At 44.8% G+C, this 53,088-nt stretch carries 37 protein-coding genes and 1 riboswitch; of the genes, 35 read left to right on the forward strand and 2 right to left on the reverse strand.

Annotation, left to right across the window (positions count from 1 at the left end):
- Positions 1 to 696 precede the first annotated feature (696 nt).
- Positions 697 to 1,179, reverse strand: coding sequence for an anaerobic ribonucleoside-triphosphate reductase activating protein (gene nrdG / locus B5F71_RS03975; protein WP_022039569.1), 483 nt, complete (start codon positions 1,177 to 1,179; stop codon positions 697 to 699).
- A gap of 4 nt (positions 1,180 to 1,183) precedes the next feature.
- Positions 1,184 to 3,571 carry an anaerobic ribonucleoside triphosphate reductase gene (locus B5F71_RS03980; RefSeq protein WP_087207851.1) on the reverse strand — a complete coding sequence of 796 codons (2,388 nt, stop codon included), beginning with the start codon at positions 3,569 to 3,571 and terminating at the stop codon, positions 1,184 to 1,186.
- A 25-nt stretch (positions 3,572 to 3,596) separates the two neighbouring features.
- A riboswitch (cobalamin riboswitch) is annotated at positions 3,597 to 3,782 on the reverse strand.
- Between the two features lie 503 nt (positions 3,783 to 4,285).
- Here B5F71_RS03980 and uxuA point away from each other — a divergent pair.
- The 35 genes from uxuA (at position 4,286) to B5F71_RS04155 (ending at position 52,980) form a co-directional block, all read left to right on the forward strand.
- Positions 4,286 to 5,479 (forward strand): mannonate dehydratase, encoded by a 1,194-nt coding sequence (gene uxuA, locus B5F71_RS03985; RefSeq protein WP_191764388.1) that lies wholly within the window; start codon positions 4,286 to 4,288, stop codon positions 5,477 to 5,479.
- A gap of 95 nt (positions 5,480 to 5,574) precedes the next feature.
- Positions 5,575 to 6,054: a hypothetical protein gene (locus B5F71_RS03990; RefSeq protein ID WP_087207853.1), complete on the forward strand. Its 480-nt coding sequence runs from the start codon at positions 5,575 to 5,577 to the stop codon at positions 6,052 to 6,054.
- A 33-nt stretch (positions 6,055 to 6,087) separates the two neighbouring features.
- Positions 6,088 to 7,044: a biotin synthase BioB gene (bioB, locus tag B5F71_RS03995; protein WP_087207855.1), complete on the forward strand. Its 957-nt coding sequence runs from the start codon at positions 6,088 to 6,090 to the stop codon at positions 7,042 to 7,044.
- The gene (bioA, locus tag B5F71_RS04000; protein ID WP_087207857.1) at positions 7,034 to 8,317 is read left to right on the forward strand and encodes an adenosylmethionine--8-amino-7-oxononanoate transaminase; all 1,284 of its coding nucleotides are present in this window, start codon (positions 7,034 to 7,036) and stop codon (positions 8,315 to 8,317) included. The genes bioB and bioA overlap by 11 nt, the downstream gene beginning before the upstream one ends.
- Before the next feature lie 79 nt (positions 8,318 to 8,396).
- On the forward strand, positions 8,397 to 9,569 hold the full coding sequence (locus B5F71_RS04005) for an 8-amino-7-oxononanoate synthase (RefSeq protein WP_087207860.1): 1,173 nt from the start codon (positions 8,397 to 8,399) through the stop codon (positions 9,567 to 9,569).
- A gap of 86 nt (positions 9,570 to 9,655) precedes the next feature.
- Positions 9,656 to 10,321: a pimeloyl-ACP methyl esterase BioG family protein gene (locus tag B5F71_RS04010; RefSeq protein WP_087207863.1), complete on the forward strand. Its 666-nt coding sequence runs from the start codon at positions 9,656 to 9,658 to the stop codon at positions 10,319 to 10,321.
- On the forward strand, positions 10,306 to 11,058 hold the full coding sequence (gene bioC / locus B5F71_RS04015; RefSeq protein WP_087207865.1) for a malonyl-ACP O-methyltransferase BioC: 753 nt from the start codon (positions 10,306 to 10,308) through the stop codon (positions 11,056 to 11,058). The genes B5F71_RS04010 and bioC overlap by 16 nt, the downstream gene beginning before the upstream one ends.
- Before the next feature lie 11 nt (positions 11,059 to 11,069).
- A complete protein-coding gene (bioD, locus tag B5F71_RS04020) occupies positions 11,070 to 11,717 on the forward strand; it encodes a dethiobiotin synthase (protein ID WP_087207867.1) in 648 nt (215 codons plus the stop codon).
- A gap of 97 nt (positions 11,718 to 11,814) precedes the next feature.
- Complete coding sequence (locus B5F71_RS04025; protein ID WP_158098032.1) at positions 11,815 to 12,078, forward strand: helix-turn-helix domain-containing protein; 264 nt, start codon at positions 11,815 to 11,817, stop codon at positions 12,076 to 12,078.
- A gap of 785 nt (positions 12,079 to 12,863) precedes the next feature.
- Complete coding sequence (locus tag B5F71_RS04030) at positions 12,864 to 14,159, forward strand: hypothetical protein (protein WP_087207871.1); 1,296 nt, start codon at positions 12,864 to 12,866, stop codon at positions 14,157 to 14,159.
- A gap of 34 nt (positions 14,160 to 14,193) precedes the next feature.
- Entirely contained in the window at positions 14,194 to 14,535 is a 342-nt protein-coding gene (locus B5F71_RS04035) for a cupin domain-containing protein (protein ID WP_013617834.1), read from the forward strand.
- Positions 14,536 to 14,568: 33 nt separating this feature from the next.
- Positions 14,569 to 16,056 carry a hypothetical protein gene (locus B5F71_RS04040; RefSeq protein WP_087207874.1) on the forward strand — a complete coding sequence of 496 codons (1,488 nt, stop codon included), beginning with the start codon at positions 14,569 to 14,571 and terminating at the stop codon, positions 16,054 to 16,056.
- A gap of 15 nt (positions 16,057 to 16,071) precedes the next feature.
- Positions 16,072 to 17,385 (forward strand): hypothetical protein, encoded by a 1,314-nt coding sequence (locus B5F71_RS04045; RefSeq protein ID WP_087207876.1) that lies wholly within the window; start codon positions 16,072 to 16,074, stop codon positions 17,383 to 17,385.
- A 59-nt stretch (positions 17,386 to 17,444) separates the two neighbouring features.
- Positions 17,445 to 18,215 carry a type 1 glutamine amidotransferase domain-containing protein gene (locus B5F71_RS04050; protein WP_087207878.1) on the forward strand — a complete coding sequence of 257 codons (771 nt, stop codon included), beginning with the start codon at positions 17,445 to 17,447 and terminating at the stop codon, positions 18,213 to 18,215.
- A 72-nt stretch (positions 18,216 to 18,287) separates the two neighbouring features.
- Complete coding sequence (locus B5F71_RS04055) at positions 18,288 to 18,527, forward strand: hypothetical protein (RefSeq protein ID WP_013617830.1); 240 nt, start codon at positions 18,288 to 18,290, stop codon at positions 18,525 to 18,527.
- 28 nt (positions 18,528 to 18,555) lie between these two features.
- Entirely contained in the window at positions 18,556 to 20,214 is a 1,659-nt protein-coding gene (locus B5F71_RS04060) for a thiamine pyrophosphate-binding protein (RefSeq protein WP_087207880.1), read from the forward strand.
- 415 nt (positions 20,215 to 20,629) lie between these two features.
- Positions 20,630 to 21,823 (forward strand): MFS transporter, encoded by a 1,194-nt coding sequence (locus B5F71_RS04065; protein WP_022039554.1) that lies wholly within the window; start codon positions 20,630 to 20,632, stop codon positions 21,821 to 21,823.
- Positions 21,824 to 21,882: 59 nt separating this feature from the next.
- A complete protein-coding gene (locus B5F71_RS04070) occupies positions 21,883 to 23,049 on the forward strand; it encodes a SpoIIE family protein phosphatase (RefSeq protein WP_013617826.1) in 1,167 nt (388 codons plus the stop codon).
- A 30-nt stretch (positions 23,050 to 23,079) separates the two neighbouring features.
- On the forward strand, positions 23,080 to 24,936 hold the full coding sequence (locus B5F71_RS04075) for an AGE family epimerase/isomerase (protein WP_087207882.1): 1,857 nt from the start codon (positions 23,080 to 23,082) through the stop codon (positions 24,934 to 24,936).
- A gap of 6 nt (positions 24,937 to 24,942) precedes the next feature.
- Entirely contained in the window at positions 24,943 to 25,251 is a 309-nt protein-coding gene (locus B5F71_RS04080) for an STAS domain-containing protein (RefSeq protein WP_022039552.1), read from the forward strand.
- Positions 25,252 to 25,253: 2 nt separating this feature from the next.
- Complete coding sequence (gene glgX / locus B5F71_RS04085) at positions 25,254 to 27,371, forward strand: glycogen debranching protein GlgX (RefSeq protein ID WP_022039551.1); 2,118 nt, start codon at positions 25,254 to 25,256, stop codon at positions 27,369 to 27,371.
- Between the two features lie 43 nt (positions 27,372 to 27,414).
- Positions 27,415 to 27,726, forward strand: coding sequence for an STAS domain-containing protein (locus B5F71_RS04090; protein WP_013617822.1), 312 nt, complete (start codon positions 27,415 to 27,417; stop codon positions 27,724 to 27,726).
- A 12-nt stretch (positions 27,727 to 27,738) separates the two neighbouring features.
- A complete protein-coding gene (locus B5F71_RS04095; protein ID WP_087207884.1) occupies positions 27,739 to 28,152 on the forward strand; it encodes an ATP-binding protein in 414 nt (137 codons plus the stop codon).
- The gene (locus B5F71_RS04100) at positions 28,139 to 28,702 is read left to right on the forward strand and encodes a DJ-1/PfpI family protein (protein WP_087207886.1); all 564 of its coding nucleotides are present in this window, start codon (positions 28,139 to 28,141) and stop codon (positions 28,700 to 28,702) included. The genes B5F71_RS04095 and B5F71_RS04100 overlap by 14 nt, the downstream gene beginning before the upstream one ends.
- Positions 28,703 to 28,916: 214 nt before the next feature.
- The gene (locus tag B5F71_RS04105; protein WP_087207888.1) at positions 28,917 to 30,443 is read left to right on the forward strand and encodes a WD40 repeat domain-containing protein; all 1,527 of its coding nucleotides are present in this window, start codon (positions 28,917 to 28,919) and stop codon (positions 30,441 to 30,443) included.
- Between the two features lie 5 nt (positions 30,444 to 30,448).
- Positions 30,449 to 33,463, forward strand: a complete 3,015-nt coding sequence (locus B5F71_RS04110) for a sensor histidine kinase (RefSeq protein ID WP_087207892.1) — start codon at positions 30,449 to 30,451, stop codon at positions 33,461 to 33,463.
- A gap of 34 nt (positions 33,464 to 33,497) precedes the next feature.
- Positions 33,498 to 34,337, forward strand: a complete 840-nt coding sequence (locus B5F71_RS04115; RefSeq protein WP_013617817.1) for an ATP-binding protein — start codon at positions 33,498 to 33,500, stop codon at positions 34,335 to 34,337.
- The gene (locus B5F71_RS04120) at positions 34,334 to 36,742 is read left to right on the forward strand and encodes a TonB-dependent receptor (protein ID WP_087207894.1); all 2,409 of its coding nucleotides are present in this window, start codon (positions 34,334 to 34,336) and stop codon (positions 36,740 to 36,742) included. The genes B5F71_RS04115 and B5F71_RS04120 overlap by 4 nt, the downstream gene beginning before the upstream one ends.
- A gap of 24 nt (positions 36,743 to 36,766) precedes the next feature.
- Positions 36,767 to 43,609, forward strand: coding sequence for a non-ribosomal peptide synthetase (locus B5F71_RS04125; protein WP_087207896.1), 6,843 nt, complete (start codon positions 36,767 to 36,769; stop codon positions 43,607 to 43,609).
- Between the two features lie 13 nt (positions 43,610 to 43,622).
- Positions 43,623 to 44,168 carry a nitroreductase family protein gene (locus B5F71_RS04130; protein WP_022039544.1) on the forward strand — a complete coding sequence of 182 codons (546 nt, stop codon included), beginning with the start codon at positions 43,623 to 43,625 and terminating at the stop codon, positions 44,166 to 44,168.
- A gap of 8 nt (positions 44,169 to 44,176) precedes the next feature.
- Positions 44,177 to 44,581 (forward strand): VOC family protein, encoded by a 405-nt coding sequence (locus tag B5F71_RS04135; protein ID WP_022039543.1) that lies wholly within the window; start codon positions 44,177 to 44,179, stop codon positions 44,579 to 44,581.
- A 795-nt stretch (positions 44,582 to 45,376) separates the two neighbouring features.
- Complete coding sequence (locus B5F71_RS04140) at positions 45,377 to 48,094, forward strand: TonB-dependent receptor (protein ID WP_087207898.1); 2,718 nt, start codon at positions 45,377 to 45,379, stop codon at positions 48,092 to 48,094.
- A gap of 24 nt (positions 48,095 to 48,118) precedes the next feature.
- Complete coding sequence (locus B5F71_RS04145) at positions 48,119 to 50,557, forward strand: choice-of-anchor J domain-containing protein (protein WP_087207907.1); 2,439 nt, start codon at positions 48,119 to 48,121, stop codon at positions 50,555 to 50,557.
- Between the two features lie 122 nt (positions 50,558 to 50,679).
- Complete coding sequence (locus tag B5F71_RS04150) at positions 50,680 to 51,945, forward strand: DNA/RNA non-specific endonuclease (RefSeq protein WP_087207900.1); 1,266 nt, start codon at positions 50,680 to 50,682, stop codon at positions 51,943 to 51,945.
- Positions 51,946 to 51,960: 15 nt separating this feature from the next.
- Positions 51,961 to 52,980 carry an endonuclease/exonuclease/phosphatase family protein gene (locus B5F71_RS04155; RefSeq protein ID WP_087207902.1) on the forward strand — a complete coding sequence of 340 codons (1,020 nt, stop codon included), beginning with the start codon at positions 51,961 to 51,963 and terminating at the stop codon, positions 52,978 to 52,980.
- Positions 52,981 to 53,088: the final 108 nt, after the last annotated feature.

A 53,088-nucleotide genomic window follows, 5' to 3' on the forward strand; every position in this document is an offset into this window, starting at 1 on the left:
AAAATAGGAACCGCCGTATGCCGAACGGCACGTACGGTGGTGTGAGAGGTCGGTAAACATGAAAATAGGAGATAAACACCTATGATTAGTGTTTACCTCCTACTCGATTTGTCTGGCAGGTGTATGGCGGAAATAGACACAAAAAAACGATATTCATCTTTTTATGAATACCGCCGACTTCCGAAAGAACCCCCATAATAGGGTTCTTGTTTCATCATCATTCAGTTGTTTGTGTTTCTGTTATCCTTTCTTTCTCTTTTTACCTCAAAGCAATTCATCTAATTCCTATTGAATCTAATTCCTGAAAACTTACCTTATTACTAATACCTAAAAAACAAAAACATCTAATACCTTAAATCTAATACCTTTTTGCTTTGAATTGTTTACCTTAATCTAATACCTTTAGTTTTTGTATATGTCATCTAATACCTATTAGTTAATGCTTATTGGTTTCACAACCACGATGCAAAGGTATAGCTTTTTTGTGTTTCTGCAATAGACAGAAAGGATTTATTATAAAAAATGCAATATTTCTTGATGTAAATCATCTCGTATTTATTCTGATATGCCGTAAATAGCATATTCGTGTACGGAAACGGTAATAGTGTGCGCGATAACGATTGCTTTTTATAGCTGAAATGATAGATTTATCTTTGATGAATGAACATGATGAAAACGTAACTTCAATGTTGCTTTTTAGGGTGAAATGTTAAATTTATCTTTCAGTTTTAAGATACGTTGGTTACTGCTGCCGCGGAATTCCAGATAGGGAGAATATAATGCCTGTTCGAATTTCCCGTCTACCAATACGTCGATATAGTCGAGGATTGGTCGGCGGAGAGGGTCGGCAAGTAATGTTTCGTAGGTGTATCCGGTGTAACACCAGATATTTAGTTTGGTATATTCATGGAATTTCCGGATAACCGGCAGAAATTCTTTGGGATTGTAGAAAGGGTCTCCTCCAGAGAATGTGATGCCGTCCAGCAGCGGATTGGCGTTAATCTGGTCAATCATTGTTTTGATTGCCGTTTCTGTCAAAGGAAACCCAGCTGACGGATTCCACGATTCAGGATTGTGGCATCCTTTGCAACGGTGGCTGCATCCGGCAAGGTAGATGGAAAAGCGGATGCCTTCACCGTCGACAATGGTTTCGGGATATGTGTAGAGGTAATGGAGCACTTTTTTAATGATGTTTTACCCGGTCGCGTTCTTCGGCACGTTTGGCAGAATTCCAACTGTTTAAGTCCCCGGTCAGATAACCTGTGATGCGGCGCATGCGGAGGATGTTTTCGCTGTTGCAGATGGGGCATTTGTCGTAGATTACACCCCGGTATCCGCAGTTATGGCATGTGTCTACCGGATGGTTGATAGAACCGTAGCCGATGCCTTCATCGTGCATCACTTTGACAATCTTGGTAATGGCGCGCACATTCTTTTGCGCTTCGCCGTCCAGTTCCACATACGTGATGTGTCCACCCCGTGTTAAGGCGTGAAACGGTGCCTCGCATTTGATTTTCTCAACGATGCTGATGGGTTCTTTTACGTCTATGTGGAACGAGTTGACGTAATAATCACGGTCTGTCACACCGGGAATAATGCCGTATTTCTTGCGGTCGATACGGGTGAAACGTCCGGAAAGCCCTTCTGCAGGCGTGGCGAGTATCGAGTAGTTCAGTCCATATTTCTGTTTGAATTCGTCTGCTACCCGGTTCATTTCCTCTATTGCCTCGTATAAGGTGTTCCATGCTTTGCGGTTATGCCCGTGCCCTGTGCCGTAAAGTGCGGTCATGGCATTGTGTCCGCCGATAAAGCCGATGCCCAACGTGCCTTGTTTCAATACGTCGCCCACTTCATCGTTCGGATTCAGTTTGCCTCCTCCTTTCCATACATCGTTGCTCATCATGAACGGGAACTGGCGGGCAAGGGCGGTCCGCTGGTATTGGTAGCGGACATACAGTTGTTCTCCGATAAATTCCGACATGCGGTGCACCGATTGCAGGAACAGCTCTTTGGCGTGTTGTTCGATGGACTCCTGGCTTTGATTTCCCGATGTGCGCTCTGCTTCCCGGCGTGCTTCGATGGCAAGGCGGGGCAGGTTCATTGTGGTAAACGAAAGGTTTCCCCGTCCCAGACTGGTCTTTTCGCCGTTCAGGTTTTCGAATACACGGGTGCGGCATCCCATGGTGGCAAGCTCGTAGCGGTATCGCTTCGGGTCGTTCGGGTTCCATTTCTCGTTTTGGTTGAACGGGGTGTCTAAGAACATGAAGTTCGGGAAAAGGGCTTTCGCCGTAGTGCGGCATGCTTTCAGAAACAGGTCAAAGTTGGGTGCCTCGAAGGTCATTCCGCCGTTCAGTGCCGCTTCAAAGTCGGTCATTGCTTTCTGATAATCGGCATCCGAGTAGGATACCCCGTCTTTTATCTTGAATATCTGGATGGGGAATACCGGCACTTCGCCTTGCGTGCCCAGTCCTTCAACGGTGGCTTGGAGCAGTTCTTCGATGACCATCCGTCCTTCGGGAGAAGTGTCCGTTCCGTAATTGATGGAACTGAATACCACTTGGTTCCCGCCTCGCGAGTGCATGGTGTTCAGGTTGTGGATAAATCCTTCCATAGCCTGATGCGTGTCTTTCCGCACTTGCTTGTGGGCGGAGTGCAGGATGTGCGCCGATTCTTCTTCGGTGAGGAAGCAGCCTTCGTTTGCCAGCGCTGTAAGGAAAGCTTTTCGGGCTTTTGTGTCCGGTTCTATCGAAGTCAGGTGTTTGCGTACGTGTTCCATCAGGGCTTTTTCGTCTATCGGCGTACCTTTCATTTCCATATAGAAAGCAATGTCCGTTACAATCGCTTTCTGATAGCTTTTCAATACGCCTTTTGCCATGAAGAAGTCGAATGCCGGAATCGCTTGCCCTCCGTGCTGCTCGTTCTGGTTGGTCTGGAAGATAATGGTAGCCAGTGTGGCATAGCTTTGGATAGACTGGGGCGTGCGGATGCTTCCGTTCTTGGTATGGAATCCCCGTTCGAATAGGTCATCCAAGTCATATTGGATACACGTGGTGGTTTTGGTGGGATAATAATCTAGGTCATGAATATGAATATCCCCCATGCGGTGCGCTTCGGCATATTGCTTGGGCAGCAGGTATTTGTACGTGTAGTCTTTGGTGACTTCCGAGGCGAAGGTCATCATCTGTCCGGCAGGCGTATGGCTCGACATGTTGGCGTTGCTCAGGTTCACGTCGTTCTTGTCTATTGCCACGATGCCGTCCATGATGTGTTTCATCTGTGTTTTGCGCTCGCGTTCGGTATTGCGCCACTGGCGGTAGATGATGTATTTCTTCGCTACTTCGGGCTGTACTTTCATCAGTTCGTTTTCTACGAGGTCTTGGATTTCCTCTACATTTAATGTTGGATGTTCGAAATGTGAAATAACCCGCTGGGTGATTTCATCAATCAATGCTTCTTGGCATTCCAAGCCTGTAGCCTGGAATGCTTTCCCGATGGCATTCGAGATTTTGGATGCCGAAAAGTCTTCCCGCTTTCCGTCCCGTTTGATAATGCAAATGTCTGCAGTATTCATACGTCTTGTGTTTTTAAGTGAAACATAAATTCTGTTTTTCCATGGCAGGTCTTCTGACTGATTCCTCTCTGCAGACGCCTTCCCACCTGTTCGAGGCAGTGGCTGCATTTGCATGTCCCGAGTTTTGGAAATCACAGCAGCGGGTACTGTTGCCGATGTGCGCGGCATTCCCTATTGAAACTTTTTTGTTACCATAAGAAAAACATTTGCAAAGGTAGTGATTTGGCACATTTCTCAAAATGTACTTTTGCTGAGGTTGTCTAAATTGAATAACTTCTGAAAATAAAAATGCCGATTTAGTGGTTTGTATCGCTGTTTATTGGAAAACTTAATTTATAATGAATGTTTCTTGTTTGACATTCTGATTTTTTTTGTTAAGCCACATTCCCGGTATTGGCCTGGCTCGTCAGTGAAGGTTTTCTTTTAGCCAGTATGATTGCAGAACGAAGATAGGTTTCAATAGCAGTTCATGTATCTGCAATTGCCAATGTATATATATTCTCGCGGCACAAGGGTGGTCAAATTATATTGGTAAAGCTCATTTATCCTGTATGAAACAGACAATGCCTGTATGCATAAACAGAAGCACAGGCTGATACTTTTTAAATATTACTTCAGAAATTTGTCAATTTGGAATATTCTTGATAACTTTCGCCGTCTTTTTTCAAAGAACTGATAAAACTTACGAACTTAAAAACTCAAGAACTCGTATATATGATGGAAAAAACTTGGAGATGGTTTGGGAAGAAAGATAAGATTACACTTCCCATGTTGCGCCAAATCGGCGTAGAAGGTATTGTGACCGCACTTCATGAAGTGCCCAATGGTGATATATGGACCGAGGAGGCTATTAATGACTTGAAGTCATACATCGAATCGTACGGGTTGAGATGGTCGGTAGTGGAAAGCTTGCCGGTGTGCGAGGCTATCAAATATGCCGGTTCGGAACGCGACCAGCTGATTGAGAACTATAAGGTGAGCCTTGCCAATTTGGGCAAATGCGGCGTGAAGACGGTATGTTATAATTTTATGCCGGTCATCGACTGGGTGCGTACCGACTTGCAGCATCCGTGGGCAGACGGTTCCAGTTCGTTGTATTTCGACCGCGTACGTTTCGCTTATTTCGATACGATGATTCTGAAACGTAAAGGTGCCGAGGCGGACTATACGGAAGAAGAACTGCGCAAGGTGGCTGAACTGGATAAAGTGATTACCGAAGCCGAGAAAGACGAACTGATTGATTCGATTATCGTGAAGACACAGGGATTCGTAAACGGAAATATCAAGGAAGGTGACAAGAATCCGGTGGCTATTTTCCGCAACCTGTTGGCATTGTATGACGGAATCGACCGTGCTGCGTTGCGTGAGAACATGCGTTATTTCCTGGCTGCCATTATGCCGGTATGCGAAGAATACGGCGTGAATATGTGTGTGCATCCCGATGACCCTCCTTTCCAGATTCTGGGCTTGCCGCGTATCGTGACCAATGAAGAGGATATCGCTTGGTTCTTGAATGCTGTAGACAATCCGCACAATGGCTTGACATTCTGTGCCGGTTCGCTTAGCGCAGGCGAGCATAACGATACGCGTGAATTGGCGAAGAAGTTTGCTTCGCGTACGCATTTTGTACATCTGCGCAGTACGGCGGCTATGCCGGGCGGCAATTTTATCGAAAGTTCGCACTTGGAAGGTCGTGGTCATGTAATCGACTTGATTCGTATTTTCGAACAAATAAAGCCGGGGCTTCCGATGCGTGTAGATCATGGGCGCACGATGTTGGGCGATGAAGACAAAGGCTACAATGCTGGCTATTCGTTCCACGGCCGTATGTTGGCTTTGGCACAGGTAGAAGGCATGATGGCTGTAGTGGAAGACGAGATGAAACGGAATATTAAAGTGGAATATTGATATTTGTTTTTCACCACAGATTACACAGATTAATTAGATGAAATTTAAGAATAATAATTTAATTAATCTGTGTAATCTGTGGTGAACGTAAAAACATGAAGAAGGTTTGTTCACATAAGGCAGGCAGTATCCGGTTCCGTCGGTGGAGCCGGAAAGGGTATGCCGTGTTCGTGAGTCTGCGCATTGTTGTGACAATCGGGCATGTATGCCGGAGCATTGCCGATGCGGCATTGAGCAAGAACAAATCTTTTTCTGAGAACCGGGAACAGAGAACGTCCGTTGACGAGAGAATGGCGGAAGATGCTGTAGATGACGGGGGCGGAGGAATCTTAGTGTCCGCATCTCAGGTAGTGAATGCCGTATTGCTTCTGTTCTTGATGCTGAGAGTGGTATCGGTTTCGGGTAAATCTGTTGTTTGTCCGGAGCGTTATATACCTTTATATAATATAGGAAGCGGAATGGGAAAGGCTCGCAAGCGGGTTTCTCTCATTCCGCTTTTAATGTTTTTTGAAACGCAGATTAGCGCAGATTTTCGCAGATATAATTATTTTTTTATTTGCGAAAATCTGCGCTAATCTGCGTTTCAACCTAAAGACTTATAAGCTCAAATGATAGAAAGAGTAGAGAAAGCTGTTTACGAAGGGAAGCTGCTTCAGCCCGATGAGGTGCTGAGGGTTGCCGAAGAAACCCCGTTGGACGTGTTGTGTGAGGCGGCACATCGGATTACGGTGAGGTGTGCTTCACGGAAGTTTGATATGTGTTCCATTATCAATGCGAAATCGGGACGGTGTCCGGAGAATTGCAAATGGTGTGCCCAGTCTGCGTATTATGATACGGGCGTGCAGGTATATGGTCTGGTGTCGGAAGAAGAATGCCTTCGTCATGCTCGGTTGAATGAAGCGCAAGGCGTGAACCGTTTCTCGCTGGTGACCAGCGGCAAGCGTCCTTCGGATAAGGAGATAAAGGTTTTGTGCGAGCGTTTCGCTTATTTGCGTATGCATAGTGGGATACATCTATGCACTTCGTTGGGGCTTGCCGATGAGGCTCAGTTACGTGCCTTACATGAGGCGGGCGTTACCCGCTATCATTGCAACCTGGAGACGGCACCTTCTTATTTCGGGAATCTCTGCACCACCCATACGCAGGCAGAGAAAATAGAAACCATCCGGGCGGCGCGCCGCATAGGGATGGAAGTGTGCAGCGGAGGCATCATCGGGATGGGCGAGACGATGCGTCATCGGGTGGAATTAGCTTTTACGTTGCACGGATTGGATATACAGTCTATTCCACTTAACCTGTTGCAGCCGATAAAAGGGACGCCGTTGGAAAAAGTCGCTCCTTTATCGGAAGAAGAGGTATTGCGCACGGTGGCAATGTTCCGGCTGGTAAATCCCGAAGCTTATCTGCGCTTTGCCGGAGGGCGTTCAAGGTTAAGCGAGGCATGCGTGAGCCGTGCGTTGTATGCCGGAATCAATTCGGCGATTGTGGGCGATTTGCTTACCACGTTGGGTTCGAAGGTACAAGAAGATGTAGAACGGATAAAAAATGCTGGTTATGAATGTTGATAAACTTGTTGATAAGTTCGACCGCGACCATTTGTGGCATCCTTACACATCGGCGGTCGACCCGTTGCCTACGTACAAGGTAAAACGGGCGGAAGGATGCGTGATAACATTGGCGGACGGTACCCGGCTGATAGACGGCATGTCTTCGTGGTGGTGCGCCGTGCACGGATACAACCGCCCCGAACTGAATGAAGCTGTCGAAAGGCAATTGAAAGATATGGCACACGTGATGTTCGGCGGACTGACTCATGAGCCAGCCATTGCCTTAGGCAAGAAGCTGTTGCAGATAGTCCCGCCCTCGATGCGGCACATCTTTTATGCCGACAGCGGTTCGGTGGCTGTAGAGGTTGCGCTGAAAATGGCGGTGCAATACCAATATGCGATGGGACATTCCGGAAAGAGTAATTTTGTGACCATCCGTTCGGGATATCATGGAGATACGTGGAACGCCATGTCGGTGTGCGACCCGGTGACGGGAATGCACAGCCTGTTTGGTCCGGCATTGCCGGTACGCTGGTTCGCGCCGGCTCCCGAAAGCCGTTTCGGAGGCGAGTGGGACGAAAGCGATATCCTTCCGTTGCGGGAGATTATGGAAAAGTATCACGAAGAACTGGCAGGACTGATACTGGAACCCATCGTACAGGGTGCGGGTGGCATGCGTTTCTATCATCCGCAATACCTGCGCGAGGCGGCGGAGCTGTGCCGTGAATACGGTGTCCTGTTGCTTTTCGACGAGATAGCCACCGGTTTCGGGCGTACCGGAAAACTGTTCGCCTGGGAACATGCCGGCGTAGAGCCGGACATTATGTGCATCGGCAAGGCGCTGACCGGAGGATATATGACGTTTTCGGCGGTGCTTGCCAATGCAAGAGTGGCGGAAGGCATTTCATCGTGCGAGCCTCGTGTGTTTATGCACGGTCCTACGTTTATGGGCAATCCGTTGGCTTGCTCGGTGGCGTGCGCTTCGATTGACCTGTTGTTGTCGTATGGCTGGCAGGAGAAAGTGGAGCGCATCGAGGCGCAACTGCGCAGGGAGTTGGAGCCTGCCCGTATGCTTCCGCAAGTGGCGGATGTGCGGGTCTTGGGAGCCATCGGAGTGATTGAAACGAAGCGGGAGGTGGACATGGCATGGATGCAACGACGCTTTGTGGAGGAAGGCATCTGGGTTCGTCCTTTCGGTAAATTGGTTTATATAATGCCGCCGTTTGTCATCCGTCCCGATGAACTGACGAAGCTCACTTCGGGGCTGGTGAAGATAGTGGGCGAGATATAATTCACCACAGATTACACAGATTAATAAAAATTTTTTATTTAATTAATCTGTGTAATCTGTGGTGAAAAAACAAAGCAATATGAAAGAAGAACAGACTTTACACGCATTGGCGCGGGAAGGCAACCTGCGCACCTTGCCCGAAGCGGAACACGACGGGGTATGGATTGGGCAAGACGGACGGCGGATGCTGAACGTTGCGTCGAACGATTATTTGGGGCTGGCTTCCGACAGAGGCTTGCAAGAGGAGTTTCTCCGCAGTGTGCCGGAGGGAGACCGCCTGCTTTCGGCTTCCTCTTCCCGTCTGCTGACGGGCAATTTTGCGGTGCACCGCGAATTGGAAGTGTTGCTTGCCGGACGGTTCGGGCGTGAAAGTGCCTTGACGTTCAGCAGCGGTTATCACCTGAACACGGGCATCCTGCCCGCTGTGGCGGATGGCCATACGCTGATACTTGCCGACAAGCTGGTGCACGCCAGCCTGATAGACGGCATCCGCTTGTCGGCGGCGCGGTGCATCCGCTACCGCCATCAGGATTACAGGCAGTTGCAGAGCCTGGTGGAGAAACATCATGCCGCTTTCGATAGGCTTATCATCGTGACCGAAAGCGTGTTCAGCATGGATGGCGATGTGGCTCCGCTTGCCGCACTGGCGGAGCTGAAGAAGGCTTATCCGAATGTGATGCTTTATGTCGATGAGGCACATGCCGTCGGCGTGCGGGGAAAACGGGGGCTGGGCATAGCCGAAGAGCAGGGCTGTCTGGCGGACATTGATTTCTTGTGCGGCACGTTCGGCAAGGCGCTGGCTTCGGTTGGGGCATACGTAGTGTGCAGCCGTTTGATGCACGATTATTTGGTCAACCGGATGCGGACGCTTATCTTTACCACGGCGCTTCCGCCGCTCAACGTGGCGTGGACCAAATTCGTTTTTTCGCGGCTGGACGGGTGGGAAGACCGCCGCATCCGGCTGGCTTCGATGGCGGAGAAGGTGCGCGGAGCAGTCCGCCGGGCGGGTTATCCTTGTCTTTCGGAGAGCCACATTGTTCCGTTGGTGGTGGGTGAGAGCGAAAAGACTGTCCTCAAGGCGGCGGAGATGCAGCAGAACGGGTTTTATGTCCTCCCCGTCCGTCCGCCCACGGTTCCCGAAGGCACCTCACGCCTGCGCCTGTCGCTCACGGCGGCATTGCCCGAAGCAGAGATGGAACGGTTGGTAGAAGCCATTGAAGCCCCCTCAATTCCCTCCGAAGGGGGGACTTAAATATATATGTCACGCCGGAAAGCTTGCTGCACAATGCAGGACGGATTCCCATTAGAATGTAACAAAATGGTTTGTGAAAAAACAATATGGAACAACGATTTATAAAGAAAGAAAACAATCCCCGGCTGCTGCTTTTCTTTGCAGGGTGGGGAAGTGACGAACACCTGTTCAGCCGTCCGGTGGAAGACGGGTACGATTACCTGTTGTGTTTCGATTACCGCACGTTGGATTTCGACTATTCGCTGCTGGACGGTTATCGCGAAATCCGCCTGCTGGCTTGGTCGATGGGCGTGTGGGTTGCCGGACAAGTCTTGACAGGCAAGGATTATCCGTGGCAGATGAGGCTTGCCATAGGCGGTACGCCCTTCCCGATAGATGACCGGAAGGGAATCCCCGAAGCTATCTTCCGCGCTACGCTGGAGAATTTTTCGGATGCGGCGTTGGTACGTTTCCGCCGGCGCATTTGCGGGACGGCGGAGCAGGTGAAAGAATTTCTGTCGCACGCGCCTTACCGTCCGGTACCGGAACTGCACGAAGAGCTGCAGGCGTTAGAGCAGTACGTGCGCCGTCCGTCCGCTCCTTTCGTATGGGACAAGGCAATCGTCGGGACGGGCGATAAAATCTTTCCTCCTGCCAACCAGCGTGAGGCGTGGAGGGGGACTGCGGTCATTGAAAAAGACGTGGCGCATTACGGCGGCGCATTGTTCGACCGCCTGCTTTCGGGAGAGGAGGCTGTATGGACAAGGCACTGATCCGTCATCGTTTTGCCAAGGCTTCGGGCAGTTATCCGCGTCAGGCATTTGTGCAACGCGACATTGCCTTGCGTATGGCAGACCTGATAGGGCGGTATGTGTCGCCGGACTCGCATCACCGGGTGCTCGAAATCGGATGCGGAACCGGATTGTTCACCCGTGCCTATTTGCACCGTTGGTGTCCGGAGCGGCTGGTGCTGAACGACCTTTGTCCGGAAGTGGAACCTTATTTCGCCGACTTGCTGGGCGGGCAGGTAAGTTTTGTGGCAAAGGATGCCGAGGCGCTTGATTTCCCTTCCGGCCAGGATTTGATTATGTCGTGCTCGGCGTTGCAGTGGTTCGATGCGCCCGAACGTTTCTTGTTGGGATGCCGCAAGCTGTTGTCCGGCCGTGGTTATCTTGCCTTCAGCACCTTCGGTCCCCGCAATGCCGAAGAAATCCGTGCGCTGACGGATGCCGGGCTTCCTTACCGTCCGCTGGACGAACTGAAGGTGGCACTATCCGAGGCATATCACATCGTCCATGCATCAGAAGCGTGTGTGCAGCTTTCTTTCCCGACTCCGCTGGACGTGCTGAGGCATCTGAAAGATACGGGTGTGACAGGCATCCGCCCCTGCCATTGGACACGGGAGAAGCTGGCAGACTTCAGTATGCGTTATGCCGGACGTTATGCCGCTCCCGACGGGACGGTTCCGCTGACGTATCATCCTATTTATATAGTATGTAAAATGAACTAAAAGAACGAAAGATGAAAGACAATGTGTATTTTGTAAGTGGTATTGATACCAATATCGGCAAGAGTTATGCCACGGGTTATCTGGCGCGGAAGTGGAACGAAGCAGGCATCCGCACCATTACGCAAAAGCTTGTACAGACGGGTAATGAAGACGTATCGGAAGACATCGCGCTGCACCGCCGGCTGATGGGCACGGGCTGGCTCCGCGAAGACGACGAGCGGCTGACGATGCCCGAGATATTCAGTTATCCCTGTTCGCCGCACTTGGCGGCGGAGATAGACCGCCGCCCGATTGATTTCGATAAGATAGAGCGGGCTACGCAAACGCTGAGCGGACGCTATGACGCCGTGTTGCTGGAGGGAGCGGGAGGGCTGATGGTGCCCTTGACCCGCGATTTGCTGACCATTGATTACATTGCCCGGCATCATTATCCGTTGGTGTTTGTTACCTCGGGCAGGCTGGGGAGCATCAACCATTTGTTGCTGAGCCTGGAGGCGGCAGACCGGCGGGGTATCCGTCTGCATACGCTGGTTTATAACCTTTTCCCCGAAGAAGATGATGCACTGATTCGCCAAGACACGGAGGAGTATATCCGGCATTTGCTGAAGGAGAAATATCCGGAGGCACGTCTGGAAGTGGTGCCGTATATTCCGGAGTGAGTAAAGGGAAAGAGATCGTGCATTATACGATCGTGTGAGTTATGAAATCATGAGCCGCCGGCTGTATCTGTGTCCGGGATTTAACAAGAAGGAATTGTTGAAAGAGATTCATGTCCCAGCCAATAAGTTTGCGGTTTTGTTTAAGGTGTTTGCCGGTTGCAGCTTTTCCCAGTACATACAAAATTGCCGCCTTGATTATGCTGTCCGCTTAATGCGTGAGCAACCACAGTGGACGTTGGATGCAATCGCCAAAGAAGCTCAAATGTCTAAAGGGGCTTTTAATATCCAGTTCCATAAGCGGTATGGCATGAAGCCTTCTGAATTTAGAAGCAGAGAACTTTCGTTGGACGAGGAAAAATAAGTTCCTATGTTTGTTTGGCAGATACAAATCAATGTATGATTGAAAGGTTCAGTATCTGTTTCAAACTGTCTTCTTTTTACGTTCTCCATATGGAAACCGTACGGTTTTCATATCGAGAACGTACGGTTTTCAATTGGAGAACGTACGGTTTTGAGATGGAAACTATAAAAAGATACCGTTTGGATTGATAATATGACCCAATCAGCAACTTTAACTGTTTTGATTCTTTGATTAATTCAAAACAGTTTCTGAAAGGAGAGATCTTTTGATAATCAGTTTATTGCTTTCCTGATGTGATTTTCGTGAGACATAGTGGTGATTTTCATGAAACTTTTCTAGCCTGCTTTGTAGGGCATGTTAACTTGTACTGACTAACTTTGTTCTTAATATGATGAATATACATTAAAAAGATTGCATTTTGATAAAATAATAAGTATATTTACGCCCATAAGATACATTTTATTTCTTATTTAATGGGTGAATTTTGTGTTCAGACAAAATAGGTTTAAAATGTAATCTGAAAAAGTGATGCATTATATATTGCATGTTGCCGGCTGTTGTAAATCACTGGCAAGTAGTGATAAATAGACTTTTTGATATTCATTTAGGATATTTTGATACTGTGCTAATAGGCTTTTGATACATCTTTCCGGACTTTTTGATATAAGATATAGAAGTCGGAGATTGGTTAAGTTTTTGATTTGTGCTAGTTTTGAAATGCATTTGAGTAATGTGGGCTTATTGCTAAAAATAATTTTATGAATTGAATAAAACAGGAATCGGATATGAAACAAAATATCGTATCACCTCAAGCGATGATAGTTGGAGAAGGAGCTTATGCTGTCAATGAACTTCATTTAAGCATAGAAGATGCCTCGGAACAGAATCTGTTTATTTACCGTTATGCCGCCGGAGCACAATTCAATGTCAGCCGGAAGCTGCAGAATAATGTGATTTGTGGATTGGTGGCATTGACGGAAGATCCTTCTTCGCTAGGAGATATGATGTTGGCTCCGAATGCTACCCTTATAAATAAAGGTGTCATTGACATTCATTTCAAAGAATTGTATGCTGCTCATATTCGGAATGCACAGCGGTGTGGGGATGCTTATCAGGTAGATGCCTTGCGTGGGTATGCAATGGCTGCAGGTGCAAATTCGGTATTGATAAACGAAGGTGTCATTAATGTCTATATGGATCATGACGCCGATGCCGAGACTACGATGTATTGTTGTGCCATGTGGGCGGAAGCTGATTCGATGTTGGTTAATAAAGGCGAAATTCATTTCTATGGCAATGGTTCCTGGCAAGCATTGGTGCGTGGCGTAGGAGGTGTAGCCGACCATTTGCATGTGGTGAATGAAGGACTGATTACGGTAGATGTGGAACGTGCTTTCCAAACCCGTGTGTTACATACAGCCGGTATGTATGGTTCGCTTTGGAATAAAGGGCGTATTGAAGTGCGTGTGGCCGGACGTGTGATGACGATGGGAAGCGTGACAGGTACACAAATGCTTAATGACGGTGAAATTTATGTTACTTCATTGGCCACTTTGATTGAAGGGAAGATTCCTTATTTATTTAATTTCCCGCCAATGGCCACGGGTATGTATGAGCATTTCCGTCCGGGTGCTTTATTGCCGAGTCCGATAGTCAATAGGGGAGTGATTAAGGTGCATTTGATAGGTAGCAAAGCTTCTGGTCCTGATGCGATTGCTTTCGGATTTTATTATCAGATGGAAAATAAAGATAATGGGGAAACTCCGGTTCGTTTCGTTTCCAATGAAGGGACAGTGGAAGTAACTCAAGAAGGGCCTGTGAATTATGTAACGGGAGAATTGGGCGTGAACATGCAGTTGAAAGAAGACAATCCGGTGAAGTTGAAAATCGGTACATGGAAAACGCACAGCCGTGACTTCTCGCAGACACACGACTTGTTCGTGTGCCAAAGTGCGTGTTTTGACTTGTCGGAGCTAAACTTAATATTGGAGGATGGAGGTGTACTGCCTGATGTATCTGAATTGGTTTATCAGCTTCCTGTTGCTTTGCATCGGGGTGACACATGTATAATCAGTAAGTAAGAATTTATGTTATACAATTAAAATGCAGAAAATTATGGACAACAAGATGGTGATTAATCACAAAGAAGTAGAAAAAGTAGATATGGGTAAAGGTGTAATCCGTCAAGATTTCGCCATGGGCAAGAATCTGAATGTATTGCACTGGAATATGTCTGACCAAAGTGTGGTAGGTATGCATACGCATCCGCAGGAACAATTCGGATATGTCATCAAGGGTGGTTTCCGCCTTACGATTGGCGATAAGGAATACGAACTGAAAGAAGGTGATGCTTATTTGGTTCCCGCAGATGTGCCTCATGGTTTTGTAGCTATCGGTGAGACAGAAGCCATTGATGTGTTCGCTCCAGTCAAGACGGTTTTTCCGTGGGATAAATAAGCATGAGTATCGGACCAAAACAGTTGATTCTCGATGAAAAAATTTATTGGATTATGGTTTTGGGGCATATTGCTGTTTGCCATATCGTCTTGCTCGGAGGATGAAGAGCCTGCATTCGTTCCGGAAGAAGAGGAAGAAATATTGATAACGGGCGAGTCGGGTGCTACGGTGGTCAATACGAAAGATATTGTCTTGGGGGTGAGCGAGGACGATGTGGTATTCGAAATGACTTCCACTATTCTGACGACAAGTGGCCGTGTGACGGAGACAACGCTTAATTGTTGCGCTATGGCTGGCATTAACTTTACGGATAATGGCGGGATGCTTGCAATGGATACGTTGAATACGGTAGAGGATGTAGTGCTTATCAACCGGGGAACCATTACCATTCATACCAAAGACTTAGTGGAACGGTATAAGGACCAGATTCAGACTCCGGATGACCCGGAACGTCCTTATACTTATCTTCGTTTGATCGCCATGTTTGTCGGAACGAATAGTACGATTATTAATGAAGGGGTCATCAATGTGTATTTTGACCATGATCCGTCTGTGACTTCTACGATTTATGTCATAGGAATGAACGGAGGCGGAAACTCATCGATGATTAATAACGGCGAAATTCATTTTTATGGAAACGGCTCTGTTGCTACCCGTTTGCGTGGTATGGCAACATTCGGCAATAGCATTTCCGCATTCAATAACGGTGTCATGACCGCAGAATTGGATATATGCGAAGACGCGCGTATGATTACTACGGGCGGTACTAAATCGAATGTGATAAACGATGGTACGATGCAGATGCGGTTGCCTGGTTATATACTTTGCATGACCCGTTACGAGGATTCTAATTTGATAAACAATGGTGTGGTTGACTTGACCATGGTTGACCTTCCTGAAGGATATACCGCTGTGGGCAACGCTGAGAATCCTGTTGTTTGTGCGATGTACGACCCATTGTCGGGCGGACGTACGCAGATGCCTTCTTTGGTGAACCGAGGCCGTATCAGCATTGCCATTGAAGGAAGTGAACGCTCTAATTCGGTAAGTCAAGGTTATGGCATGTATTGTGACTTGATGGGTGCCGGAGGGGAAGATTTGCAGGTGAATGTCATCAATGATGGAAGCATCGAAGTGTCGCAAAGCGGTCCGGTAGATTTCAGAATGGCAGAGGCTGGATTCATTACTCGTCCTGCGGTAAGAGAAGCAGCTTGCTGCATTAAGCTGGGACGTTGGAATACGACGTTACGCGATTTTTCCCAAACTCGGGATTTGTTTTACGGTCAAGGTGTCAATATGGATTTTGGCGGAGGAGAATTGCTGCTGAAGAAAGGAGAAGATTATGTGGACGGAACTTCTTACAGTGTAGCTCCGGAAGCATTGCTTTATAATGGAGGAAAAACGATGTTCCGTTATGAATATTCCGGATATGAAAACTTTGACATAAAAGCAGCTGATGAAAGTAATGTTAATCTGACATGGGATAAAGAAAATAATCAAGTGTCTTTGTCTGACAAATAAAACAGAAAATAGAATATGGAAAATATAGTAGAAAAAAGTGTTCGTGTAGGGAGCGCAGGGTATTATGTCAACCGTGAACATCTGGTTATCACTAAGCCAGAGGCAGGTAATGTAGCGGATATTACTGAGCAGGCGATTGCCGCCGGTAAAGTGCTTAAGGGGCGTAATATTGTTCTGTATGCTTTGGCGGCATTGATGGATGATGAAGAAAATCCGGGACAGCAGCGTTTGGCTCCGAATGCGACTTTGATAAATGAAGGCGTCATCGAGATACATATGCATGACATTGTTGACGCTTATAAGGCGCAAGTAAAAGCTACGCCTGATGACCCGAACGGAACATATCGTTTCGTGAAATGTTTTGCCATGGCTGCCGGTAAGGATTCGACCATTATCAACGAGGGAATTATCCGGATTTATTTCGATCAGGAGAAGGATTTGGAAACGGCTGTATATGGAGAAACGTTGTTGGCGGGTGAGAATTCGACGGTTATCAATAATGGGACTATCGAATTGTTGGGTAACGGTTCATTCGATACACAGACTCGTGTCATCGCTCTTCCGGTCAATAATGTGACCATCATCAATAACGGGAAAATCAATGTGGATGTCGAGAAGGCTTCTACCGTCCGTGTGTTGGCTACAACAGGTATTGGCGGAACGATTGCCAATTATGGTTCTATCCGAATCAATTCGACAGGAAGAATCATGACGATAGCCCGTTTTGCCAATACGCATTTGATTAATGCCGGAGATATTGATATTGTTTCGCGTGCGCATTTCATTGTTAATAAGGTGTCGTTCTTGTACCAATCTTATCCTTTGGCATGTGCTTTTTATGAACATTCATTGCCGAATACCCAGCTTGTTCCTCCTTTGGTCAATAAGGGTACGGTGAAGATTCATTTGGAAGGAAGCGAGGCTTCTACTCCGAAGGCGGTTGCGTTCGGTATCTATAGCGAGATGGTAGGCAAGGAAGAACATATTCATCGCATGGAAAATACCGGCTCGATTACGGTGTCAAAGTCGGGTCCCTATGATTTTCTGGTAGCGGAAGTGGGCGTAAACGCTCAGTCGGCTAAAGATTTTCCGTATCATGTAGAGATAGGCGAATGGCATACGGAAGCCCGGAACTTTACAGAAACGAAAGATTTGTTTGTCTGCAATAGCGGAATCTTTGATTTCGCGCATACTCGTTTGACACTGACGGGAGATAATGCCGTGTCGGATGTAAAAGCTGAAGGCTTGGTTTATCAGCGTGACGAGGCGATGCAACGTGGCGATACCTTCCAAGTTCTGAATGCGGATAAATTGGTTATTACAAAATAAGAGTGTTAAAAAAGCAGGTTTTTCCCCTGTATGTTTAATTTTAAATACCTATTGAGATTATGGCAAAGAAAGTTTTAATTATTGCAACGAATTATGGTTCATGGGGTGAGGAATTGCAGGCTCCGTGGGATGCATGTAAGAAAGCTGGTTTTGAAGTGACTTTGGCTACTCCGCAAGGAAAGAAACCGCTTCCTTTCCAAATCAGTGTAGACCCTGATTTTGTAGACGGTGTACAGAATATCAAGACTAATCCGAAAGAAGTTTGCGACCGCTGCAAGGAATTGGTAGATGGTGAAGAATGGGCACATCCGTTGAAATTCTCAGAAGTAAACATGGCTGATTATGATGCGATTGCTTTGACTGGCGGTCCGGGTGCTATGTTGGATATGTGTAATTGCTGGGAATTGCATAAGCTGATTATGGATGCTTATAAGAGCGGTAAGATTGTGGCAGCATTGTGCTATGCCGTTTCTACATTGGTATTCCTCCGCGACCCGGAAAATGATTATAAGTCGATTGTGTATGGCAAGAAGATTTGTGCTCATCCACGTGCATGGGATTTCTATGGTCCGGGTATGGCTATGTCATACGAATTGTATGGTGCAACTCCTGATAACTGCGGTACGAATGTGATTACTCCGGGATTCTTGTGGCCTATTGAAGATTTGGTTCGTGACGCAGTAGGTCCTAACGGCGCTTGTATAGCACGTATCAATGCAAGTCGTGAAGACCCGCAAGTTTATTATGATCATCCGTTTATTACCGGTACTTCGGTAGAATCATCTATCGCATACGGTGACATGATTGTGAAAGTCTTGAACTCTCTTTAATAACCATAAAAGGAGGGTCATGTGTGGGATTAATCCTACACATGGCTTATCCTTTTTAAACTCAAGAAGAATATGCCGGCAATAATAATTCATAGCATTGAGATGACCGACGAGCAAAAGAAGATTGTAGCCGATAAGTTCATCTCTACCTTTTCCGAAGTAAGCGGAGTGCCCAAAGACCGTATTTATCTTTTTTTTAACGGATACGGTTTGAACGAGGCAGCTACAGGCGGAAAATTATTTTCTGAAAATCCTCCTAAAAGCGCGAAAGCAAAGTTTAACGAGGATGAGTGGGCTGATAAACAGAAGTAAAACTAACATATAATAAAAAGGATTTATTATGGATGTAAACCAAACCATCGTAAAAGCACTGGAAGATATCGGCGTGAGCTATGTATTTGGAGGGAGCGGACAGGTAAACGCCTCTATGTTGTTGGCTCTGCGCGATTCGAAAAAAATAAAGACCGTTATTATCCGCAATGAGCAGGCGGCGTCGTTCATGGCATGTGGCTACACTATGTTTAACCCGAATAATTTGGGTGTGTGCTTTGCGACGGGAGGTCCGGGTGCGTTTAATTTGTTCTCAGGCATGGCGGTAGCATTATCCGATTCGTTGCCCATATTGGCTATAACAGGATATACTTCAATGGGACAACGGGGAAAAGGTGCGTTGAACGAATCTACAGGATTGAGCCGTACGCCTGATTCGCAGGTGATGTTTTCGGCTACGACCAAAAAATCGTATGTATTGGAGCGGGCAGAAGATACGTGTGATATTTTGGAAGACGCTATAAATACAGCATTCGACGGGCGTCCGGGACCGGTGCATATCCATATACCGAAAGATGTGACTACGGCAGAAGTAACCAATTTCCGCCCGATTAACATCCGTGTAAAAGCGGTTAAGGCAACGGAAGAAGCTCTGCAAAAAGCGGCGGATGCATTGGCTGATGCAATCAGTAAGAATAAGAAAGTGCTGGCGATGATTGGTTATGGTTGCGTGCGTAGTGAGGCATCCGGCGAATTGCTCCAATTAATAGAAAGGTATCAAATACCGTTTGTCCAGACAATGGATGCCAAAGGATTATTGCCGGAGAATCATCCATTGTGTTTAGGCATGTATGGAACATCGGGTGACAAGGCGGCTAATACGTATTTTCAGGAGGCGGAAGTCGTGCTCGCGATGGGAAATTCGTTCGCTCAAAATGCTACATTCTCATTCCAACCGGATTTATATGCGAATAAACAGTTGATTCATGTGAATATTGATCCGGCTGAAATCAATAAAGTGTATAAAGCTGATGTAGCGGTGGTAAGCGATATCAAACTGGCACTTCAGGAGTTATTGCCTTTGTTGGAGAAACGTGATTTGCCCTCTTTGCAAATCGGTACATTGCCCAACGGACATTATTATGAGGAACCGGTGCATACAGATGCCCAACGGATTTTTCCGGGAGATATCGTCCGTGTCTTGTCTCAGAATCTGCCAGACAATGCCATTGTAATGGGTGATGCCGGTTCGCACATGTTGTGGTTGAGCTGTTATTTGCAGTTGAATAAGAATCAGCGCTATCAGAATCCGGGAAGTTTCGGACCGATGGCAAGCCATACGAACGGCTGTTTGGGAGTGAAATGCGCTAATCCGGATAAAGTGGTGATTGCAGGCGTGGGTGATGGATGCTATCAGATGGCAGGATTCGAATTGATGACTGCAGTGCAATATAACATTCCTGTTATTTGGATTATATTCAATAACAGTGAATTTAATATCATCAAGAAGTTCTTGCTGAATATGTATAATGACGAGGCATATATGCAGTTTGAGAATCCGGATTTTGTGAAGTATGCCGAAGCATGTGGAGCGAAAGGATATAGGGTAGAAAAATTGGAAGAATTCTTGCCGGCGTTGCAGGATGCCATCGCGTTGAACAAGCCTTGCATTATTGATGTGTTGGTAGATAGTGAAGTGTATCCGCCTTTCAGTTTGGGAAGGGTATAAATAAAAAATGCATGTCCGTAATGAACCGGAGCAATGATGTGCAAAATGAATATATACTGACTTTGCCAAGTCAGTTATTTTCGTGGGCTGTAGCAGTTAACTGGAATTGCTTATGAAGTATATATTCATTTTGCACATCATTGCTCAGGTTGAATACGGACATGCATGGTACGGAAAATTCTTTTGCCGGATCGGACAAATATTTATTCTACCATATCTTTCCTGAATGATAATGCCGGTTCATCATCGGCACATGTGTTTGGCAGAAAGTTGTTTATCAATGATGCTTTGTCGTTACAATGCGGATAAGCCTTCGTATATAGGAGGCGTGGTGAATTATCTGCGCTTGAGTGTGACTGTAGGCAAGCCTGTCCGCATGTTCTTATAAAAAATGGGAGGATAATTGAATATAAAAATGGAAGAGACAAAGAAATATTCGAAAATGTTGATACCGTCTATTTTATCGGTATCTGTGCTTACTATTATGGCACCTACGGCGGTATCTCCTGCCTTGGCTGCTATACGGGATGCATTCCCGCATATTTCGGAAACACAAGCCAAGTTGGTTTTAACCTTGCCTACGTTGATAATGATGCCGATAGGATTGTTTTCCGCGCGTCTTACCGCTAAGATAGACAAGAAAAAGCTTTTGCTTACCGGGATGATACTTTTTCTTGTATTTGGTGTGGCTGGAGGTTTTGTGAACGATTTCCGGCTTTTGTTGTTAATGCGTTTGTTTTTCGGAATAGGTCTAGGCATTATGACTCCTTTATCCACTTCACTGATATTTGATTTTGCTCCGGATACCAATAAACGTAGCAAGCTTTTGGGCTTACAAGGCTCTTTTAACCAGTTGGGCGGTTTGCTTTTTATGAGTTTGTCGGGTGTGTTGGCAAGTATTTCGTGGCGTTATTCGTTCTTGTGTTACGCCTTTGTGGTTATATCAATCGTATTGACCACTTTGTTTATGCCTTCTATTCCACCGTTGGCTTCCCCAAAAAATGCAGCAGGTGGTGCAGGCAAGAAAACGGGAATGAATAAGAAGATATTTGTTTTAGCGTTTTTTGCCATGATGATATTTGCTTGTTACTTTGTGATAAATACCGACTTGGCGTTGTTTATGGACGTGGAGGGTATCGGCAATGCGAAAGAGTGTGGCTATGCGCTTTCTCTGATGCGTATCCCGGCGATTATTGCCGGTGTGTTGTTGGCTTGGATTATGCGGAATCTGAAGGACTGGACCATGCCTTTTGCCACGGTGATAATGGCGGCAGGATATGTCATTATCGCTTGCTCTCATTCGTATGGCGTCTTGATGGCAGGATGTTTGGTCGTGGGGCTTGGCGGCGGCTTCGCTTTGCCTCCCATTTCTCTTTTCTTGCCGCGCATTGTCACTCCGCGCCAGCGGACTTTAGGAGTAGCTATTATCATGTCGGTGGCTCAAGTGGGACAATTTGTGTCTCCGCTTTATACGGACTTGTTTGTAGATAATTCGATGGATGGTTCTGGTAGAATGCGTTTTATTGTGTGTGCCGTTACTTCTGTGATAATCGGTTTTTTGGTGGTGGCATTTGCTCATACTTTGCCGAAAAAACCACTAGAAAATTGAATATTTACGAAGTGAGGTAGAAAGAATTTAAAGGTATAAATTATTAGAATGAATAAGATATGGCAATTAAAATTTTAAGCGTAGACGATGAACAGGACTTGGAAATACTGTTGACCCAGTATTTTCGTCGGAAAATCCGCAAGGGTGAATACGAGTTCACCTTTGCGCATAATGGTTTGGAAGCCTTGCAATTGGTGTTGGAAAAGAAAGACTTTGATATTATTTTGAGTGATATCAATATGCCCGAAATGGATGGGCTTACTTTGTTGACCCGCATCAACGAGATGAGGAATCCGGCATTGAAATGCATTATGGTGTCGGCATACGGCGATATGGACAACATCCGTTCGGCGATGAACAACGGTGCATTTGATTTCGCTACTAAACCGATTGATTTGGATGATTTGTCACGCACGATAGAAAAGGCGATTGAGCAAATAAATTTTGTCAGAGAATCGCAGAATGAACATGATCAGTTGGAGTCTATTAAAAATGATTTAGCGGTGGCTGGTGAGATTCAGCAGGCTATATTGCCTCGTAAATTTCCGCCATTCCCTAAGTTGGCTGATGTTGTTGACATTTATGCCTCAATGACTCCGGCGAAAGATGTGGGTGGAGATTTCTACGACTTTTTCCAGATAGACGAAGAACGAATCGGCTTTGTAATAGCCGATGTATCGGGGAAAGGTGTCCCGGCATCCTTGTTTATGGCAGTAAGCCGGACGTTGATTCGTGCTACAGGCATCAGGGGAGTCCCTTCTCATGAATGCATCAATTATGCTAATAAATTGTTGTGTAACGAAAGTCTTGACTCGATGTTTGTAACGGTCTTTTATGGTATTTACAATATCAAGACCGGCGAGGTGGACTATACGAATGCAGGGCACAATCCTCCGTATTTATTGCGTAAGAATAATACCGTAGAACCATTACCGCTTTCCAAGAATTTCATCGTAGGCGTATTTGATGATTTTGTCTATACAAATTCGAGCTTGACTTTGGAGCCGGGAGACACATTGATTCTCTACACCGATGGCGTGACAGAAGCCTTTAATGAAAACCGGGAAATGTTTTCGGAAAGCGGATTAGAGAAAACCTTGAAGAGTGTACCGGGTGCAGGGAGCGAAGAAATAGCGGAAGCTATTTTGGAAGACTTGAAGGATTTTGTCGGGAACGAACCTCAAAGCGATGACATTACGATGTTGATATTGAAACGATTGAAATAACACATGTAGTACAATAAAAGACCTTTTTTTATGAAAGACAATTTTAAAGTATTCAAACCTGCCGATAAGATGCAGTTTGAATTTACAGATCTGATTGCCGGATATGTAAGCGATTTTAATGAAAGTGAGAAATGTTTTACGTTGACAACAACAGATAAACGTTCTTTCCCTGTATTGTTAACAGATACTACATTTGCGCGTTTGATGCGTAATTTGGACGAACCTTACCAGGATGCTACTGGTAATCTTTATCAGCTTTTGTCTCAAAATGGCCGTATGGCTTTTGTCTTTGGTATTTTCTATCCCCAACATGACGGGCAGTATACATTTGAAGCAAAACAGATAGATTTCCCGGAAAGAGAATTAGGTAAATTCCGTTTTGAGGAATCTAACTGGTGGGCTAATCAAGCTAAGAGTATTTGTAATTTCTTTGTTCGTGCCCAATTTGGTGATGGTGATATTGATTATGAAAAATACCGTACGGCGGTCAGCTTGGGAGGTAAGCGTGAAGTGAATTCGTTCCGTCAGGAAACGGATACCATTTCGCGTATGATTTATGGTATGGCTTCTGCTTTTATGTTGACCGGAGAAGATATTTTCTTGGAAACCGCTGAAAAAGGGGTGGAATATTTGAAAAAGCACATGCGTTTCTACGATGTAGATGAAAATGTGGTTTATTGGTATCATGGCATTGATATTGATGGAGATAAAGAAAAGAAAATCTTTACTTCGGAGTTCGGTGATGATTACGATGCCATCCCGATGTATGAGCAGATTTATGCATTGGCTGGTCCGATTCAGACTTATCGTGTGAACGGTGACCCTTCTATTTTGCGCGATGCTGAATTGACTATCGACCTTTTCGAACGTTTCTTCAAGGATAAGAAAGGGGAAGGATATTATTCGCATATAGACCCGGTATTGTTGAGTCCGGACAGTTCAAGCCTTGGCCCGAACCGGATGCGTAAGAACTGGAACTCTGTAGGTGACCATGCGCCTGCTTATTTGATTAACTTGTATCTGGCTACTGAGGAAAAGAAATACAAGGATTTCTTGGAATATACAGCCGATACTATCACTACACATTTCCCGGATTATGAGAATAGCCCGTTTGTAAATGAGCGCTTTATGGACGATTGGAGTCATGACCTGACATGGGGATGGCAACAAGACCGTGCGGTAGTGGGGCATAATCTGAAGATTGCATGGAACTTGATGCGTATCAATAGCATCTGCCCGAAGAAATCGTATGAAGAATTTGCCCAGCATATTGCAGAGGTCATGCCTCAAGTAGGTTTGGACGTACAGCGTGGCGGTTGGTATGATGTGATGGAACGCCGTTTGCATGGCAATCAAGAATATTATCGTTTCGCATGGCACGACCGTAAGGCATGGTGGCAACAGGAGCAGGCGATTTTGGCATACGAGATTCTGTATGGTATCTATGGCAAAGAGGAATATTTGAAATATGCACGTGAATCAGCTGCCTTCTATAATACTTATTTCCTTGACCATGAAGACGGAGCCGTTTATTTCAATGTATTGGCTAATGGCTTGCCTTACCTGCTGGGTACGGAACGTAAGAAGGGAAGCCACTCGATGAGTGCTTACCATTCAGTAGAATTAGCTTATCTGGCAGCTACTTATACCAATTTGCTGAATACCAAGAAACCGTTGACCTTATATTTCAAACCTATGGTAAATGGTTTCAAGGATAATGTATTGCGTGTACAACCCGATATCTTACCTGTAGGAAGCGTGAAATTGCAGGAAGTATGGATTGACGGACGGGAATGGAAGAATTTCGATGCAGATAAGTTGACCATACAGCTGCCTGCCGTAGAATATCGTCCGAAAGTCAAAGTCGTTATTGTTCCTAAAGATTGAAAAAAGATGAGTGCGGAAGTTCATAAAGTAGGTTCTGTGTTGGACGCTTCATCCAGCAAAGAAGAACAGCAAGTCATATTGTCTATTTTGGATGAAAACAAAAGTGTGATTTTGGACTTGTCTGAATGTAAGTATGTATCGAGTGCCGGATTGCGTGTCATGCTTTATGCTTATAAAGTAGCTGCATCCAATGGCTTGAATGTGTACTTGGTAGGTGTATCTAAAGAGGTGAGGGAAGTAATGGCTATTACAGGCTTCGAACATTTCTTTAAATACTTCGATACAGTAGAAGAGTGTCAAACTCAAATAGGGTAAGTATGCAGCGAGTAGATTTATTTCCGACGCATGAATATAAAGGATTGAAATTGCGTACAGGGCGTCCTTATCCTTTTGGAGCTACGGTAATGGGAAATGCCGTCAATTTTTCGGTCTATTCCCGTTACGCTACGGCTTGTACGTTGGTTCTTTTCCATAATCATGAACCGGAACCGTTTGTCGAAATACCTTTCCTGAAGGAATTCAAGATGGGAAATGTATTCTCGATGATGGTTTTTGATTTGGATTTCGAGAACATTGAATACGGCTATCGGATGGATGGTCCATGGAATCCGGAAGAAGGGCATCGTTTTGATAAGACGAAAATCTTGATGGACCCGTATGCCAAGCTGATTGCAGGACGTGACGTATGGGGTGCCCAGCCCGATTGGGACAATGTATATCAATACCGTGCCCGTGTGGTTTGTGATGACTTTGATTGGGAAGACGACCTTCCCTTGGAAACGCCGGTAAATGAACTGGTCATCTATGAAATGCACGTCCGTAATTTTACATGCGGTGCGGATGCGAATGTAAAGCATCCCGGAACCTTTGCCGGCATAGCCGAAAAGATTCCTTATTTGAAGGAGTTAGGCGTGAATTGCGTGGAATTGATGCCGATTCATGAGTTTGACGAATTTGAGAACAGCAAGCCTTCTCCGGTTGACGGGCATATGCTTTACAACGTATGGGGATATAGCAATGTAGGCTTCTTTGCCCCTAAAGCCGCATACGCATCTACCGGGCGTTTCGGTATGCAGGTGGATGAATTGAAAAATCTTATCAAGCAACTTCATGCGAATGGCATTGAAGTTATCCTGGATGTGGTTTTCAACCATACGGCAGAAGGGAATGAGAATGGTCCTTATATCTCGTATCGGGGTATTGATAATAAGACTTATTATATGCTGACACCGGATGGATATTATTTCAATTTCAGTGGTTGCGGAAATACGTTGAATTGCAATAACCCCAATGTGCGGGATATGATTGTAGAAAGCTTGCGTTATTGGGTAACCGATTATCACGTGGATGGATTCCGTTTCGATTTGGCGGCTATTTTGGGACGTGACCAGAATGGATGTCCGATGCCTAATCCGCCTTTGCTGGAGTCATTGGCTCATGACCCTATTTTGGGTAAAACCAAATTGATAGCTGAGGCATGGGATGCCGGAGGCTTGTACCAGGTAGGTGCATTTCCTTCATGGGGGCGCTGGGCGGAATGGAACGGGAAATACCGGGATAGCATCCGCAGGTTCCTGAAAGGTGACGAACATGTATTGGGCGATGTGAAAGAACGTATCGCAGGTTCAGCCGACTTGTATGCCTCTCAAAACCGGGGCATTAAGGCAAGTGTGAACTTTATTACAGCACATGACGGATTTACATTGATGGACCTTGTATCGTATAATGGCAAGCACAATGAAGCGAATGGCGAGGACAACCGGGATGGAGAAGACAATAACAATAGCTGGAATTGTGGCTGGGAAGGCGAATGTGAAGATGCGGGAATCAATTACCTGCGTCATAAACAGATAAAGAATGCAATATCCTTGTTGATGGTAAGCCAGGGTATTCCGATGATATTATCGGGTGACGAAATGGGGAATACCCAATATGGAAATAACAATGCTTATTGTCAGGATAATGAAATCGGATGGATCGACTGGACGAATCTGCAGAAGAATGAGGACATTTATAATTACTTCCGTAAGATTATCCGCTTCCGTCAGGCTCATAAAGCATTGCGTTTCGAATATCATTTCGGGCATTGTGATTACCGTAATCTGGGATATCCCGATTTCTCATGGCACGGTGTAAAAGCATGGCGTCCTGATACCGGATATAACAATCTGACCGCAGCCTTTATGCTGAACGGGCGGTATGCGGAGACAGACGGGGTGCCTGATGATTTTATTTATGTAGCCATGAATATGCATTGGGACATGCATGGGTTCGAACTCCCGCAATTGCCCGAAGGCATGGCATGGCATGTATTTGCCAATACGGAAATGGCTGCTCCGGACGATATTTGCGAACCGGGAGAAGAGTGTATGATTGAAAACCAGCAGGAAATTCTGGTAGGGCCGCGTTCTATCATGATTTTGGTTGGGAAATAGAAAACTGTAAATAGTAAATTGTAAAATTATAAATTAAAAAGATATGGATAATCAATTTGTAATCAATCAGGAAGGTAATACCTTGACTATCGTTTTAGGTGACCAGCTTACTACAGGCAATGCTCCTGCCCTTATGGAAGAATTGAACGGATACAAAGGCAAGGGCATAGAAAAAGTTGTCTTTGATGCCACCAAGCTGGCTTATATTGCCAGTAGCGGTATACGTACCATTATTTTTGCCAAGCAGAAATTGGGCGGAAACCCTGTAATTGAGTTTGTGAATTGCGCTGCTGATATCCGTAGCGTGTTTGAAATGACAGGTCTGCAGAACTACATTTCTTTCGTAAGCAAGTAAGCAGGTAATGCTATGAAAGAATTGGTTTTCAAGCCTATTGCAGGCAGAACGGAAGAAATCATTGATGCCATCCTCCAGACCGGGGAGGTGGCATCATGCACCAAGGAATTGTATGCCATTCATCTGGTTTGCGAGGAACTGGTGGTCAATGTGGTAAGTTATGCTTACCCTGAAGGCGTGGAAGGTTATCTGAAGATTCAGATAGAGAAGGCCGACGGATGCATCACGCTGAAGTTTATTGATGGAGGTGTGCCGTTCAATCCGTTGGAAAGGGATATGCCGGATGTTTCTCTTCCGCTGGAAGAACGCCAGATAGGGGGACTTGGAATCTTCCTTACGGTTCAGATGATGGATAAAGTGTCGTATGAACATGTAGGTAATGAAAATATATTGACTATCAAGAAAAAGATTGATGATGAAAAATAAGATAGGAATACTTATAGAAAGCGATTTCTATGAAAATGAAATCTTCTATTATCAGTTCCGTTTCAAGGAAGCCGGGTATGAGGTTCATTTTCTGTCCCGTCTTTGGGGCAACGAGGGCATTACGTTTAGCGGGCATGAATTCAGGGCACCGTTTTATTGTAATGAGAGCTTTGAGGCGCTTGATGATGAGGCTCTTAATGATTATGCAGCTATTATCGTGCCTGCAGGTATGGTGTCAGACCGTCTTCGGTATACCGAAGATGTGACGAAGCTTCCTCCTGCATGTGTGTTCTTGAAAAAAGTATTTGCGCGCAAGGACATCGTTAAGGGAGTGATTTGCCACGGCTTGTGGTTGTTCTCTCCTGTAGCCGAACTGGTGAAAGGAAGAAAGATGACCGTGCATAATAATCTGTTGGGCGATGCCAAGAACTATGGTGTAGAGTATGTTGATGCAGATGTTGTGGTCGACGGAGACTTGGTTTCGGCGCGCACCGGAGGGCATTGTTATTTGCTGGCTTCCGAGATATTGAAAACGTTGGCAAGCAAATAAAACCTATTAAAAGGGGACGTTTCTTTTGTCCGCAAGTGTGGGTATGTTGTAAGGCCGGCTTGTTGCTGGTAAAAACGCATATACTTGCATGGGCGGACGGAGATAGTTCCATCGGACGGCGGAACTGGCTTCATAAGCCATCGGAGCCAGTTTCGTTTTCTTTGTTAAATGATATATACTGAAATTCGAAGTGAAAAAGCATGGTTGGCATATCTTGAGTGTTTTTCTTCTCGTTGTGGTGGTGATATTGGGATATTTCAATATCGGCTTATCCCGGCGGGTGGATGCTTTGCGGGCTCAGCTGGATGAGTATAAGGAAAAAGAAGGTAAGTCGTATGTGGTGGAACGTATCAGCAAACAGATGGAAGACATAGCTTATCAGCAAAAAGATATTTCCGAGAAGCAACGCGAAGAAGCGGTATTCCAGATGGGAGTGGCTGAGCAGATGCGCATACGTGCCGAAGAAGAGCAGAAAAAGGCGGAAGCTTTTTCTCGCAATGCGGTTGAAGCCAGAAATATGGCGGAGAACCAGCGTGAGCTTGCCGTACAACAACAACTTCGTGCCGAATATGCAAGGAATGTGGCTGATACGTTGAGCAATGTGGCATTGGGACGTGCTTTGGCTTTGCTTTCCAATGTGCAATACAGGGCTGGCAATAAAGATGTGGCGGCTTTGCTTGCGTATGCTTCGTGGAAATATACATCCGAGTATAAAGGAAATGTGTATCAGCCTGTTATTTTTAATGCCTTGGGACAGACCAGTGAAAGTTTTGTGTCCAGGAATCTCCATAAGGGAGGTGTCACGAAGATAGTTCAGTCTTCGGACGGTAAAAACAGTTATGTCTCGGTGAGCAACTATGGAGAAGTGAACCGATGGCGTTATGATGAGGGATTTGCTGGGAATGAAGTGTTGTTCAGCAATCCGGAGTATAGTTTCAGAGATGTTTATTGGGATGAAAATAATGTGGTGTATGCCTTGTCATACGATGGGAGGATGCTTGTCATAAACGGGAAATCGGCAGAGACCTTTCTCTTGCCGGAAGATAACGGGTGGATGAGGATTGTTCCTTTCGGCAACGGACAGCTGCTTTTGGCTTCGGCTATGCACCTTTATATATATGATAAGAAGGAGGACCGGATAAAGAAAACCATTTCTCTATCAGAACCTCTTGCCGCTTTGGGATGTAAAGAAAACCAATGGTTGGCATTCGGTAAGGAAAACGGCTTATGGAGGATAGGGCGTGAAGGGGAACTGGTTCCTCAGGAACATTTTATTAAAGAGCAAGTTACGGCTTTTTCCTGGTCGTCTGACTTGAAAATGGGAGCGGTCGGAGTAGAGAATGGAAATATTTATCTGATAGATGAGACGGGGAATGTGGTAAAATCGCTTGTGGGGCATCGTTCCCGTATAACTCAACTTGAATTTAAAGGGCAATACTTGTTCTCTTCCAGTTATGATTGCACCGTAAGCTTGTGGGACATCAGTGCCAGCAAGCAGGAGGCGGTATCGTTGAAGATTTTATCCGGATGGGTGCATTGCATTTGCATGGCGGAAGATAATACGATATGGACAGGAGATGAGAGTGGAGCAGTGTCGCGTATCATGATTTCTCCCGACGAGATGGCTGCTCTTATCCAAAGCAAACTGAAGCGGGATTTTACCGATGATGAATGGTCGTATTATGTAGGGCGTAATGTTCCCCGCATACGGCTTAAATTAGTAAATAAAATTAAAGATTGAAGACGATGAAACGATATCTTCTGTGTCTGGTGTTTTTGCTGCTTGCCGGTATAGGGCAAATAGAGGCAAAGGACGGGATTCCTTTCTTTGTCAATTATTCTCCTGCGGTTTATCATGCGCACAACCGTAATTTTGATATTGTGAGTGATGATAGCGGCCGGGTGTATGTTGCCAATTTCGAAGGGGTATTGTATTACGACCAGACGGAGTGGCATACGATTCATGCTCCGGGGGTATTCCGGATTACGAAATTATTTAAGGACAACCGGGGACGAATCTGGGTAGGCGGATACAATCTGTTCGGATATCTGACCTCAGGCGGGAATGGAGAACTGGAATTGCAGATGGTATTCTCTAAAAACAATAAAGGTTTTTTGGGCGAAGTGACGGATATCGGGGAGAAGGATGGGAAGATTTATGTTACGACTTCGCTGGGTGATGCGGATATTCAGGATGATTCCATGGACGGTTTTATTGTTAATCAGGACAAATCCGATGATATCCGGTATTATAAAGAGGCATTGGTAAACAAGCGGTTGACGCTGGAGGATGGCTCGGTCTTGTTGGCTACGGCTGGAAACGGTTTTGTGATGTTGGATAAAGAGGGGAATGAAGTGTATGCGCTGACAGAGCAAAACGGGTTGTGCAATAACAATGTGAATGGCATTTATGCAGACTCGTCTGGTTATGTGTGGGGAGCTACCGATAATGGTCTTTTTTTAGTAAATATACATACAGCATATACTTATTTCCGCTCTAACGAGGGCTTATCGGGTGAAGTGCAGTCCATTTGCCATACCGCCGACGGGCTTTACGTAGGCACTTTGCAGGGCTTGTTCTATAAGGAAGGTGATGTTTTTGAACCGATTCGGGCAATCCAGCATGCCTGTTGGCAGCTCCAGCAAGATGCGGCAGGGAATGTCTATGCTTCTACGGCTGGCGGCTTGTATGCCGTATATGGCAGGCAGGCACGGCAAATAACGGACAGCCATACGCTTTCTGCCTATGTTTGCGGAGATGGAACGTATTATGCGGGTGAAGTGGACGGTGTTTATCAGGTCCGGCAGGGTGAAAGGAAACAGCTGAACATTATCGAGAAGGCTACCTATTTTTATGTAGATGACGATAAGACGTTGTGGGTAAGGAATATTTATGGCCAGGTGTTCCGTTGCGAAGGAGACTATTCCGGGTATGTTATTCTGGCTCCCGAAAATGCCAAAGGTGAGAAAGACAGTTTTAACAATACGCTTTTCGTCCAGAATGGAGTCATCTTTGTATTGAGCCATGTAGGGTTGTTTAAGTGGGATAAGGCAGGGAAAAAGCTGGTAGAAGTGGCGGACCGCTCTTTGTGGTCTTCGGATATCCAATATCCCCAGTTTGTTTATCCCGAGCCGGGCCGGCGTGTCTGGGGAACAAATAATGACGGGAAAAACCTGCATATATACACTAAAAAACAAGGGATGGAGGAGATAAATGCCCTTTTGCGTCCCATACATGATTTGACAATAGGAACAATGGAGACCGATGGGGATGATGTATGGTTGGGAGGAAATTTCGGACTGATTCATTGGGATATGGCGATGAAAGAACCGGATTATGCGAAGAAGTCTCATGTATATCTTCGGCGCATTGTGATTGATAATGATTCGGTGGTATGGGGCGGATTTGATGAGGGAGACCGCCTGGGGGTTACGCTTCCTTTTAAAGAGCTTTCATTTAATAGCGGCATCCGTGATATCAAGGTGTATTTCTCTTCGGACTTGTTCTCTGTTCTGGGGGCAACGGAATACCGTTACCGGTTGGATGCCGGTGACGAATGGTCGGATTGGAGTACGGAGACTTCGGCACGTTTTGCCAATCCACGTTCGGGGCGTTATACATTTCAGGTTATGGCACGCGACCGGTACGGGCGTACGATGGAATCGTTGAAATTGCCTTTAACCGTGCGTTATCCTGTTTATGTACGTTGGTATAGCATCGTATTGTATATCGTTGCGCTTTCATTGCTCATCCTGTTTTTGATAAGGTGGCGTATGCGCCGGCTTTTGGCGGAGAAGATGCGTCTGGAGCATATCGTGGAAGAACGGACCTCGCAAATACGTAATCAGAAGGACGAGATTGAAGAAAAATCCAAAAAGCTGGAGATTGCCCTCGATGATTTAAGCAAAGCTCAATACCAGCTTATCCGTCAAGAGAAGATGGCTACGGTGGGTACGTTGACCAAAGGGCTTGTAGACCGTATTCTGAACCCGATGAATTATGTGAACAATTTCTCGCACATGAGTATCGGGTTGGTAAAAGACATTAAGGATAACCTGGACGATGACCAGAAGAATATGACTTCGGACATTTACGAAGATTCCGTTGACGCACTTGATATGCTGAATACGAACCTGAAGAAGATTGAAGAGCATGGATTGAACACGACGCGTATATTGAAAGCAATGGAGGAAATGCTGAAAGACCGGAGTGTGAATCCGACGCTGATCAATCTGGCATCGATTTGCCGTAAGAATATAGAGATGCTTCATGCGTATTACGCCGAAGATATAGCTGAGTGTCATATCCGGATAGAATCACCGGATAAGGAAGCGATGGTTGTAGCGGAAGTGGATGCAGAACAGTTCAGCAAGGTCGTGATGAGTATGCTGGCAAATAGCATGTATGCGCTTCGGAAAAAACGTCAGCAAGGTAAGGCTTTCGAACCCTTGATACGGTTGCGGGTTTTCATTGATGCCGATTCAAGCCAGGCGAAAGTAAGTATTTATGATAATGGTGTTGGCATTGAGTCCTCTATTATAGACAAGGTATTTGATCCGTTCTTTACCACGAAAACTACGGCAGAAGCGGTGGGAGTAGGTATGTATCTTAGCCGGGAAATCATACTCAATCATGGCGGGGACATCACTATACAATCGGTTAAGAATGAATATACCGAATTTGTTATTTCTGTACCTGTCCACCATCCGGAAAATGGGAAAAAGAATGATGCGGATGAGAAAGGGGAAGAGAATAATTAAGAAAACAAAAAGATTAACTCAAAAATCTCAAGATATGGAAACGATAGAACAATTGAAGCGGCAGGTAGAAAGTTTGCAAGACCAGTTAAGGCAGCAGGAAAAAATGGCTACATTGGGTTTGCTTACGGCAGGAATCGTACACGAGATACGTAATCCGTTGAACTTTGTCATCAATTTCAGCAAGCTTTCTGGAGACTTGATAAAAGATTTGGAAGAAGATATCGAAGCCAATACGGCAGATATTGACGGGGATGACGTAGAGGATATCCGGGATATAATGGAAAGCCTGAAAGAGAACCTGCAAAAGATAAAGGAACATGGCGACCGGGCTATCAGCATCATTCAGAATATATTATTGTATTCGCGTGGGAAAGAAGATGAGTTTATTCCGACGGATGTATGCAAGCTGGTAAAGGAATATGTATGGCTTTCGTATCATGCGATGCGGGCAAATCTGAAGAATTTTAATATCTCTATCTTGGAAGATTATGGAAAGGATATTCCGATGATGTCTGTAGTGCCTCAGGATTTAAGCCGTGCCGTATTGAATGTGATGAACAATGCTTGTTATGCTGTGTGGGATAAGGCGCAGAACGGTGATGCCGACTATAAGCCGACGGTCTCGGTCAAGGTGGCACGGCAGGCGGAAGAGTTGGTCATCTCAATCACCGACAATGGGGTAGGGATGAGCCCTGAAGTGAAACAACGGCTGTTCGAGACTTTCTTTACGACCAAGCCTACAGGGCAAGGTACGGGGCTGGGAATGTTTATCACCCGTAGTATCATTGAGGAGAAACATCACGGACGCATTGAGTTTGATTCAGAAGAAGGCCGGTTTACTACATTTTCATTAATAATACCGATTAAAGCATGAGAAAATGGATTGTTACTTTCTTTTTGCTGGCGGCATCCATGGCATGGGCGCAAGACGATAGTGAGCTGCGCCAGATTTATATGCAGGCAGAAGAAGAATATACCATAGGACATTTTGATGCTTCCATTCGTTTGTTGAATGAGAATATCGCAGGGTTTGACGGGGCATTGAAGACCAGTGCCTACCGCTTGCTTTCGTTGTGCTATTTAGGAAAAGACCATGTACAGGATGCTGAAAAGTATGCTTCTCTCCTTTTGAAAGAAGACCCGTATTATAGCACATCCATCCATGACCCCTTGCGCTTTGCAGATATGATAGAACGTCTGAAACGAGGTGAAGAAGCTACTATTACCACAGCATCTCAGCAAGCGGAATCCATAGAAGAAGCTCCGGTACCGGTTACATTGATAACGGAAGAGATGATTAAGGCATCGGGGGCAAGGACATTGGCGGATTTGTTGACTTTGTATGTTCCTGGGATGTCGTTTGTCGAAGGTGATGAGATGAATGTAGCCATGCATGGCGTGTATTCATCGTCCCAGGAAAAGATTTTAATCATGCTGGATGGGCACAGGCTAAATAGTCGTACCACTAATTCGGAAGCGCCTGATTATCGTACCAGCCTTGATAAAATCAAACAGATAGAAGTGTTACGAGGTCCAGCCTCTTCTCTGTATGGTAATGTGGCATTAACAGCGGTGGTTAATATCATTACAAAAAAGGGACGTGAGGTTGATGGTGTACAGCTCTCGGCAGGAATAGGTACTAATCATACGTATCGTGCTGACTTCTTAATGGGGAAAAGTGGATTAGGAATTGATTTTCTTGCTTGGGCTTCGGTGTATACATCACAAGGTGAAAAGCGTTATGTAGACGTGGGTGATAAGGATTTTTATGGTAAAATTCTCCGTTCCGGCTATATGTATATAGATGGTTATAATCATCAACCTGCGTATGATATAGGTTTTTCGGCTCAATGGAATGAATTTAAGTTCATGTTTAATACGCAGCATTCGAAAAAAGTTCCTTCTTATAATTCGGTTTTGTTTCAAGGGTTGTATTCGTATGATAAATATCGGAACATGAATGGTTCGAAACCTGGGCATACTCGAAAAGCTACACATATTGATTTGTCTTATGAAAAATCATGGAGGGATAATTGGCATAGTAAACTCAATGTTTATATTGATTTAGAAAATATTTCTAATTATGATGTTGGGGGGGATAGTATATTGCCTGCTGATAGAGAGAGGATTCCTATTCGAGATAATGAAATATTGGATAATATTGATAAAACGAAAATTCGTCAACGAGGAGTTTACCAAGTTCAATCGTTACGTGACTATACTTATGGAGCTATTATGCAGACCAATTATGACTTTCAGAAAAATATATGGAAAGGTTCCTTGCTCGTTGGAATGCAAGTTGAAAGTTATACATTAAAGGATTGTAATATGTCTGTTGGAGATAATTTTGATAGAATATTGGTCACTTATTCAAATCAGAATAGATTCTTGTTATTGGGAAAAGAGTTTAATTTTTCTGCCTTTACTCAGTTGAAGACCAACATTGGAAGATATTTCATTTTTAATGGAGGGTTGCGTTATGATTACAAGCACCGGTATAATGGTAAAAAATTGAATGTGTGTTCACCTCGTCTTTCTCTTATTTACCATATTAATTCCAATGTGAATCTGAAGTTGGGTTATTCTCATTCATTTGTAGATGCACCTTATTTATATCGTGGATCGAATACAACAACGTATCCGGGAGGAAATAATCTTGGACCGGAACAACTGGATGCAATCCAGTTGACTTTCAATCATTCTATTCCTTCACTTCGTTTGAAATATGAGACGAATTTGTACTATAACCGTCTGTCAGATTTGATTTATTTGGATTATTCAATTCCGACATATTACAATTCAGGTGGTATAGACGTTATAGGGATTGAAGAAGTTGTTTCTTATTCAAACGCCCGTTCACTGGCTTATTTGAATATGTCTTATCAATGGTTGTTGGATAATACGAATTATGCTGCTACAGGTTCTTATATTCATCATATCCCTAAATTTAGACTTGGAGGGATGTATCGTTATCAGTTTCTGAAGGATGCTAAATATGGGAATGCTTATGCTAGGATTAATGCAACGGTCTATTCGAAACAAATATCTCCGATACAATCTGCCTATATTGGAGAAAATGTGATAAATGACCTTGAACATGAGTTAAGTCCGTATGCTATTTTTAATGCGGGTGCTGATTATTTATATAAAAAGGTCTCATTATCAGCTAATGTCTATAATTTGTTTAATTTGAAATATTATCAAGGAGGGGCTCGGAAAGCTATTCCTTCTCCCCAGCAGTCAATAAGTTTCTTATTGAAAGTTTCTTATAAATTTTGATGTTAAAAAATAAAGGGAATCATAATGAATAGAATACAGCTAAATGCTATTCAACAAAGATTTTGGATGGATAATCTATTGAAATATCCGACAATTGAATATAATGGAACAAATTGTACTTTTCAAGTAAAGGGAGAGTTGGATATATCAATATTGAAAGAGGCGTATAAGTTTATAATGTTGGAATATCCTCCTTTTCATTCTACAGTACAAGTGATGGATGGCATACCTTATTTTGTATGGAGTGATGATTTGGATTATTTACCCTTTCAGCTGGTAGAAGAGAAAGGGGGCATTTCTGAAGAAAGGATAAATGAGTTGTTGGAAGCATTGGTATATCAGCCTTTTGATTTAGAAAAAGAATATCCTTGCAGGTTTTATCTCATTCGGGGACAAAATTGTTATTATCTGCTGCATTCGATTCATCATATAGCAATAGATGGCATAAGTATTCAGACATTCTTTAGGCGCTTGTCGTTGATTTATAATGATTTGTTGAATAAAACATATACATCTGTTGAACAGTTGCCTATGTTGAATCAATTCAATTGGGATCTGGGGCAGTCTTTGTCTCGGCAAAAGGAACAAGATCGTATATATTGGAAAGATTATATTCAGAATATACCGTTGGGATTACCTGTTCCCCGACAAGCTGTTAAAACAAATACGCTTAAAGAAAATGACTTTTGTTATGATTTTACTTTGGGAAGTACTCTCTATGAAAATCTGCATAAATTTTGCGTAGAACAGAAAACAAGTCCTTTCCGGGTATATTCTACTGTGTGGGCTCTGGCATTGTCGCGGCTTTTGCATGAAAAAGAATTATTGATAGATCACACAGTTAATTTGCGGGGTAAGGAATATCACGATTTATTTGGGGTATTTGTAAATGACTTGCCTATAAGATATAATTTTTGTAATGGCGAAACATCATTTATAGAGCAAATAGTTTTTGCGAATGAAAATCGCCATAAAGAACGTGAACATTTGTATGCATTTTACGATGATATATTATCTTTCAGAAGTGGAGAAAATTTAGACAAGAGGGATATGATTAATGCCAGCATTAATTATCCTTTAGATTTTGGTGAATTAAAATTAGATTTGAATAATTGTATCACAAAAAACTACAGGCATGTAAATGTTATTCCTCCTTTGGATTTGGTTTTGGCTATATCCAGTGATGCATTGCAATGTAACATTCGTTTTAAACCTTCCATTCCCCGGACTTTCGTCCAGTCATTGGCAGAGACTTTCCGGGAAATATTGAGTCAAGTCCTCGCTCATCCGGATATAAAGTTAAAAGACATTCGTTTGCTTCCGGTAGATAAAGAACAAGCGTTATTGGAAAGGGAAAATAATGCTTTGCACAACAAGGTAATTGCTCCTCAAACTTTTATTGGACAATTCCGAAAATCTGTATCTTGCTATCCCGGCCATATAGCTGTTGAATATGGGGATTTGTCTTTTACGTATGCAGAACTGGATAAACAGAGTACCCTTGTGGCTAAAGCTTTACAAAGAATGAGGTTGCATAATCAGTATATCGGTTTATCAATTCCTAAAAACCCCTTGATGATTGTTGGAATTTTGGGAATATTGAAATCTGGCAATGTCTATGTACCTGTTGATTATGAATATCCTGTTGATAGGATTGCTTTTATGCTGGATGATTGTAAGATTTCGGCTCTATTGGTGACAAAAGAAACGCCGATATTCAGTCATAAAGTTCCGTTGTTGTCCGTAGAAGATTTAGTGCAGGAGGATGAGCATGATACAGTTCTGCCACAGGTCTCTCCTTCAGACACTGCGTACGTGATTTATACATCCGGAACGACAGGGAAGCCTAAAGGAATTCCGATAAAGCATGTTATGTTGGCACAAACAGTGGTAACGGCTATGGATGTATTGCAATTGCATGAGCATTCTCGTGAATTGCAATTTGCAAATATTTGTTTTGATGCTTCCGTGATGGAAATATTTCCGGCACTGGCTGCGGGGGCTACGTTGGTATTAAGTCCGGAACAAGAAAGAAAAGACCCGGTTGCATTTGTTGAATTTTTGGAAAAATGTCAGATAACTTCCATGTTTATACCACCTGCTTTTTTGGCTACAATTCCGCATCGTCACTTACCTAAGCTTCATACAATTTTTGTAGGAGGAGATTCTTGTAGTCAGGAAGTCATAAATTACTGGAGTGAAAACCGCCTTTTTGTAAATGTATATGGTCCGACTGAAAATTGTGTAGATGCGACTCATGCGATTCTGACGCCTGAATCTCAATTTAATGATATAGGTCTCAGTGTTCCGGGAAGCACTTGTTATGTATTGGACGAATATATGCAGTTGATGCCCGATTATACAATGGGTGAGCTTTATATAGGCGGCTTGAAGTTGACTGATGGATATTTGAACCGTCCCGAATTAAATGTCGGGAAATTTCTGGCTAATCCGTTTGCCTCTAAAGAAAAGAAAAAGGATGACAGTAATCTGCGTTTGTATAAAAGTGGCGACTTGGTTATGCGGCGTGCAGACGGGCATCTTATTTTTATTGGACGTTCCGATTATCAGATAAAGTTAAATGGCTACCGTATCGAGTTAGGGGATATCGAATCCCAAATAATGCAGTTCGGGGACGTGATAAAGAATGCGGTGGTTCTTGTGCATGAGCAAGAAGGAAGGAAGAGCCTTGTCGCTTATGTATTGGTGGTATCTGTCAAGGAGTTCTCTACTGGTGTTTTAAAATCATATCTGATGCAGCATTTGCCTGCTTACATGGTACCTGCAGCGATTGTGCCGATGGAGAATTTTCCTTATAATACAAGTGGAAAGGTTGAGCGGAAGTTATTGCCAGCTCCTTTTTTACATCAGGAAAACCGGAAAGTTGAGTTGCCTGAAACGGATACAGAAAAGAGGTTGGCCGTAGTGTGGAGCAGTTTGTTATCGGAACAGATTATCGGACGTGAAGATAGTTTTATTGCTTTGGGGGGCGACTCTATGGCCGTTATTCAGTTATCTTTCCATATACAGGAGCAATTCGGATGCCGGATAACCGCATCAGAAATTTATCAGCATATTCTTTTGAAGGAGTTGGCTGTTTTTATAGAACAACGGCTGGAGGTAAGTTCTGAAAAAAATAAGACGAATGTAATTCCTGTACAGGAAAAGGTTGCTTTACCCCCTTCACAATTCAGTCTATGGATGGAATGTACAAAAACGAATGAGCTGAAAGATGCCTATAACTTACCGTGTTTGTTTGAGTGTCCTTCTACGTTGGAACCGTTAGTTTTTGAACAGGCATTTAATGATTTGATTGAGGCTCAAGACGGTTTCCGAATGTATTTCCCTATTGATCAAAAAGGGCAGCCTTTTATTCAAGTAGCTCAATATACTCCCGTTCATGTAGAAGTCTATGATATCCTTGAGGCTGAACTTTCTGAATGCTTGACTGCTGATATGAAGATTTCATTCGATTTGACTCAGCCCTTTTTGTTTCATTGCAAATTATATAGGGTCGACGGGAAGAAATATGTTTGTTCTTTAGTCATGCATCATCTGATATCAGACGGTTGGTCGGCTCATTTGATTCAGTCTGTTCTGGTGGATTGGGTGTCTGGCCGGAAAGAGCGGTTAGAAAAAATGTCAGGCAGTTACGTAGAATATTCTTTAAAGGCCAATCAATTTATCCATACTGGAAAATACGCAGACCGTGTCAGGTTTTGGGAAAAATACATGGTTGGTATAACAGAATTGAAATTGCCTCAACATGAACAGGGCAGCGGATTGGCAGGTAGGCTTTATACGTGTGGAATACCTGAGGAACTGTCTGAAAAGATTTATTCTTTTTGTCGTACGAACGGTTATACACAATTCATCTTTTATTATGCCGTTTATATGATGGTATTGTCACGTGTATATAAGCAGACTAATTTTGCAGTTGGTTTTCCCTATTTGGGACGTGAGCAGAATGATGAGAAATGGATTATCGGTTATTTTGTTCAGGTGCTGCTTCTTTGCTATAAAAAAGAATACGGGCAATCTACATTTCTTGACTATTTGACTGCACTTAAAAACAGTTTGATAGCGGTTGAGGAACAGGCTATATCTTATGATAAAATTGTGGAAATAGCCCGTGCTTGTGCTGCAGAGCCAAACCTGGAATTAATCAAAGTCATGTTTACTTTCGAAGAAAAAGCCTTGTATCATGATTACTTGCTGCAGGATAAAGCGGTTTTTGATATGGTGTTTAGCATCTTGTCTGATAAAGACGACCGTATTTATTGCCGTATCGGTTATAGAAACTCTAATTTCACGGAAGAAGAGATAGAACTTTTTGCAGCTATCTATCAGACTGTTTTAAGAGCCGTTGTTGAGAATCCGGATAAATCTTTATTGGATTATCCGTTAGCCTCTCCAGCATATAGCCAAGCAATTATTCAACAGAATGCACTTGCAGGGAAGTTATCTCACTCAAAAACGTTTTTGGAACAATTGGCCTGGAATGTTCAAAATTATTCGCAGCAAATAGCCTTGATAGATGAAAAAGGAAGCATGACTTATAAAGAAATGGATGAACTGTCGGATGCGGTTGCTGTTTCTATCAGAAAGGCTGGTGTCGGTTCTTCTGCCATAGCCTTGCTTATGAGTGCTTCGAATGAATGCATCGTGACGATGCTGGGCATTCTTAAAGCGGGCTGTTGTTTCGTACCTTTAGATGTGGAATTACCCGAAGAGCGGAGAAAGTTTATTTTGCAAGATGCCGGTTGTGTCATGTTGTTTGACAGAACGAATTATCCGTTTGGGGAGGTGATTGATGAAAATATCGTGTCACACAAAAAAGATGCTTTACCGGGAGTCGCTTATATTATTTATACATCCGGAACGACAGGAATGCCTAAAGGGGTTCCTATCTCTTGTCAGGCATTGGATATCTTGAGCGAAGTTGGAACAAGGGTATACGGCTTGTCAAAAAAATCACGAGGTCTGCTGTTTGCCAGTATCAGCTTCGATGCTTCGGTTTTAGAGATATTTCCTGTCCTGTTTGCAGGAGCAGCTTTGGTTATTGCTTCTGCCGGCCAGCGGAAAGATCCGGTACTTTTGGCAAACTTGATGGAAGAACAGGCTTTGAGTTTTGTCATTATTCCTCCTGCTATGCTGCCCTTGTTGCCCAAAAGAAAATTCTCTTCTTTGGAAACGATTGTGGTAGGGGGAGAAACTACGGCATTGTCTGCTCTTGAATATTGGCATAAAGACTATAGGTTGATTAATGCATATGGCCCTACAGAGAACACGGTAGATACGACCTTGTGTGTGGTTGATGACGATTTTGAACCGAACGATATAGGTATTCCGTTGCCGGGAGTTTCTTGTTATGTATTGGATGAATACTATCATATCGTGCCAGACAATGTGATTGGAGAATTGTATATTGGAGGGATGAAGTTGACTTCTGGCTACTTGAACCGTTCGGAGTTGAATAAGGAAAAGTTTATTGAGAACCCTTATGCCGTACCGGAAGACAAGGCTTTGGGAATAAATACATTTTTATATAAAAGCGGTGATTTGGTGAAGCGTCGCTCGGACGGACATTTTATTTTTATGGGACGAGCCGATAATCAAGTGAAATTGCGCGGCTTTCGCATTGAATTGTCTGATATAGAAACACAACTTCAGCAATGCGGAAATGTGCAGAATGCTTTGGTGGAAGTCTGGAAGAAAGATAATCGGGAAGAATTAGTGGCGTTTGTACAACCTTGTGCATCATCTTTATTGGATATCTCTGATTTGCAGACGGCTTTGCGTGGCAAGTTGCCCGCCTATATGATTCCTTCCAAATGGGCGGTGGTGGATGAGTTCCCACTTACGATAAATGGCAAGATAGACCGTAAACGGTTGCCCGAACCCGATGTCGTGGTGAAGCGCGAAGTTGTCGGGGCGGATACGGAAGATGAGAAGGCACTGCTGGCGATAGCTGAAGAAGTGATTGGCACGGAAGGCATTGGGGTAGAAACCGATTTGTTGGACGAAGCGGGAATGACTTCCATGCAGGTAATGGAATTTGTGGGCAAGGTGATAACCGGGACCAGCTTGCGTATCACCGTTTCTTCGGTGTATAAGTGCCGTACGATACGCCGGTTGCTGCATGATGTGGAAAGCGGTGGTTATTTCTGGTTTGCTGAATACGATGTCCGGAAGCCTGTACTTGTGTTCATTACCGGATTCCCGGCAGTATCGCCTTTTTATGATGGCTTGCTCCGTTTTTTTGCTGAGGATTTTTCAGTCTTTGTATTCGATTCTTATTACGACTTTTTTATTGGCAAAGAATCGGTCTCATTGGATGTGCTTTTGCAATCTTATGCAAAAATCCTTTTGGAGGTATTGGAAGGTAAGCCGATAGCCATGCTGACAGGTTATTGTACCGGTGCGGAATTGGCTATAGCCTTAGCTGACTACATGCAGCGGGAACATCCGGAGAAAGCTTTGTATCCTGTTTTGAATATGGAGGCGGTATATCAACGCGTTGAAACGGATGAGATACCGGAAGAAATAATCGAAGAAATATTGAGAGAGCGGATCCGTATAACGAATGAGTTGTACAAAAATTTCCCCGCATTAGATTATAATGGGCCGATTGTGCATGTCATGGCGGCGAATGCCTCTAAGATGATTTACTTGGAAAGAGGTGAGGAAAACGATGAACGTCTTTTAGAGCAGATGCGCCAAATGCTTGGGATGAATCATCAGGCATGGAAAGAGCATTATCCCAACGCTCCTTATTATGAGTTGGATTGCGATCATTGGACGTTCTTTGAAGAAAAGAATCTAAGTGCACTCCGTAAAATTATTCGAAAGCATTGGAATATATAAATGATAATATATTATGATACAGAACGAAACAATAACCAATATCCTGACACGAGTTACGGTCAGGAGGTTTACAGACGAGCCGGTAAGCGATGAGGCGTTGCACATCTTGCTACAGGCAGCCATGGCCGCACCCAGTTCGATGAATTTTCAGCCTTGGCATTTCATCGTGGTGCGTGATGAGGCAGTCATGCAAAAACTCAAGGATTGTTTGCCTTATGCAAAGATGATAAATAAGGGATGTACGGGGATTGTGGTTTGTGGCGATGTGTCTCTTTACGAATCCATCAATAAGATGGATAAGGAAGACAACACACTTTATTGGGTGCAAGATTGTTCGGCTGCATCCGAGAATCTGTTGCTGGCAGCCCATTCTATCGGGCTGGGAGCTGTATGGACGGGAATTTATCCACTGGAAAGCCGTGTGGATAAATTGCGTGATTTGCTGTCTGTGCCTGTCCATATTGTACCTTTGAACTTGATATTGGTGGGGCATCCGGTCAACATTCCTCAACCGAAGAATAAATGGAACAAAACAAAAATACATTACGATAAATTCTGAACACTTGTATGTTGAACGAAATCTTATTCCATCATGTCGGTTATGTGGTAGCCGATATCCGTCTTTCTGCTGCTCAGTTTGCCCAATTGGGGTATGTAGCTGGAGAGATACTTTACGATGAAGGCTTGCAGGTTGAACTTTGTTACCTGACTAAGGAGGGGGCACCTCTTGTTGAGCTTGTACATCAGTTGCAGTCTGGTTCGCTTGAAGCCAGTCTGCTTCATGCCAATGGTGTTATGCCGTATCATCTGGCTTACGAAGCTTTGGGCTTTGATAAAGCTTGTGAGGAGTTGCTTGCCCAAGGCTATGAACGGTTGTTTGCCCCGGTACAGGTAGGGGCATTGCAGGGCATTCGGATTTGTTATTTTCATCATCCGGATGCTGGTTATATAGAACTGATAGAGAAACGTTGAACGGTATAATGGCAATGTGGCAATTTGTTAATGTGGCAATGTGTTAATGTGGCAATTTGCTAATTTGCTAATGTGTTAATTTGCTAATGTGTTAATGTGCTCTCATATTATTCATTAGCACATTAACGCTGCATTTTCATACGGTTTTGTGCGTCAGGCTCAGGAAGCGGTTTGTTACGTTGTTGAGCCGGGTGTGTTGACAATCAGTAACGCTGTTATGTGGGAATATAGTTTTTGGCATGTCACAGTACTTGGCAAAGCTTTTTCATCTATATGCATCGGTGCGCGCAAGTACATGCGGTGACGGACGCAGATAGTTGATAGTCCGTCAGATGATAGCAGACAGTTAATAATCAATGTGCGTAAATTAATCATGCCAATCAGGAGTTAAAGGGGAGTTAGAAGAAGTTATTGTCCGCCGGGCTTTGGGTATTGGTTTCAGAAGCAGGACTATTGACCTTTACCTCCTGAACGAAGTGGTAACTCCTGTGAAACATAACAGCTTTTAATTCCTGATTGGCATGCATTACATTTTTATTTCATGTGTTAAATTGAAAGTCCGGTGTTGAAAATTTGGTGGCAGATGTAGTTGTGAGCCTTCTGGGGCTTTCCCACTTGGACTGGAGGAAATGTTTTTGTGTTAATTTGATAGTCCCTCCTTTTGTTAACTGCTAAATCCTTTAACATAATGTGGTTAAAGTCGTGATGAAAAAGGCTTCAAATGCTTTAGGGAACCGAAATATTTGTTATATTTGTTTCATAATCTTTTAATAATGCAAAACTAAAAAGAGACGTATGAAAGATCAGTTGAAACATTTCTTACTGTTTGCTGTGCTTACCATTTGTTGTACAGCTACGGCGGTGGCACAGGCTACCGTGAAAGGTATGGTGGTGGATGCAGGTACAAACGAGCCTCTTATCGGGGCTACGGTTGCCGTGCAGGGGACTACGCAGGGGGCTATCACCGATGTGAACGGAGGTTTCACATTGAAGCTTGCTAAAAAGGGAGTTACCATCGTATTTACATACTTGGGCTATAAAGAGAAGACCGTAACAATCGGGAAGGATGGAGAGGTAGACTTGGGTACCATCCTGATGGAATCGGATGCACAGATGCTCCAGGACGTGGTGATTACTTCGTCGGTGGCTATCGCCCGCAAGACGCCGGTAGCCGTTTCCAGCGTAAGCATGGACTTTATTGAAGAAAAGCTCGGTACGCAGGAGTTTCCCGAAATCCTGAAGTCAACTCCGGGTGTGCATGCCAACAAGGAAGGCGGAGGTTATGGTGACTCTGAAATCTATATGCGTGGGTTCGGCAACGAGAATATCGCCGTGATGGTGAACGGTGTGCCGATGAACGATATGGAGTGGGGAGGCATCTATTGGTCGAACTGGGCAGGACTGACCGATGTGACACGCACCATGCAGACCCAGCGCGGTTTGGGTGCTTCGAAGGTATCGGCTCCTTCGGTAGGTGGTACCATTAACATTGTGACCCGTGGACTGGATAGCGAAAAAGGCGGAACCCTTGCTTATTCGATGGGGAACGACGGCATGAACAAGATTTTGTTCAGCGTTTCTACCGGTGTGTCGAAAAGCGGCTGGGCAATGACGTTGCTCGGTGCCCGTACGTGGGGTAACGGTTATGTGCAAGGCACTGACTTCGAAGGATACAATTATTTCCTGAACATTTCGAAACGCATCAATGAGGCACACCAGTTGTCGTTGACGGCTTTCGGTGCTCCGCAAAAGCACTACCAGCGTGACGGTGCCCTGACCATTGCTGGCTGGCAATATGTGGAAAAGGTATTCGGGGTGAAGAATTACAAATACAACTCTACGTACGGATTCGATAACAACGGTCAGCGTCGGAGTTCGGAATACAACGTATACCACAAGCCGCAAATCAGCTTAAACCACCAGTGGCAGATTGATGAGAAATCATCGCTGAGTACGGTGGCATACGTGTCTATCGGACGCGGTTACGGAAATTCAGGTCAGGCAAATGAAGACTATGGGTATTCATACCGCGACTGGAATGGAGGTTATTATGGCGAATTAATGACCGAGTATCGTAAAGCCGATGGTACGTTCGATTATGGAAAAATCGAAGACATCAATGCGGCAAGTGAGTATGGTTCGATGATGGTCATGAGCCAGTCGAAGAACTATCATAACTGGTATGGTTTGCTCTCTACCTATACGACCAAGTTCGGCGAATACTTCGATTTCTACGGAGGTATCGATTTCCGTTATTATAAAGGTACGCATACGAACGAGATTTCGGATCTGTTCGGCGGCCAGTATTTCATGGATTCTACCCGCGGCGATGTACAGGTGGAAAACAATGCCAATGCTGCCAATTCGGCATGGAGATACCAGAAACTGGGTGTAGGCGATGTGGTGTACCGTGACTATGACGGACACGTATTGCAAGAGGGGGCTTTCTTCCAGACCGAGTTCAACAAGGATAAGCTCTCGGCTTTCGTGGCAGGTTCGTTATCGAATACCACGTATTGGCGTTACGACCGTTTCTATTACGACGAGGCTCATGCCAAATCCGATAAAATCAGCTTCTTGGGCTTTACGGCAAAGGGTGGTGCCAACTACAACATCACCGACAATCACAATGTATTCTTTAACTTAGGATATATCAGCCGTGCGCCGAAGTTCTCTTACGGTGCTTTCATGCAAGCCACTACGAGCCATGCCATCAACAAGGATGCCAAGAACGAGAAAGTCTTGTCGTTCGAGTTGGGATACGGTTTCCGCAACGAGTGGCTGAGCGCGAACGTGAATGCTTATTATACCAAATGGCTGGACAAGACCATGACCAAGAGCGGTACGATGGATAACCAGATGGAATATTTCATGAACATGACCGGTGTGAACGCCTTGCACAAAGGTATCGAGCTGGATGTGAAAATCACTCCGTTGAACTGGCTGGAGCTGACGGGTATGTTCTCGTTGGGTGACTGGAAATGGGATAGCAACGCTACGGGATATGCTTACGATGCTTACGGTCAGGCATTGACGGCTGAAGGAACCGTTACCACAGTAGGTGCTGCCGACCATGCCAATGCCAAGATTAACCTGAAAGGTGTGCGTGTAGGAGGTTCGGCACAGACCACGGCGGCTATCGGCGCTACCTTCAAGATTGGCAAGTCCATCCGTGTAGGTGCTGACTGGACGTATTACGGACGCAACTATGCGTACTATTCATTGTCGGGAAGCAACCTGTCGTTGGGCAGGGAGGTATCTGTGCTCGACCCGTGGAAGATTCCGGCAGCCAGCCAGTTTGACCTGAATGCTTCTTACCGCTTCAAGATCGGCAAGCTGAATGCTATCCTTTCCGGAAACGTGAACAACTTGCTGGATTACCAGTATATCTCGAAGGCATACAATCCGAATACGCTTTCTTCTTCAACCCTGCAGGAAGCTACCGCCGATAACATTTATTGCTACTATGCGTTCGGCCGTACGTATAGCTTGAGACTGAAAGTAAATTTCTAATCCTTAATAAAAGAAATGCAGTATATGAAAAAGATAATGTTGATGTCGACCGTATTGCTGGCGGGCTTGTCGGCATGCGAAGATTATAACGACCAGTTTAATATTGATTCTTCCCTGACCGATGTGAAGACGGGCGTTACCATCCAGCTGGCTTCTTCCGATTACGGAACCATAGCGGGAATGGAAGCGAACAAGGAACTTGCCTTGTCGAAAGACCCGGAAGGGCAGACCTATGTGGCGGCTTTAGAAGCCATCGGCAAGAACAAGTATTTTGCCGATGCCACGGAAGCCGAATGGTATTTGCCTGCTTTTATCGATTATAAATATCCGAATGCCGATACCGGTTCGCGCATCTCGGTACAATATAATATGTACAGAGGGCAGTCGGGCTATCTGGCCGATTTCAAGAAGATTTCGGATTACACACTGACCAATAACGATTACCGTAGCGTATGGAACGGGACTTCTACCGCTACTTATCTGTCTCCGTCTACACTGAGACAGATTCCTTCTGTTCTCGAATCGCGAATGGAAAACCCGCAAGAAGGTGATATGGTAGCCGTGAACTATGCTTACTCGGAGTTTGAACCCGGTGCGGGAGGCGGTGTCATTCCGGTAGTGTATCAGCAGGTTAATACCTTCGACGGAGAAGCCGGAAATTACGTCATTGCGGCTAAAGCCAACGATGGCAGTTATTATCCGTTCGGCAAGCTGGATGACCCGAGTAAACCTTATGGATATATCTATCCCGATGCGATTACCGTGACCGATGGCATTATTTCTTCGGATAACGGTTCAGAGCAGGTTGTTACGATCGAAGAAGGTTCGGAAGGCTATACGTTGTTGAATAGCTACATGCAGTACATCTACATGGACGAGACACACGATAATTTTAACTTTACGACTTCTTTACCAACGGAAGGCGGAGAATGGTCGTTTGAGTCGAACGGAGACGGCACGTTTAAGCTGAAGAATATCGAAAGGGACAAGACCGTAAAACTGACTCTTTATAACGATTCGTATAGCTACGGAAGCTATGCAGCTTCGCGCTACACGTATGTGGAGGATGCGATGAAGGAAGAAAGCAAATTGTTTGCTGTTAAAAACATTACTGTTCCTGAAGATCTGTCTGCTGTATGGTCTCATGATGCCTCATACGGTTATTATAAAGCGACAGGATATGATGATGCAAATAAGAAAAACTTGGCAGCCGAAAGCTGGTTTGTGTCTTCCGAAATCGACTTGTCGGAAGCGCAGAATCCAGTACTGAACTTTGATTTTGCTTTCAATTTCTTGAATGGGAACAATGCGGCTGATTTTATGCAACTGAAAGTCTCTACTGATTATACCGGTGATGTACAGGCAGCTACGTGGACAGATTTAGCTTATGATGGTTCTCGATTTAACCGTTGGGATTTCATCGCTCAAAGCGTAGACCTGGCGCAGTTTGCAGGGAAAAAGATTACCTTGGCATTCGCTTACAAGAGCACTGACCAGTGTGCGCCTACCGCCGAAATCAAGAATCTGGCGATTGTAAACGGACAATACTGGGATGTATGCCTTTTCAAGGAAGTGCCCGAATCGGAAGTAGCAGCCCAGATGTTGAAGATGAGCCGTGCATCGGGCGCATACGCCAATACCGCTGCCCTCTATGTATATCGTGAAGGTGCATGGTGCGAATATACGAATGAAGACGCGAATGTTGTGGTTGCCGACCCGGCTATGTATGCCGAATTGGGTGCCGACTATGTATCGCGGCCTGCCAATGTATTCCCCATCTATCTGGTTCAGAAGTTCCCGTTTGCCGCGAAAGGTGATAAGGCTGCCGTGGTTTACCGTGCAGATGCCGACGGAACAATGGCTGTAACGGAATATACGTACGATGCCGGCTGGAGTGCATCGCAGATTTATTCTTCCCGTACCACTACTTTCGAAAAAACCGAAGAAGGATATGTGGCTATGGCAGGCACTTACCTGAATGAAAGCTTGTTGGGTGATGAAGGTGGTTTTACCATCCAGGACATTTCGATGCAAGGCGTCAACTATGTATGGTCGAACACGGAACAATATGGCTGGAAAGCATCTGCTTACTATAACAATACGAATTATCCGGCAGAAAGCTGGCTGGTATCTCCGGTGATAGATTTGTCGGAAGCCATGGCTCCGCAGGTGGCATTTGAGGAAGCGCACCGTTATCTGAATGGTGAAGCGTTGACCGACCATTTCAAGATTAAGATTTCTACCGATTATGTAGACAATGTAGAGTCTTGCACATGGGAAGACTTGATATTCGATGAATCGCAATGGTCTGACGGGCAGACGTGGGATTTCTATCCGGTAGGTCCGTACGATTTGAGTACATACGCAGGACAAACCATCCGGATTGCCTTTGTTTACATCAGCAATTCTACGGCTGCTCCTACGTGGGAATTCAAGAATATCGTGGTGAATGAGGCTGAATAAGTTATAAAATGAAATGATTACATAAAGAAACGCAGATATTCGCGGATTCGTGCAGACTGGAATTATAATCTGCGTGAATCTGCGGATATCTGCGTTTTAATTATTAACCGGTTACTGAATATATGAAATCTGTTTTAAGAATATACATGCTGCTTTTCGGCTTCATAGTAGTCGGGTGTAGCGACAATGATACGATAACCATTGAGAATGAGACCACGCAAGAAGGAGCGGTCACATTGGTATTGAAAGGGTACGAAAGTGCTTCTGAGGGGTTCTCTGTATGCCAGCCCGAAGGGTTTACTTATCCGTTCTACATTCAAGACAAGACTTTTCATGGGGATGTCTACTGGTTTTCAAAAAGCGATGCCGGACGTCTGGACGCCATGCCGGAAGTACCTGTACAAGAAGCCGGTTGGCAACAATCGGTTGACATCGAGGAAGATGCCGCTTATTGGGCTTGGTGTATGGGTGCCGACCGTTACCGCTATCTGAAGTTCCGGGTAATAGACATCGAAGGAAACAATGTAACGATTGAATATGTGGAAGAAGATGCTCCGGCTGGAAACTGGAATGCGAATGCCGGTAATGATTACGTGACGGAATACGAAATGCCTTGCCTGAACGATTCGAATGTGTATGTGGCGCATGACATTGAGGTAAACGGTAATCGGGTATTGAATTATGCACTGGAGTGGAATGCGGCTAAGCGGCACGCCAATTGGGTGGCTTTCAGTTTCGATAAAACGACTTCGGCTGATGAAGTATCACGTACCGATGCGTGGGCGGTAGACGAAGAGTTGCCGGAAGAGATGCGTACGGAAGAAGCAGACCATAAGAGTGACGGTTTCGATAAAGGCCATTTATGCGCTTCGGAAGACCGGGTGTATACGAAAGAAGCCAACGAGCAGACCTTCTATTATAGCAACATGTCGCCACAATTGAATGACTTTAACGGAGGTTTTTGGCGTGGATTGGAAGAACAAGTGCAGACGTGGGGACGTTCTACAGCATCAGGAACCTACGATAAAGTATATGTGGCAAAAGGAGGAACCCTCAATGAATTATTGGTGAACTTTAACGGTACACACGTTTCGGGAGGAACTCCTACGACCGATGAAAATGGTTTTACCATACACGGATTGGCATGTCCTGCGTCCTATTTTATGGCTGTATTGACTGAAAAGGGAAATGATTTTCATGCCATTGCGTTTTTGATACCTCATCAGGAAGGATTGATTCGTAATCCGAAAGCGGAAGATTTGCAAAAATATGTGATTCCGGTGGATGAGCTGGAACGGAAGACAGGCATTGATTTCTTCTGCAATCTGGATGATGCGGTAGAGAATCAGGTAGAAGCAGAAGCGGTGATAAGTGACTGGAGTTGGTGATAAAATTGAAGGAATATGTATAAAAGAATCGGATTGACACTCTTTCTGTTCCTGCTGGTCGTAGCAGGTAATGCACAGAATAAGAAAGGGAAACTCTACGGAGTGGCGTTTTATAACTTGGAAAACCTGTTTGATACCGTTCACGATGAAGGGAAGAACGATTATGAATATTTGCCGGACGGACGGAATAAATGGGATGATAAGAAATATCAGTCGAAATTGGAGCACATGTCGACTGTATTGAGCCTGTTGGCTACGGATAAGGTGGACGAAGGAGCCGCGGTGATAGGCATGGCAGAGGTAGAAAACCGCCGTGTGCTGGAAGACCTGTTAGCCCAGCCTGCGTTGAAGGAACGGGGGTATCAGATTATCCATTACGAAGGACCGGACGAACGGGGCATCGATTGTGCCATGTTTTATAATCCGGAACTTTATCAGGTGAAATCTACAAGGTTGGTGCCTTATCAGCTTGCGGAACCGTCCGACAGACCTACACGTGGCTTCTTGATAGCGGACGGAGAATTGGCAGGCGAACGGGTAGCTTTTATTGTCAATCATTGGCCTTCGCGTGGAGCCAAGTCTCCGGCTCGTGAGCGTGCCGGTGTGCAGGTGCGTGCCTTGAAAGACTCTTTGCAACGTCTGGACTCGAAAATCAAGATTGTCATTATGGGGGATATGAACGACGACCCGATGGACAAGAGCATGGCAGAATCGCTCGGAGCCAAACGTAATGCCAAGGATGTGAAAAAGAAAGAACTGTATAATCCGTGGTGGAATACGCTGGAAGGAGGTGACGGGACATTGAAGTACCGGGGGAAATGGAACCTTTTCGACCAGATAGTCTTTACCGGCAATTTTCTGAACCGCCGGCACCGGAAACTGACTTACGAGAGCCATCAGATATTCAAACGCGACTATCTGTTCCAGACCGAAGGAAAATATGCCGGTTATCCCAACCGTACGCAAGCGGGCGGACGTTGGCTGAACGGCTATAGCGACCATTTGCCCACCGTGGTTTATTTCATCAAGCGGTAATAAGTAAGAAGCTGTTTTGAATTTATCGTGCGATGATTTGGGATGAGTTTTTGAGGCATTTTCGCTTCTGTGATGAGGAAGATAGCGGGCTATCTGACGAAGAACAGG

Source organism: Bacteroides sp. An269 (assembly GCF_002159755.1).
Taxonomy (GTDB): Bacteria; Bacteroidota; Bacteroidia; order Bacteroidales; family Bacteroidaceae; genus Phocaeicola; species Phocaeicola intestinalis.

Coding starts and splice junctions, on each gene's coding strand:
- B5F71_RS04130 (WP_022039544.1), top strand. CDS start 43,623: ATGATACAGAACGAAACAATAACCAATATCCTGACACGAGTTACGGTC.
- B5F71_RS04145 (WP_087207907.1), top strand. CDS start 48,119: ATGAAAAAGATAATGTTGATGTCGACCGTATTGCTGGCGGGCTTGTCG.
- B5F71_RS03980 (WP_087207851.1), bottom strand. CDS start 3,571: ATGAATACTGCAGACATTTGCATTATCAAACGGGACGGAAAGCGGGAA.
- B5F71_RS04010 (WP_087207863.1), top strand. CDS start 9,656: ATGGAACAACGATTTATAAAGAAAGAAAACAATCCCCGGCTGCTGCTT.
- B5F71_RS04110 (WP_087207892.1), top strand. CDS start 30,449: ATGAAACGATATCTTCTGTGTCTGGTGTTTTTGCTGCTTGCCGGTATA.
- B5F71_RS04140 (WP_087207898.1), top strand. CDS start 45,377: ATGAAAGATCAGTTGAAACATTTCTTACTGTTTGCTGTGCTTACCATT.
- B5F71_RS04050 (WP_087207878.1), top strand. CDS start 17,445: ATGGCAAAGAAAGTTTTAATTATTGCAACGAATTATGGTTCATGGGGT.
- B5F71_RS04075 (WP_087207882.1), top strand. CDS start 23,080: ATGAAAGACAATTTTAAAGTATTCAAACCTGCCGATAAGATGCAGTTT.
- B5F71_RS04035 (WP_013617834.1), top strand. CDS start 14,194: ATGGACAACAAGATGGTGATTAATCACAAAGAAGTAGAAAAAGTAGAT.
- bioB (WP_087207855.1), top strand. CDS start 6,088: ATGATAGAAAGAGTAGAGAAAGCTGTTTACGAAGGGAAGCTGCTTCAG.
- B5F71_RS04150 (WP_087207900.1), top strand. CDS start 50,680: ATGAAATCTGTTTTAAGAATATACATGCTGCTTTTCGGCTTCATAGTA.
- bioA (WP_087207857.1), top strand. CDS start 7,034: ATGAATGTTGATAAACTTGTTGATAAGTTCGACCGCGACCATTTGTGG.
- B5F71_RS04055 (WP_013617830.1), top strand. CDS start 18,288: ATGCCGGCAATAATAATTCATAGCATTGAGATGACCGACGAGCAAAAG.
- B5F71_RS04005 (WP_087207860.1), top strand. CDS start 8,397: ATGAAAGAAGAACAGACTTTACACGCATTGGCGCGGGAAGGCAACCTG.
- B5F71_RS04155 (WP_087207902.1), top strand. CDS start 51,961: ATGTATAAAAGAATCGGATTGACACTCTTTCTGTTCCTGCTGGTCGTA.
- B5F71_RS04120 (WP_087207894.1), top strand. CDS start 34,334: ATGAGAAAATGGATTGTTACTTTCTTTTTGCTGGCGGCATCCATGGCA.
- B5F71_RS04030 (WP_087207871.1), top strand. CDS start 12,864: ATGAAACAAAATATCGTATCACCTCAAGCGATGATAGTTGGAGAAGGA.
- B5F71_RS04125 (WP_087207896.1), top strand. CDS start 36,767: ATGAATAGAATACAGCTAAATGCTATTCAACAAAGATTTTGGATGGAT.
- B5F71_RS04040 (WP_087207874.1), top strand. CDS start 14,569: ATGAAAAAATTTATTGGATTATGGTTTTGGGGCATATTGCTGTTTGCC.
- B5F71_RS04090 (WP_013617822.1), top strand. CDS start 27,415: ATGGATAATCAATTTGTAATCAATCAGGAAGGTAATACCTTGACTATC.
- B5F71_RS04070 (WP_013617826.1), top strand. CDS start 21,883: ATGGCAATTAAAATTTTAAGCGTAGACGATGAACAGGACTTGGAAATA.
- B5F71_RS04095 (WP_087207884.1), top strand. CDS start 27,739: ATGAAAGAATTGGTTTTCAAGCCTATTGCAGGCAGAACGGAAGAAATC.
- B5F71_RS04060 (WP_087207880.1), top strand. CDS start 18,556: ATGGATGTAAACCAAACCATCGTAAAAGCACTGGAAGATATCGGCGTG.
- bioC (WP_087207865.1), top strand. CDS start 10,306: ATGGACAAGGCACTGATCCGTCATCGTTTTGCCAAGGCTTCGGGCAGT.
- B5F71_RS04045 (WP_087207876.1), top strand. CDS start 16,072: ATGGAAAATATAGTAGAAAAAAGTGTTCGTGTAGGGAGCGCAGGGTAT.
- B5F71_RS04135 (WP_022039543.1), top strand. CDS start 44,177: ATGTTGAACGAAATCTTATTCCATCATGTCGGTTATGTGGTAGCCGAT.
- uxuA (WP_191764388.1), top strand. CDS start 4,286: ATGATGGAAAAAACTTGGAGATGGTTTGGGAAGAAAGATAAGATTACA.
- B5F71_RS04065 (WP_022039554.1), top strand. CDS start 20,630: ATGGAAGAGACAAAGAAATATTCGAAAATGTTGATACCGTCTATTTTA.
- B5F71_RS04100 (WP_087207886.1), top strand. CDS start 28,139: ATGATGAAAAATAAGATAGGAATACTTATAGAAAGCGATTTCTATGAA.
- glgX (WP_022039551.1), top strand. CDS start 25,254: ATGCAGCGAGTAGATTTATTTCCGACGCATGAATATAAAGGATTGAAA.
- bioD (WP_087207867.1), top strand. CDS start 11,070: ATGAAAGACAATGTGTATTTTGTAAGTGGTATTGATACCAATATCGGC.
- B5F71_RS03990 (WP_087207853.1), top strand. CDS start 5,575: ATGAAGAAGGTTTGTTCACATAAGGCAGGCAGTATCCGGTTCCGTCGG.
- B5F71_RS04080 (WP_022039552.1), top strand. CDS start 24,943: ATGAGTGCGGAAGTTCATAAAGTAGGTTCTGTGTTGGACGCTTCATCC.
- B5F71_RS04115 (WP_013617817.1), top strand. CDS start 33,498: ATGGAAACGATAGAACAATTGAAGCGGCAGGTAGAAAGTTTGCAAGAC.